Genomic DNA, 56,797 nt, shown 5'->3' on the forward strand with positions numbered 1-56,797 from the left:
GAAATGGCCCAGAACGAACAGAACAAGGATATCGTGCGACGCTTCCTCGGCGCGGTCGAAGCGGGCGAGCTTGAGGTGATCGAGCAATTGCAGGCGCCAGATTGCACATGGTGGATGATCGGATCGGGCGAAATATCCCGGAAAGCCTATACCGACGCAGTAAAGGGCATGCTGCTGACCGCTTCGCACCGCAAGGTTCGCATCGTGGGCATGGTCGCGGAAGGCGACACGGTCGCAGCAGAGGTGCGCTCGGAAATGCATTTCGGCGACCGGGTCTATGCCAATGAATATCACGATCTGTTCGTGATCAGGGACGGGTTGATCGTCCACGGACGCGAATATTTCGATACCGGCAAGGTCGCTGCCTTTTTCGGCGCGCAGGAAGGTTTGGCATGAACGCCGAGACCGTCGTCAGGCAATTCCTCGCCCTGTTCCACACCAGCAAGCTGGACGTGGGGGCAGTGCGCGCGATGCTGGCTGACGATGCCCAGTATAAGCCGGTCGTGCCGATCGCTCCGGTAAGGCAGGGCGCGGACGCCATCTGCGAGGAGCTGGAGCGACAATACGAACTTTATGACGAATGCGCCTGCGATATTCGCAAGGTCGCGGCTTCGGGATCGACCGTTTTCACGGAACGGGTCGATACATGCCGGCAGTTGAAGGACGGGCGGGAAACCACCACCCATGTCGTCGGCGTGTTCGATCTGGATGATGCCGGCAAAATTGTCTGGTGGCGGGAATATTGGGACGGTCTCGATTGTGCGGGTCAGTTGGGGATCGACGACAAGGCCATGCGATCGATCATGTGTGCGTGAAGGGAAATTCGATGCAGTATGACGTCGTGGTGATGGGTTCCGGCGGTGCCGGGCTGACAGCAGCGCTGGTCGCCGCAAAAGCGGGTTGCAAGGTGGTCGTGCTGGAAAAGGCGCCGCATTTCGGCGGGACAACGGCCATTTCCGGTGGCGGGGTCTGGATACCCGAAAGCCCGCAAGCCGTTGCGGCGGGCGTGGACGACAGCAAGAAGAAGGCGCTGGACTACTCGCTTGCCGTCGTCGGCAACCGGGCAGAGCGCGAGCTGATCGAAGCCTATATCGAAACCGGCCCCGAAATGGTGAAATGGCTGGAGGCCAATAGTTCGGTCCATTTCCTTCTCTCGCCCCCGTCCAGCGACTGGTACCCCGAGGTAGAGGGCGCGATGCACGAAGGGCGGTTGCTGGCTCCGGCTGAATATGACGGCAGAAAGCTCGGTTCCGATTTCGACAATCTTTCCAAGCCGCGCGAGGAATTCAACGCGCCTGGCGGTATGATGATCGATCTGTTCGATCTGCCCTATATCGCCAAGCTGCCGCAGCCAGGTGCGTTGTGGTACATGGCCAAGATCGCCATCCGTTTCGCTTTCGACAAGAAGAAGCTGGGCCGCGGCTCACGCCTGACGATGGGCAACGCCCTGATGGGCAGGCTTTACCGTTCGGTGCTGGACGCGGGGGTCGACCTCTACAGCAGTGCGCCGGTCGAAAGACTGCTTGCCGATGGGGGCAGGGTCACGGGTGTCGTCGCGACCATAGACGGCAAGCAGACGGAAATTTCGGCCGCAAAGGGCGTCGTTCTGGCGGCCGGCGGATTTTCCGCCAACGAACAGATGCGCAAGGTCTATCTGGCCTATGCCGAGCAGCATGTTTCCATCCTTCCATATCACAATACCGGAGACGGCATAAATGCCGCCACGGCATCGGGCGCCGTGCTGGGAACGGACAACCACGCCAATGCGGTCTGGGCCGTGGTGTCAAAGCGGACGCGCGATGATGGCTATGTCGAACGCTATGCGCATCTGATCGACATGTCGAAGCCCGGCTGCATCGCCGTCGGCAAGGACGGCAAACGCTTTGGCAATGAGGCCGGGGTCCATTTCGTCGAGGACATGCACGCCACCGGCAATGTGCCTGCATGGATCATTTCGAACGCGAAGAACGTCAAGAAATACGGCATGGGGCTGTCGCTTCCGGGGGGCAGCAAGATCAAGGAGCTGGTCGCTTCCGGCTATATGAAAAAGGCCAATACGCTGACCGAACTGGCGGCGCAAATCGGGGTCGATCCCAAGGCGCTGGAAGCAACCGCTGCGCGGGTCGATGCCGATGCGAAAACCGGGCGCGACAGTGAATTCGGCAAGGGCGATACGCTGATCGATCAAGAAATTGGCGATCCCGCGCACAAGCCCAATCCCTGCTTCGGGCCGGTTGGCGCGGGGCCCTATTACGCGGTCCAGATATTCCCCGGCGACGGATCGACGACCGTGGGCGTAAAAATCGACGCGCAATGCCGCGTCAAGGATGAGAGCGGTCAGCCGATTCCGGGCCTTTGGGCTGCCGGGCTGGATGCCAATTCGATCTGGCAGGGCAAGTCTCCGGCGCATGGATGCAATGTCGGTCCGGCACTGGTGACCGGCTTTATCGCGGGCAGGAGTATCACGGCATCAAAACAGCAGTCGTAACCGGAGCAAGCTCGGGCATCGGCCTTGTCGTCGCGCGGGAACTGGCGCGCGATGGCTGGCGGGTGATCGCGCAGGGCCGGGATCACGCGCGCAGCGAAGCCGCGCTTGCGGAAATCCGGTCCGCCGCGCCCGAGGCGCAGGTCGACATGATAAGGGCCGATTTGTCGGTCATGGACAAGGTGGACGCGTTCGCATCGCAGGTAGCGGCATCGACCGACCGGATCGGATTACTGGTGAACAATGCAGGCGCCACGCCATCGAGGCGGATGGAAACCGCCGACGGGTTTGAACAGACCTTTGCCGCCAATCACCTTGCCGTTTTCCTGCTGACCCACCGCCTGCTGCCCTTGCTGAAGGCGGCGGCGCCCGGATCACAAGTGATCACGACCGCATCGGTCGCGCACAAATTCATCAAGGACATGAAGTGGGATGATCTGAAGCAGGCGCAGTCATTCAGCGCCAGCGATGCGTATGCCCAGTCCAAGCTGGCCAACATCTTGTTTACGCGGGAAATGGCGAAACGGGTCAAGCACGACGGAATCCGCGTGAATTGCGTGCATCCCGGCGTCGTGCAAACCAATTTCGACAGTCACGGCAATCTTGCCGTCAAGCTGATGTATTTCCTTGGCAAACCGCTCTCGCTGACGCCCGAGCAGGGCGCGGATACGATACTCTTGCTGGCGAAGGGCGGGGCGCCAAATGCGACCGGCCAGTATCTCGCCAAGCGCAAGCCCGCAGCATTGTCTGCCGCTGCGCAGAGCGAGCAAGGCGCCGCACGCTTGTGGGACATCAGCAAAGAACTGACCGCCAAAGCCGGCCAGACTGTCGGCTAAAGCCGGGGAAGGCGGGATGGCGCTTTGCCGTCCCGCCTGCCGGTCCTACTTTTCGCGGCGTTTCGCCTCTGCCACCATTGCGAACAGCCCCTCATTATACTTTGTCAGCTGTTCCATGGTGAGATTGCGATAGGGCGTCATCGGACAGAGCGAATCCACCACGCCCCAGAAGGGTTCGAGTTCTTCGAGCACTTCGTCGACCGGCCCGCATTTCACGAAGGCCTGCACCATTTCGTCGCTGACCTTCTCGATCACGCCCGAAACATCGCCATGTTCGCCTGCGGCCAGCTGGCAATCGCGTGCGAGATCGCCAAAACCGATGGAATCGAAAAAGTCTTCGTATTCCTTGTAACCGGCATAGCCCGCCACGGTGGCACGGCTGTCGTCGATCGCCTGCTGCTTGTCGTCATTGATGGCGACCCATGGCCATGCATTGATTTCGACATCCGTGCGTTTGCGGCCAAAGCGGGCCAGCTCCGAATGGATGAAATCGTTCTTCTGAACCGTATAGTCGACCGTCCAAAGCGCATGGACCATCAGCCCGTCGGCAATCTCCAGCGACATGCTGGTCAGCTTGTCCTTGAGCGCGGCGATCCAGATCGGAATATTCTCGCGCACCGGGGGCGCGGTCATCATCTTTTCCGTCCATTCCAGATCGTAATATTCGCCGTGGAGCGGTTCCATGTCCTTGTGGCTGTTGGCGTTCACGTAACGCACGATCTTCACCACTTCACGCAGATGGGTCAGCAGCTTGCGATGCGGCTCGCCATAGATCCCCTCAAGCGCGCTGTGCAGCGAGGTGCCCAGGCCAAGGACGAAACGGCCCTGGCTGATCGTGTCGCATTCGATCGCGCAATAGGCGGTTTCGACCGGACTGCGGGTTCCCGCAACCGCAATGCCGGTCGACACCTTCAGCGTATCGGTCATCGCCGCGACGGCGGCCATCGGCACAAAGGGTGCGCCATAGATCTGAAGCGAAAAGACCCCCTCGAATCCCACCTGCTCCATCTGTTTTGCCATGCCGCCCATCACCGGAGCGGGCAAAACGGGCATCACGCCCCACCACTTGCGCTCACCCCCCGTCGCATTGGTCAGTGTGGTCATGCTTTTTCATATCCTATAATGTCGCTGCAATCAGAGCTGACATTATCGCGATAGGTGAAATCGCCGCGCGCCTGTCTTTCGGCTAGTGCCAGCATCAGCACGCGATATTTCTGGCCGGCTTCGTCCAGCGGCGAATGCAAATCCTTGCGCTTTTCCGGCCGCATGTAGCGCGGGCTCTGCGGCGAGGTCATGGAACTGTCCTGCCGCGAAACCTTGTAGCTCGCCTTGGGCATTATATAGCGGAAAAGATTGGTCTTTTTCACGTTCGATGTGTTCATGGCATAATCCAGCCGGGTCCGGTCACGCGTTTCGGGAACGCAGGGGTGGAACAGCTGGACATTGTCGCCCGGGGTAAAGCGGCCATAAGCGATCGCGGCATGGCTGCGCAGATAGATGCGGATCACCTGTCGAACCTGCTGCACATCGTCGCGCACGCCGCCAAAGATCTTCATGATCGGCGCGACGGACTTGTTCACGCAGGTCCGCACCATGGTGATGGTCTCGCTGTCGTGGAACACCTCGACCGTTTCCTTGTCCATCTTCTCGTCGCCCACGACATCGGCGTGGATGAAATCGGCATGGGTAAGGTCGATCAGGTTTTCGAGGCTGAGCGGCGCGCAGCAATCGAACCGCACGGTGCCGAGCATGTGCAGCGGCAGGCCGCCGTCCTCGGGCAGATAGGGAATGCTGGGAATATGTTCGGGCGCGGCATTTTCCGGCTTGCCGAGCCAGCCCCAGACATAGCCGTACTTCTCGATCACCGGATAGTGACCGGCCTCGTCGGTATATTCGCTCTTCGTCGCGGCAAGCTGGTCATTCGGGTGCGTTTCCGCCGCCACAACACTGCCGTCGGGCTTCCGCCAGATGAAATAGGGGTGCGAGTAAACAGCGCGCCGGATGGGTTTCTTGGCAACAGCGAAGCTGTGGGCCAGCGGAAACCATGCATCGGTCAGCATGATATCGTGCGGCAGCCAGGAATTGACCTTGGCCGCGAACTGGCGCGGATCGACCGCGATCGGATCGTCATGAACCTCGGGAGCCGGATTGTCTTGAACGTCGAGCATGATCTGTTCCTTGTTCTCGGTTTGGCTGCGGTCAGGCAGCGGCTTCCTGCGCTGTGGGCGGTCCGGATTTGCGCGTGACGATACTTTCGCGCAGGTCCGAGGCGTGGATAGACGCCGACGGCTTGAGCACCCGCAGCGCCGCTCCGTCGACATGGTCGAAAACCCTGAACGGCGTGCCGATGCCCATGGCCTTTGCCATCAGATGGTGGCGTCCGGGCGACAGAGCGGCGCGCCAACGCACCTGCGTAACGCCGCGCGCGGCCGGAACGGGCGCCAGAACCGCGCGGAACAGGGCCCTGAACTCGTCGTCCAGCAGGGTCAGGTCCGTCTCGCCAGTTACCGGATCGGTGGCGATGCGCAGGCTGATCGGGAAATCGGAAGTGAAGGGTGCGGGCCAGTGCGGCGATGCCCATTGGCATGATCGTTCCAGCACCAGCTTGCCTTGCTGCTCGGACAATTCGGTCAGCAGATAGGGTGAAAAGCGCACCCCCTTGATCGACAGCACCAGCGAAGGATCGTCGAACAACGCGGCGATCCAGTGTTCGTGATCCAGCGCCACAATCGATGTGCCCGAAAGCGGCAAGACGCGATCGTCAGGTGCGGGGGCAGCGGCCTTGGCGTCCAGGCAGACCCGTACAAAGCCCGCATCCTCGTGAACGGCGAATGGCCTTGCCTTGTAGACAGGAGGGAATTTGCGATCGCTTTTCAGATTGGGAATGTCGATCAGCTGCCCGCTTGCGCCGTCATAAGTCCAGCCGTGGTATCCGCACTGGATCGCGCCATTGCCAAGTATGCAACCCAGCGACAGGGGCGCCCGGCGATGCGGGCAGCGATCTTCAAGCGCGCGCACGACCTTCTTGTCGTCGCGCCAAAGGACGACCGGTTGGTCGCCGATATCGACGTTGTGCGGCTTGTCCGCGCTGATCTCTTCGGAGCGGGCAACGGCCCACCAGGCTGCTTCGGTCATATTCGACTCGCATCTCCCAATACGCGTTATGCAATTAAATTGACACATGACAATTTAGTTGTCAATCTATGTCGATGGATGCAGCAAATGTAAATTCGCCCGCCTCCACCCGAGAGGGCAGGGCGGCGGACAGGGCAACTGGCCAGATGACAGGCCATCTTACCCGCAGGCGTGAGAGGACCCGGGGGCGCCCACGCGCGGATGCCGGTGAATCGGTTGACGAGGCATCGCTGCTACGGACCGCCTTCGCCATGTTCGCCACGCATGGCTATGGAGCCGCGACAATGCGCGCGATGGCCCGCGAACTGGGCGTCAGCCACAATTTGCTCAATGTGCGATTTGGCAAGAAGTCGCAGTTATGGAAGGCGTCGGTCGACTGGCGGCTCAAGGAAGCCGCCCGCGAGGTTGAACTGGCCTTCGACCCGTCGCACCCTCCGGAAGAACAGTTGCGGGACTTGATTCATCGGTTTTGCCGCTGGGCGATCATCAATTCGGACATTGTGGCCATGAGCCACCTTGAAGGGCGCGAGCCGAGCTGGCGGCTCGACTATATGACGGAAAGCTTCACCCTGCCGTTCCAGCGCCGCCTTCAGGACCTTCTGGAACAGGTAGGATCGGGCACGGCGCTGCGTCCGATCGATTCCGGTGCATTATTGGCGCTGCTCGTTCACGGGGTCGGATCCTATTTCGCGCTTGCCCCGATGCATGACCGGCTTCTGCCTGATCTGCCTGGTGACGGCGCCGCCAATCCGTCGCCCGAGGACCGGGCCGATGCGATGGCGCGGTTTCTTCTGGCAGGTCTGTTCAGCGCCTAAGTCTTGATAGCTCTCGCGTGATCAGATTGGCGCCGGGAAGAAGAGATCGGCGATGCGGTCCCGATAAATGGCGGCCTTGGCTTCATCCATCCCGAATTGCGGCACGACGGGCGTGATCGAATCGGCAAAGCGTGCGCGTTCGATTATCTGGGCTTTCACCTCCTCAGCCGAACCGAGCACCGTGATCGCACTGACCATCTCGTCAGGGCAGGCCGCCTCCATCGCGGCAAAGTCCTGCCGGGCAAACGCATCCTGAATCGCCGCTGCTTCCTTTTCGAAGCCTATCGCCTTGAAATAGCGCAGATACTGGGGCGATTGCGTATAAAACGCGATATTCGCGCGGGCATCCGCAATGGCCGCATCGCGATCCTCGTTGATGACGGTAAATATCATCAGATTCAGATCGAAAGCCGACCGCTCCCGTCCGGCTCTGTCGAGACCTGCCTGCAAGTGCGGGGCGACCTTTTCCTCGATCCAGCGGGTCGTCCATAACGGATGGCCCAGCAGCCCTTCGGCGATCTCTCCGCCCTGCTCGCATGCCTTTTCGAAAATGGCAGGCAGATAAACCGGAATGGCAGGGCGGCGCGCTGGCCCCGTCAGCCGGAAATGCGACAGGTCGAGCGTAGTATATTCGCCTGCCAGCACCTGTAGTTCGCCGGTGTGGCCCTTGGCGATGACCGCCCGCACCTGCTCCACAATTTCGCGCATATGCGCCAGTGGCTTGCCGTATGGCATGCCAAAGCTGCCTTCGATCTGGCTTTGCGCGCTGGACCCCAGGCCAAGCACGGCGCGGCCATCGCTGATGTGGTCCAGATCGATGACGCTGCATGCCGTCTCCAGCGGACTACGCGTGAAGGCCAGCGCGATGCCGCTGCCCAGCTTTATCCTGCTGGTGACGGCTGCGGCTGCCGCAAGGGTGACGAAGGGGAGGCCGAAGATTTGCGGGACCCAGACCCCCTCGATTCCGGCCGCTTCCCATTGGCGGACCAGCGGTACGAGTTCGTTTGCCGGAAGGACCGGCAATTGCGTCCAGATCTTCTTATCCGCGAACATCACCCAAAGCCCTTGGCGGTATCGAAATAGTCCCGCCACGACACGATCTTGTCGCCGTCCATTTCGAAAATCCCCATGAGCTTGATGGAGACGAGCAGTTGGCCGTTTTTGTCATGGAAATTGTCAGTTCGTTCGGTCAAGACCACGTTCCCGTCCGAAGCGACGTGGTGAACGATCACCTCGCCGCTTTCGATCGGGTACATCTGCGCAAAGCCGTCCATGAAAGCTTTCGCCTCCGCGAATCCGGTGGTCTTCGAGATGCCGACATTTTCCCAAACCGTCCTGTCGGTAAAGCGCCGTTCCATCGACGCGAGCATATCGCCCAGCGTAGGCTTCCACTCCTCGAAGAAGGCCAGCACTTCGGATTGCGCATCGGCCATGGTCAATCCTCCGGCGCGATGGTGACAGTCACCCCGTCAAGCGCATCACTCATTTCGACCTGGCACGCCAGACGCGAGGTTTCGTTGCGATGGTCGGAACTGTCGAGAAGGTCGCTTTCATCCTCGGTCATTTCCGGCAGCTTGGCGAAATAGGACGCCTCCACGTGAACATGGCAGGTCGCGCAGGAACAGCAGCCGCCGCACAGTGCCAGCAGTTCGTCGAATCCATCGTCGCGGATGATCTCCATCAGGCTCAGCCCATTGTCGGCTTCAACTTCCGTGCTGGCGCCAGATCGGTCGATCACATTGATTTTCGGCATTTCTTACTCCGTGACGTAGATGAATTATCTGACTTCGACTTCGACCGGGAAGCGATCGAAATAAAACTGGAAATGCTGGCGGATATCCTCGGCCGTCAGACCGAAATCGCCTTCAAGATCGAACTTCACCTTGCCGTTGACGGCCGGATCGTGATCCCGGTGATACTGGTGCAGGGCCTGCAACGTGTCCTCGTCCAGCGGCAGGTCCGCCTTGGCATAGATCTGCCGGAGGATCGGGTCGGGGTTCTTGATCCATTCGTGGAAATAGACGTCGATCGCCTGGTCTTCCGGCAGGCAATCGCGATCGCGCACGCAGCGCGACAACAGCGTCTTGTACCGGTCGATCCAGTAGCCCTTGGGTTCCTCCGGGTCGCTTTTCGTGCGCAGCACGCGCGAAGCATAAAGCGCCATCGACAGCGTCGAGCGGATCGAACCCACCGGATCGCGGTGCGTGATCACGAAGGTCGCATCCGGGAAGGTTTTGTACAGAACGGGCAGCTGTTCCATATGCTGCGGGCATTTGATCACCCAGCGATTCGGCCCCTTCAGGAAAGTAAGAACCTGCAGCCCCTTCTTCAGATAGGCATAGGTGCCGCTCTGGTCATGGCTGAGGTAATAGTCGCGCCACCTTGGAACATAGGCCAGCCATTCGATCAGATAGGATGAGAAGTCGAGGGCCTGCAGTTCGATATCCTCGCTGATATGATCGGGCGAGAATTCATGCATGTATCGCATCATCGGCAAGACTGCGTCCTGCTGTTCCCACCCGGCCTGCGCCTTGGTCCAGCGGGGGTTGGAATCGCTTGCCGTCGGCGCGTCTTCGGCGGCCGGGACGGGCGCGATGGCTTCCCACCAGGGGAGCGAGCGAAGCCGCGTATCGGCAGAGAGCAGCCCGAGCAGATGGGTGGTGCCCGAACGCGGCGGGCCGCCGACGATGATCGGGCTGTCGATGTCGATATCGAGGATTTCCGGGTGGCGCTTGCACAGGTCCTCTACCCGCAGGCGGGTCGCGGCATAGCGCACGAACATCGGCCACAGACCGGCGCGGCCCACGGGCGAGAGGAATTCGTCTTCCTCCACGCACTCGCACCACAAATCCAGCCTTTCGACGAAGTCCATTTTGCCAAAGTCGCTCAGGCCGGTCTGGGCCTTGGCGGCGTCGAGGATCGCTTTCGACGAAAAGTCGAAGTGCATTTGCGATGCACCTGCCAGCGCGGCCTTTTGCGCGTCGTCGAGCACGGGGGCGAGCATGTCCCCGATCCTGAACACCTGACCCTTGGTGTCTTGCTTCATCCCCCGATCTCCCTTGCGGCATTTTTCTGTCGCGCATTCGTAAAAGCGATGGCTGCCGAACTTTGTCCTACCGAAAGATATGCGGCGCATCCGGCAACAGCGGGTAGGCCGGCTACGGAGAGGGTAGCGGCGACATGACAGAAAAAATGTTCGATCTGACCGGGAAAGTTGCGTTGGTGACGGGTGCCAATTCGGGCCTTGGCTTTGCCTTTGCCGAAGGGATGGCGCGTGCGGGCAGCGATCTCGTCATCTGGGGCAGGCGCAAGGATGCCAACGACAAGGCGGCAGAAAAGCTGCGGGCCTTTGGCGTCAAGGTGCATTCCGCCGAAGTGGACGTCACCGACGAAGCGCAGATCGTGGCCGGCGTGGCCGATGCGCTTGCGGCGATGGGCCGGATCGACACGGTGGTCGCCAATGCGGGCATTGCCAATCCGGTGCCGTTTATCGACATGGATGCCGATAGCTATAACGCGTTGATGAACGTCAACCAGCACGGCGTGGTGTTCACCCTGCGCGAAGTGGCCAGGCACATGGTGGCCCGAGCCGAGGCGGGCGATCCCGGCGGCTCCATGATCCTGTGCGGCAGCGGATCGATTTTCCAGGGCGTGCCGACGCTGGTGCATTACGGTGCGGCAAAGGGCGCTCTTGCGGGGCTGGCGAAGGGGCTGGCCGCGGAACTGGGCCCCCATGGCATTCGCTGCAATGTCATCGCGCCCGGTTTCATCATCACCGAAATGACCATGAAGGACCCCGAGATCGGCCAGATGATCGCCGATGGCGTGGCAGCCCGTGCCCCGCTCGGCCGCGCGGGAATGCCCGACGATCTGTGGGGCGCGGCGGTTTATCTCGCCAGCGATCTGTCCCGCTATCACACCGGCGATACGCTGGTGGTCGACGGCGGGAAAATGATCAACAACTAGGAGCGCAGATCATGTTTTCACGGCCCGGGGCAAGGCATAGCCAGAACGCCTATGTGACCAGCGATCTCGATCGCGCGATGGCCATCTGGCGCGACGAATTTGGCGTTTCCCGCTTTCACGTGTTCGAAAACGATGCGCCCGGACTGGTCTCCTCGCCAGAGTACCGGATGAAAATCGCGCTGGCCAATGTGGGCGGGGTCGAGATCGAACTTATCGAGCCTTTGCCCGGACAGGCGCCGCTTCATGCAGAGGTGCTACCCACGGACGGCAGCTTTGCCATGCGTTTTCATCACGCGGCCTTGCGGGTCGATGGCGATCGGAGCGATTTCGAAGCCTACATGGCTTCGCTCGATTTGGCGACGCATCCCGTGGTGTGGCGCGGAGAGCTGGGCGATGTGATGCGCTATGCCTATACCGACGAACGGGCGACACTGGGCCATTATCTGGAACATGTCTGGTTCGATCCGGCCATGTATGAACAGATGGCCGCAGCCATTCCGGTCTATCCGGCGCCGTGACGATGGATCTGGCTAATCTCAATTTCCGCGACCTGGGCGGTATACGAACGAATGGCGGTGCCGTTCGCGGCGGGGCACTCTTTCGCGCCGAAGGTCCGGCCAATTTGTTGCCGCAACATCATGCACAGCTCAAATCGCTGGCGATCGGATATATCTTCGACCTGCGCTCTAGGCGGGAGCGAGAGACGCATCCGCATGATTGGCAGGACGCGAACTGCCGCTGGCTGGGACTGGACGTGAATGCCGACCTGCGCGTTTTCGGAAACGATGGACGCGAAAGGCTGAGCCTTGGCGGTGATGAGCGGCTGGCCATCGACATCATGAGCGAGACATACCGGGAAATTCCCGATGCGCTTGCGCCGCACTGGAAAACCGTGGGCGAATGCCTGCTGGAAGGCAGGCCGGCAATCGTGAATTGCACTGCGGGCAAGGACCGCACGGGGGTCGCGGTTGCCATACTGCTGGAAATGCTGGGGGCCTCGCGGGACGAAATCATGCGGGACTATCATCGGTCCGTGGTGTTCGGCGAGAATCTTCGGCGCGGCGGAACGCTGGAAGGCGATATCCGGGCCAGCTTCGGCTTTATGCCAAGCGCCGAACAGGTGGATGCGCTGATAGGCGTGCGAACAGAATATCTTCAGGCTGCGTGGGACCGGATCGAGAACAGTCACAAGACTGTATCGCGCTATCTGGCGGACGCAGGGCTGGATGAAGCAACACAATCTGAGCTGCGGCACCTTTTCGTGACCCGCGACCACGCCGACTCAATCCAAGGAGAACAATGATGAAAAGCGGTGGTGTAATCGGCCTTGGCGGCATTGGCGGCGGGGTGGCACAATGCCTCCAGCGATCCGGCCAGCTTTCCGCCATCTATGACGTGCGGGCCGAGGCGGCCGAAAAAATCCCCGGAGCGCCCCCGATGTCGGCAACGCCGAGGGATCTGGCGGCAGCGTCCGATTGCGTGCTGATCGCCGTTCTGAATGGCGCACAGACGATCGCCGTGCTGTCGGGCCCCGACGGCGTGCTCGCAGCCAACAAGGCCGGGCAGACGGTGATCCTGTTGTCCACCATATCGATGACGGAACTGGAAACCGCGCAAAAGCTGTGCGCCGAAGCGGGAGTGATCCTGATCGACTGCGGGGTGACCAACGGCCCGAAATCGGGTGAAAACGGTCTTATCTGTCTTGCGGGTGGTTCTGACGAGGACATGGCGAAGGCAAAGCCCATTTTCGACGGATTTGCCGGACAGGTCATTCACATGGGCGGCCCGGGCGCCGGCATGGCCGCAAAGATCGCCCGCAACGCCACCTATTTCGGCTGCATGCGTGCCGGTTACGAAGGTGCGGTGATCGCGCGGAACTACGGGGTCGATCTGGGCCAGTTGCGCATGGCTCTGTCGGGCGATCCCAATGCGGGCGGCGGGCTGGAAGGGGCGCTGGCCATGGTGGTGCGCCCCGATCCTGCGGGAAATGAGCAGGAAACCGGAATGCGTAATTACTTCAAGGGATTGATGATCAAGGACCTTGAAGTCGCCATTGATGAGGCGGCCCGATTTGGCGTGCGGCTGCCGATGATCGAACTGATCCGCGACAACGCCGATTCCACTTCTGGCCTGGAATATCCCAAAGGCCAGCCGATCGCCTGAGCGACGCCACCAGACAAGCGAGGAATGACGATGAGCGACAATGCCTGGGAAAATGGACTGAAGGTCTTCGATGCCGTGTACGGCAAAGGTACCTCTGCGATGATGAAGGGGCGGGAGAATGACCGTTTCAACCGCGAGATCATCGAAAACCAGTTCGGCAATCTGTGGGCCGATGATGCCCTGTCTATCAGGGAAAAGCGCCTCATGGTGCTTGGCGCCACGACCATGCTGGGCAGGCAGGACCTGATCGAGATCCAGATGATGGGCGCCTTGGCGAACGATGAATTCACTGAAGAGGAATTGGCACTGATTCCTCATTTCCTGTTGTTCTATGCGGGTGCTGGCAACTGTACAGCTCTGATCCGCGGGATCGAAGCCGCCAAGGCCCGCTTTGCCGAAATGAAGGGGGGCTGAGATACCATGCGCCAACTTCCGCGACGCCCGATCGACAAGGCCGCCTTTCGCGAACGGTACGGCCCCTGGGCCGTTATCGCGGGAGCATCCGAAGGAACCGGTGAATGCTACGCTCGGCAATTGGCCGCCATGGGCATCAACCTTGTGCTGGTATCCCGCAGGCAGGGTCTGCTCGAAACGCTCGGTAAGGATCTGGCAGGCGAATATGGTATCGAATACCGCGCATTCTTTCAGGACCTGACCGACGTCGATGCGGGCGTCAGGATCGTCGAGGCGTCGGCCGATCTTGATGTCGGCCTCTATATCTCGAACGCCGGGGCCGGAGGCTTCTCGGCTTTCCTGGAAGAAAGCACCGATGCCGCGCATCATCTGGTCCGGATGAACATCACAACGCTGATCGATGCCGCCAACGGTTTCGGCAAGCGCTTCCTGAAGCGGGGCAAGGGCGGCATAATCGTAATGGCGTCGGGCGCAGGGCTGGGCGGTCAGCCCAATCTGGTGATGTATGCCGCCACCAAGGCGTTTGAGATCAATTTCGCAGAGTCGCTTTGGGCAGAATATCACGAACGGGGCATCGACGTGATCGGCATTGCCGCCCCGATCATGCGCACTCCGACATTGCTGCGAATTGTTCCTGCAGATTTCGACACATCACGTGCATTCGATCCTGCCGACGTGACCAATAACGCGCTGGCCGGATTGCTGGCCGGGGAACCGGTGCAGATCATCCCCGACGGTCCCGGCGCCGAAAAGCTTCCGCAAGTAGAGGCCGACCGCAGGGAGCGCCTGAAGGGGTTCGTCGAGTTCAATAAAAGCTTTACGGGAGGATAACGGGATGCGCAGGCTTGAGGGCAAGGTGGCCGTCGTAACGGGCGGAGGCGGCGGTATCGGATCGGCCGTTGCCAACCGCATTGTGCGGGAAGGGGGAAAGGTCGTCATTGCCGACCTGTTCGAGGATAGCGCCAGGGCCGCGGCCGGACCGCTGGGCGAGGCCGCGCTTGCCGTCCAGTTTGACGCATCCGATCCGGTATCAATCGAAGCGATGGTGACCGCAGCAGTCGATCACTTCGGCGGGATCGACATACTTCACAACAATGCCGCGATGACCGATCCGGCGAAGCATCCGCTGGACACCACGCCGGTCGATATTCCCATCGAGATCTGGGACGAGATCATCGACATCAACCTGCGCGGCTATTTGCTGGGCTGCAAATATGCGATCCCGCACATGATCGCGCGCGGCGGCGGATCGATCATCAATACCGCGTCCAACAGCGGTATCGCGGGCGACCTCGCCCGGGTCGCCTATGGCGCCTCGAAAGGCGGCATCATCACGCTGTCGAAATATGTCGCCACCCAATACGGCAAGCAGAACATCCGCTGCAATTCGATCTCGCCCGGCGTTGTCCTGACGCCAGCGCTTGAGGCCACGGTCCCGGGCCTTAAGGAAGTGATCCAGCGCCACATACTGACGCCGGAATTCGGCACGCCGGACGATATCGCCGCGCTTATCGCCTTTCTCGCGTCGGACGAGAGTCGCTATATCACTGGCGAGAACATCTCGATTTCGGGAGGGGGCCTCTCGCATCAGCCGCATTACGCCGACCTGCTGGCCATGATGGAACAGCAATTGTCATGACCGAACCGCTGAGCGTAGCCGGACTGGAAACCGCCGCTCGCGATGCCACGGGCCTGACCGACTTCGGACCGGACACGGGGTGGCGCGAAGGGTTTGAAAGACTGGCCGCGGCGGTGGAGGCGATGGGCCCGAACGACCAGCTTCGCCAACTGGCGACCCATAATATCGTGGGCCAGCTTTCCACGCGGCTTCGGTTTGTCGAGGATGATCGCAACCATCCGGAAATCGCGCAGCAGGATGTCGGCGATCCGCTGATCGTGATCGGCCTTCCGCGCACCGGCACCACTATCACCTACGATCTGCTGTGCCTTGACCCAGAGGCGCGGGCGCCGCGCGAATGGGAATGGTATATCCCATGGCCCCCGACCGAGGCAGCAACATTCGACAGCGATCCGCGCATCGCGCAGGTCACCGCCATGTACGACAACTGGCTGAAGCATGCGCCGCAACTGCTCGACATTCAGCGGTTCGACTGCACCCAGCCGGGCGAATGCAATCACGGGATGCAATATCACTTCGCCAGCACCAATTTCCCCGCGGAACTGGGCGTGCCCGACTATGCCGACTGGTTGCGCACGAATGAGGTGCCCGGCCAGTATATATCGCACAAGCGGCTGCTGCAGAACTTCCAGTGGAAGGGGCCGCAAGGGCGCTGGACGCTGAAATCGCCGCAGCATCTGTTCGACCTGCCTGCGCTGCTGGAGGCCTATCCGGGCGCGATGCTGGTATGGACGCACCGGGATCCTGCGCTGACATTCTCATCGCTCTCAAGCTTCATTGCCGGGTTCCTCGCGGCGTTCGGCGGCGACAAGGACAAGGCCGCCATCGGGCGCGACGTGGTGGAAACGTGGATCACGGGCATGAACCGCGCCCTGTCCGCGCGTGCCGATCCGCGGATCGACGAGCGGATCATCGATCTGGCGCACAAGGATGTGGTGGCCGACCCGAAAGGGACGATCCGGCGAATCTACGACCGTTTCGGCCTGCGTTTTTCAGACGAACACGCCGCCCGGATCGACCGGTTCCTGACCGACAATCCTGCCGCCAAGCGCATGGGCAAGCACAAGCATACGCCCGAACAATACGGGATAGACGTGGCGGAAGTGCGCGCCCGCATGACGGAATATTACGACCGCTTCGGCCATCTTCTGGAGAGACCATCATGAGCGTACTCGATCGCTTTCGCCTCGACGGAAAAACCGCCATCCTAACCGGCGTCGGCCCCGGCGTGGGCGAGCATGTTGCGAAGGCCTACGCCGAACTTGGCGCCAGTGTCGTCATCTCCGCACGTTCGCAGGACAGGCTGGACCGGATCGCGGCAGAGATCAACGCGGCGGACGGCGGACGGGCACTGGCCGTGGCCACCGATGCGGGCAAGCGCGAAGACCTCGTCAATCTGGTCGCAAAGGCGCGCGAAGCGTTCGGACCGATCCATATCATTTTCAATAATGCTGCTGCAGGCGTAGTCTATGCCCAAGACGGCGGCCTCTGGGCGAATACCGACGAGGTGTGGAAAACCGCGATAGACGTGAACGTGATGGCCACCTGGCGCCTCGCGGAGATGACCGCCTCCGAGATGGAGGCCCACGGCAAGGGCACAATCATCTCAGTCCAGAGTTGCGGGGGCTTCACGCCCATTCCGCCGGCAGTGGCCTATGGCGTCAGCAAGGCGGCGCTGTCCTTCCTTACCAGATCACTGGCCAAGGCGCTGGCCCCGCACACGCGCGTCAACGCGCTGTGCGTCGGTTCGATGAGCCCGGACGGACAGGAGGCCGAGATCCATAAGGGGCTGGGCCTTGCAGAGCGCAATGCCATCAAGCGTTTCGGCGCGGCGGACGAGGCGGTTGGCGCGGCTATCCTGCTGGCCAGCGATGCATCGAGCTATACCACCGGCAGCACCGTGTTCGTCGAAGGCGGCCGCGTGGGCACCATCTCATGACCAATCCGCTCTACACCCAAGAGCAGGAGCGCGCTGAAATTCTGGCGCTCCGCCTGATCGAACGCCCTGACGTCAGGGCGGCGCGCGAAGCGGCGCGGCGCGACATGCTGAGCGATCCCGCCGCCCGCACGACTGACGGCAATCTGGGTCTGGACCGTGCGCTGGATCAATGGGTTCTGGCGCTGGCCATGCGCGAAGCGAATGGCGACACGGCGTCGCCGGTCGTTACCTGGAACGTGTCCAATCCCCCGCGGCGATGGTTCGGCCATGTCTATCACGGCGCGGCGGTCGCGGTGGACAATCCCGATAATTTCAATCGCGAAATCCCGATCGACGGGGAAAGGAGCTATCGCATCGACCTGCGCTTTTCCGCCGACCCACCGCAATTCAGCGTAGTGATCGAGATGGAGCCGGAACATCACGCCGGGCTGGGCGATAATATCGGTGCGCTGACGTTGCAGGACCTGCTGCCGCATTGCGATGGCGACCGCCGCGTGTCGGTGACCGTGGGGCCGCAAGCGGGCGGGTCGCTTCATCTGCAATCCCGTCCCGGCCGCATCCAGATCTACACGCGCGACAGCCAATGCGACTGGAACCAGATGCCTGCAGAAGTCTCTGTCACCCGTCTCGACCCGCCGCCCGACTGGTCGCCGCGCAGCGAGGACGAGATCGCCGCCGCAATCGTCGCTGACATGCCTGCATGGGTGCGTTTCTGGCGCGGTTTCAAGGACAGCTTCCTCGGCTTTCCCGCGCCCAACGGGCTGGTCGGCCCTAACGGGCGCGACGGCAATTGGGGTTATCTGGCAGGCGGACGGTTCGCGCTGAAGGATGACGAGGCGCTGCTGGTCACGCTCGATCCTGCGGGCAGCTATTACACCGGCTTCCAGATCACCGATCCGTGGACCATCGCGCCCGATCCGCTGCTGCGGCTTGCCAGCCTCAACAAGGGGCAGGTGGTGCCCAATGCCGATGGGACGGTGACCTATGCGATTGCGCTGGCCGATCCCGGCGTCGCGAACTGGATCGACACTTGCGGGCTGCATGAAGGTTGGATGCTGACAAGATGGCAGGGCGTACCGGCAGGTCTCGACCTGAGCCGGATGATCCGCGAGGTGCGGCTGACGACGATCGGGGATATTCCGGCCAGCGTGCCCATGATCGACCTTGCCGGTCGCAGGGCGCAGATCGCTACGCGCGCGTATGATTTTGCACGGCGCACCAGCATGGAGGGATGGAGCGATGCAGCCTGAAGGATCGATCGTCGAATTGTGTCATATCGTCAGGGACATCGATGCCGCGCTGGAGCACTGGACACGCGATCTGTGTGCGGGGCCATTCTTCGTATTCGACGTGCCGGTCATGCCCGGCCAGCAATATTACGGAGAACCGACCGAGGTTTCGATGCGGGTGGGGTTCGGATTTTCCGGCGGCGTCCTGATCGAACTGCTCCAGCAGACCAACGATGGCGCCTCACCCTTCCGCGATTTCCTGCAGGCACGGGGCGAAGGATTGCATCACATCATGCCGCGCGCCGACTATGACACTGCCTATGCGCGCCTGTCGGCAGCAGGCTTCAAAGTCGCCTATAGCGGCACGATGCTATCGGGAGAGCGTTTCTGCCTGTACGATACCTTTGCATCTTACGGTTATTATACCGAGCTGATGGAAATGTCCGAAGCCATGCTGGGCAGTTTGGCGCTGATGGAAAAGGCCCATGCCGGATGGGATGGGCAGACGGACCCCGTGCGCGGCATGGACCGGCTGGCCGAACTGGCCGGTTAAAGCTTGCCGCCACCCATTTCCGCGAACATCTTCTGAAAATCGGCGTAGCTTGGCTGATGCGCGGTGACGCCGCCATCGACCGGAATTGCGGCACCGGTAATGAATTCGCTCTCGTCGCTGGCTAAAAATGCCACGAGATTGGCCACATCCTCGGGCTGGCCAAGCCGCGGGGTAAGATGGTGCGAAAGCAGGATGTCCTTCACCATCGGCGGCGTCGATTCCTGCGCAAGCGGTGTCAGGACAAAGCCGATCACCATGCAGTTCGAACGCACGCCCAGCTTGCCATACTGGGTCGCGATCATGCGATTGAGCTGGATCAGCGCGGCCTTGGACGAGCCGTAGGCAGTCAGCGTCGCCTCGCCCTGCACGCCAAAGCCCGATGCGCTGTGAATGATCGATCCACGTCCATGCTCGATCATGCCGGGCAGGACATGTTTGCTCATCAGCATCGCGCCCCGCACATTGACCGCCATCGCGCGGTCCCAAGCGGCCACGTCGAGGTTCAGGACATCGAGATCGGCCTGCCGCTGTGCATCGTTCTGAATGGCGGCATTGTTGTGCAAAATGTCGATACGGCCCAGATCCGCGGCAACTTGTTCGGCGAATTCGCGGACCGAATTCTCGTCGGTCAGGTCCAGCGGTAGGGATGTTGCGCCCGGAATATCCTGCGCTGCGGCCGCCGCCGCTTCGACATCGATATCGCCAAGCACGACTTTTGCGCCTTCTTGCGCGAGCCGCCTTGCGGACGCCGCACCGATACCGCCTGCGGCACCCGTCACGATTGCAATCCTGTTTTCCAGCCGTCCAGCCATGGGTTCTCCTTTTCAGCCGGCATAAGCAATGGAAGCGCGGGTTTCACAACCTGTCGCAGGACAGGTTGCGAGAGTTTTTCGCGCCGACATCCTGTTTGCACAAGGCGGGAGAGGCTTTTCTTGGAATCGACGATTACACCCATGCCGGTGATGCCGGCCCCTGAACCGGCGGGTACCATATTTCTGATCGGCACCTGTGTCATCCTTGCCGCGATCATGGCGTGGTGGGCGCTCGGCTCCGAACGACCCAAACGGGGCTGGGTCCTGCCCCTTGTTTTCGCCGGAACCGCGCTTTCAGCCGTGATGATCGAGCCGATCTACGATAACACGCTGCTCTATTGGTATCCTGCGGAAAACCCGCTGGCATTCTTCCGCGGCTATGAACGGACCATCCCCTGGTATGTACCGCTAGGCTATGCATGGTTCTTCGGAGGATCGGCCTATCTGGTATGGCGAGTAGTCGAACGCGGGGCGCCCGTCGCCAGTGTCTGGAAGCTTTTCTTCACGACCGCGGCGGTCGACTGGCTCGCCGTATCGATATGCGAGTGGATGGAATTGAGTGCATTCTACGGAAACCAGCCGTTCCATCTCTTCGGCTCGCCCATCTGGTTCTCGTTCTGCGATGCCACGGGCGGGTTCGTTCTGGGTGCCGCACTGGCAAAGCTTGTGCCGTACCTTGGCGGCATCAAGCGGCTGTGGCTGCTGATCCTGCCCAGTTTTACCTATGCCGCGACGCTCGGCTCCACTACCGCTCCTGTATCGCTGGCGCTCAATTCCGCCTGGTCGCCGGTCATGATTTGGATCGCTGGTGCCGCCACGATGGCAATGTGCATGGTGGCCATCCATGTCATCGCCCAGATGGCCCGGTTGCGACAGGAAGCGGTGCTGTGAGACGTTTCTCAGGTCGGGACTGGTGGTTTATCGGCCTTCTGGCCACGATCTACGCCTTCAACTTCATCGACCGTATGATCATTGCCGTGGTCGGAGAGCCGATCCGGCAGGAATTCGGGCTCAGCGATTTCCAGCTCGGCATCATGGGCGGCGCGGCCTTCGCGCTGTTCTATGGCGGCATCGGCATTCCGATCGCGCGCCTTGCCGAGCGGGTCAATCGCATCGGCGTCGTCGCGGCCGCGACCGCACTCTGGTCGTTGATGACGATGCTATCCGGCGCGGCCACAGGCTATGTCCAATTGCTGCTGGCGCGCATGGGCGTGGGTATCGGTGAGGCAGGGTTCACTCCGCCGGTCGTCTCCTTGATTGCAGACCGCTTTCCCCCAGAACGCCGCGCGACGGTTTTCTCGACGATTGCGGTGGGTGTGTCCGTCGGTGGCGCGATCGGCGTCCTTGGCGGGGGCTGGATTGCGCAAACCTATGGCTGGCGGTGGGCATTCGTCGCAGCGGGCGCCCCGGGCCTGTTGCTGGCACTGCTTCTCTGGCTGACGATCCGGGAGCCTGTCAGGCTCAACGCCGGGCAGGGCGCGCCGCCATTTGGGGCGGTCATTCGCCGAGTGGGTCGATCACGCGCATTCGTGGCATTCACCCTGGGTAGCGGCATGGTCGCCCTGGTAGGTTTCGGCCTGAATCTTTTCCTCATCCCGCTCCTCGTGCGCCGCTTCGGTTTCAACCTTGCAGAGGCGGCCTTGACGTTCGCATTCACGTTCAGCGCGGCGACTGCGCTGGGCGGAGTGACGGGCGGGCTGATTGCCGACCGGTTCGCGGCAGGGGCCCATCGGCGGTATGGATATCTGCCGATGCTGGCGACGATGCTGGCCATGCCGCTTTTCCTTGCTGCGATCTATCAGGACGAGTGGCGCATCATGGCGGTGCTGCTGTTCGGCTCGACCTTCTGCCTCTATGCCTTTCTGCCCACGATCATGACCGTGACGCAAAGACTGGTAGAGCCGCGGATGCGGGCCACTGCCGCTGCCATCCATGCATTCGGGCAGACCGTCTTCGGGTTAGGCCTCGGCTCGGCGTTTCTGGGCTATATGAGCGATTTGTTGGCAACCGCCCGATATGGCACTCGATATGCGCAAGAGTGTCTTGGCGGCGGCGCACACGCGTCGACAATCTGCGAAGAGGCGGCGGGTACGGGCTTGCAACAGGCACTTCTTTTGCTGGGCCTTTTCCTTTTGCTGGCGATCCTCTGCTATTGGCTGGCAGCGCGATCGATTGCCGGGGAAATCGCGATGATCGAGCGTGATGGAAGGTGAGTGCCATCCCTGTAACGTCGGTGCGGGTGGGGTTCGACAGCTCACGGCAGGCTGGGGCCCGCACCACGATGTTCTCGTACGCCCGCGCTGATGCGGGCTGTGACGGAAAACATTGATCGCCCGCTGGAAGGCGGAGCCCTGCTCGCGAAGTTTTAGAACAAGGAAACCAAACCATGAAAGCGCTAGTGCCCGTAAAGCGGGTGATTGATTACAACGTGAAGCCGCGTGTGAAGGCGGATGGAACGGGTGTTGATCTTGCGAATGTGAAGATGAGCATGAACCCGTTCGACGAGATTGCGGTGGAAGAGGCGATCCGTCTGAAGGAAGCGGGCAAGGTCAGCGAGATCGTCGCCGTCAGCATCGGCCCTGCCAAGGCGCAGGAAACGCTGCGCACGGCGCTGGCGATGGGCGCGGACAGCGCGGTGCTGGTGGAAACCGATGCGGAAGTCGAACCGCTGGCGGTGGCCAAGATCCTCAAGGCCGTGGCGGCGGAAGTCGAACCCGGCCTGATCATCCTGGGCAAGCAGGCGATCGACGACGACAGCAACCAGACCGGCCAGATGCTGGCCGCGCTGATGGATCTGCCGCAGGGCACGTTTGCGAGCAAGGTCGAGGTGGACGGCGATCACGTGAATGTCACGCGCGAAGTCGATGGCGGACTTGAGACGGTGCAGCTGAGCCTTTCCGCGATCATCACCACCGACCTGCGCCTGAACGAGCCGCGCTACGCGTCGCTGCCCAACATCATGAAGGCGAAGAAGAAGCCTTTGGAGACGAAGACGCCCGCCGATTACGGCGTCGATATCGCGCCTCGCCTCAAGACGCTGAACGTGTCCGAACCGCCGGTCCGTCAGGCGGGCGTGAAGGTCGCCGATGTCGACGAGCTGGTTGCAAAACTCAAGAGCATGGGAGTCGCCTGATGAAGACGCTTGTTTATGTCGATCACGACAATAGCCATCTGGGCGATGCGACGCTGGCCACGGTGACCGCGGCCTCGAAGCTGGGCGAAGTGCACCTGCTGGTCGCGGGCGCGGGCTGCGGCGCTGTTGCCGAAGCCGCGGCCAAGATCGCAGGCGTGGGCAAGGTCCATGTCGCCGACGACGGTGCCTATGAGCACCAGCTGGCAGAGAATGTCGCGCCGCTGATCAAGGGGCTGATGGAATCGCATGACGCGGTGCTGTTCCCCGGCACCACCACCGGCAAGAACATCGCGCCGCGCGTCGCGGCCCTGCTCGATGTGATGCAGATCAGCGACATCCTGTCCGTGGAAGGCGAGAAGAGCTTCACCCGCCCGATCTATGCGGGCAATGCCATTGCCACGGTCGAGAGCACTGACGCAAAGCTGGTCATCACCGTGCGCGGCACCGCCTTCGACAAGGCGGAAGCCACGGGCGGATCGGCTGCGATCGAAGCCGTCGCCAGCACCGGCGATGCGGGCAAGTCCAGCTTCGTTTCTGCCGAACTGGCGAAGTCGGAACGCCCCGAACTGACCAGCGCGAAGATCATCGTATCGGGCGGCCGCGCGCTGAAGGACAGCGAGACCTTCGAGAGCGTCATCATGCCGCTCGCCGACAAGCTCGGCGCGGGCGTGGGCGCGAGCCGGGCCGCCGTGGACGCGGGCTATCTGCCCAACGACTACCAGGTCGGGCAGACCGGCAAGATCGTGGCGCCCGAAGTCTATATCGCCATCGGAATATCGGGCGCGATCCAGCACCTTGCCGGCATGAAGGATTCCAAGACCATCATCGCCATCAACAAGGACGAGGACGCACCCATCTTCCAGGTCGCCGACATCGGGCTGGTTGCTGATTTGTATAAAGCGGTGCCGGAGCTGATCGAGAAAGTTTGAATCGCGTTCAGAGACTTGTTGGAGTTAAGTGTGAAGCAAGCAGACGTCATCATCGTGGGCGCAGGTCATGGCGGAGCCGCCGCCGCTCTCGCTCTTAGGCAGGCCGGTTTTGAGGGTTCGATCGCCATGATCGGCCGCGAGAAGGAGCCCCCTTACGAACGTCCGCCCTTGTCCAAGGAATATCTGGCGCGCGAGAAGGAGTTCGAGCGGCTCTATATCCGTCCGCCGCAGTTCTGGGGCGAGAAGGACATCGATCTGATCCTGGGCACCAGCGTGAGCGAGATCGACGCCCACGCCAAGACCGTGAAGCTGAGCAATGGCGAGGACATGGGCTATTCCCATCTGATCTGGGCGGCGGGCGGAGACGCGCGTCGGCTGTCCTGTTCGGGCGCGGATCTGCGCGGCGTGCATGCCGTGCGCACGCGCGCCGATGTCGACCGCATGATGGGCGAGATCGACGCGGGCGCGAAACGCTGCGTCGTGATCGGCGGCGGCTATATAGGGCTGGAAGCGGCGGCGGTGCTGCGCAAGCTGGAAATCGAGGTCGTGCTGGTCGAAATGCTCGACCGCGTGCTGGCGCGCGTTGCGGGTGAGTCCTTGTCGCGCTTCTACGAAAAGGAGCACCGCGACCACGGCGTGAACATCATGCTGGAAACCGGCGTCGACTGCATTCTGGGCGACGGCGAGAAAGTCACCGGTGTCCGCCTGTCCGATGGCAGCGAGATCGAGGCCGACATGGTGATCGTGGGCATCGGCATCGTGCCCTGCATCGGCCCGCTGATCGTGGCGGGCGCGACCGGCGCGAATGGCGTGGACGTCGACGAATATTGCCGCACCTCGCTGGACGATGTCTATGCCATTGGCGACTGCGCGGCCCATGCCAATGATTATGCCGATGGCGCGGTGATCCGGCTGGAATCGGTGCAGAACGCGAACGACATGGCCAAGACAGCGGCCATGGCAATCTGCGGCGACAAGCAGCCCTACAAGGCAACGCCCTGGTTCTGGTCGAACCAGTATGATCTGAAGCTGCAGACGGTGGGGCTTTCGATGGGCTTCGACCAGATCGTCGTGCGCGGCGAGCCCGAGAGCCGCAGCTTTTCCATCGTCTATCTGCGCGACGGCAAGGTCGTGGCGCTCGACTGCGTGAACAAGGTCAAGGATTACGTGCAGGGCAAGAAGCTGGTCGAACGCCATGCGGTGATCGATCCCACGCTACTGGGCGACAATGATGTGGCGCTCAAGGAAATGGGCGAGGGCGCCGCACAGGGCGGCGTTAGAGCAGTGTAGTGAGCCAGCCTCCAATCAGTTGAGGTCGAACCAGTCGTTCAGATCGGCCCAGTGGCTGCGTCGCGAACCGGCGAAATTCTGGCAGTGCGCCGCATTGTCCACGATTTGCAGGTCGGTTGAAGCCGCTGTCTTGAAATAGGCGGTCTCTCGCGAGGGATCGGGGCTGGTGTCGATCGCGCTTTGTACCACGAGCACAGGTACGGTAATCGCCGCAGCCTCTTCGTGTACGACGCCAGGCGTAAGCGCGGCGCGGCCCAGCGTTGCGGGTGTGGAAGAAGCGTGCGCTTCATCCGCCTCCACCAGCGCATGCGGTACATCCGGCCAGTAAAACAGCTTGCGCATGGGTTCACGCGGCGTGGCGAGGTAGCCGCTGGGAATAAGGCCAGCACGAAGCTTTCCCGTGTCGGTATCGCCCAGCACCATCGGTTCATTGGCCCAGCCCAGAACGGCAACCCGGTCGAAAACGGGATGCATGGCGGCCTGCGATATGATCATCATGCCGCCCATCGAATGGCCCATGCCAGTTACGCTGATGTCTGGCCCCAGTTCATCCACGACCAAGGCCAGCGCAGCGGCATGGGCATTCGCGATAATCGCGCGGCTCAGCTTGCTTTCGGGTTCCGGTTTCGTGCTGTCACCCATGCCCAGCATATCGATGGCCAGCACAGCCTTGCCGCGATCGGTGAACCAGCGCGCGAAGCTATAGCTTTCGTCGGCGAACGGCGGGTTCCAGTAGATCCGCGAATAGCCTCCGCCATGAATGGCGAAAATCAGGTGCTTGCCGCTTTTGGCCCAGTTGTCGGGCAGATGCAGGCTGGCCGCGATCTCTGTCTTCTCGCCAATCGCCGCCGCGCTGGAAACGTCCAGCATCATGTCCTTCGATTTCATCGCAGACCCTCCTTGTCGGTGATCTTCGCCGCACGGTTCATAGAAGCACCTGCCGTGAGAGAGGTTCAATCTCATATCGAACCGAGAGACTTGACGAGAAAACGGAAGAGAGGTGTTGGGCATGAATGCAGGCGGTCTTTCGTGGGAAAAGCTGGTCGATGAATTGCGACCGCTGGGCGATGCGATGCGGGCGCGTGTCCCGGAACGGCTACGCAGCGATCCCCGGATCATGGCGGAATCGATGCGCCTGCTGCTGGCGGGCCTTGCGCGGGCGAGTTCCGATGCGCTTGTCGGCGATCGCCGCCATCCGATGTTCGTGCCCGAACTGAACATTGCGCAGAACATCTTCCAGCCCAATGCCGACACAATCTACAAATCGGCGCTTATCGAGAAGGGCGGCAGCTATCTGCTGCGCGGCGATCGCGGTACGGTGCGCATGATCATCCTTGCCCAGATGGGACCGGACACGCTGCGGACCGGTAAGCACAGCCCGCTGTTGGGGCAGACCGATTTCGACGATCTGACCGTAGGCGAAGACGGATCGTTCGAAGTGGTCGTCTCGCCCGAGCGTCCTGCCGGTTACACCGGGAACTGGGCAGCGCTGGACCCGCAATGCGAAAAGTTCATGGTGCGTATCGTGTCATGCGACTGGGGCGCGGAGCGAGAGCCCCGGTTCGGAATTGCGCGGCTTGACGTCGATGATGCAAAGGGTCGCCTCAGCGCTGACGACTTGCACGCCGCTTTCGATGAAATGCCCTTTATCACCCGCGTGTGTGCATTGGCTTTCCCCACCCATGTCGAGGAATTGCGGGACGAGGGATATCTGAACAAGCTCAAGATTTTCGATGTCTCGCAAATGTCCGGCCTCAAGGGCCAATTCTATTACGAGGGCGCCTATGAGCTGGCCGACGACGAGGCCCTTATTAGCGAAGTTCGCGTCCCGCAAAGCTACCGCTATTGGTCGATCATCCTGACCAACGAACTGTACGAGACGACCGACTGGTACAACAATCAGGCAAGCCTGAACGACGTGCAAGGAGTGGTCGATCCCGATGGTGTGTTCCGCGCGGTGATTTCTTCGCGGGATCCCGGCGTGCACAACTGGCTCGATACGTCGGGTTATCCCGCAGGCGCCATTCAGGGACGGTGGTTCGAGGCCAGCGAAAAGCCGATGCCTACCATAAGAAAGGTCAAGATAGACGATGTCCTGTCGCATCTGCCCGAAGCAACAAGGCGCGTGAGTCCGCAGGAACGCAGCGAAGCATTGCGCGACCGCCGACTCGCAGCGCAGATGCGCATCATCTGGTGATTCCAGAGAATTGACGGAGAATGACAATGGCTACCGCCCCGGCTCGTGAAATCCCGGCCCATGTACCTGCCGACAAGGTGGTCACGCTCGACTTCTTCAAGCGTGAGAATGTCGATGTTTGCCCGCAGGAAGTCATGCTGCCCGAGATCCAGCGGACGCTTCCGCCTGTCACCTGGTGTACGAATATCTTTCCCGGCGATCAGGGCGGATGGCTGCTGACTAAGGTGGAGGACATGCACGAGGTCCTTCGCGACGCGGAGAATTATACCAAGAACGGCATGGGCAAGTTCGCCCAGTCGATCGGCGAGGACTGGCTGGTCATCCCGACTGAGACCGACCCGCCCGAGCATGGTGAGTATCGCAAGGCATTGAATCCGTTCTTCGCGCCCCAGAAGATCGCACGGATGCGCGACGAACTTCACGAGCGTGCGGTCGCCTTGATCGACAATTTCAAAGACCAGGGACATTGCGAATTCGTCGAGGAGTTCTCATCGAAATTCCCCATCTTCATCGTCCTCGACCTACTGGGCTTGCCGCAGGACAGAATGCCCGAATTTCTGGAGTGGGAAAAAGACATCTTCCACACCAACGACTTCGAACTGCGGACACGCGCGGTTCAGAAGGTCGTCGATTATCTGAACGAGGTGATTGCCGAGCGTCGGGCCAATCCGGGTGACGACTACATCAGCGGCATTTTCGATTATGAAATCAATGGCCGCAAATGGAACGACAAGGAAGTTTTCGGCCACTGCTTCAACCTCTTCATCGGCGGGCTCGACACGGTGACTTCGCTGATGGGCAACATCTTCACCTTTCTGGCAAGATATCCCGATAAACAGCAGGAATTACGCGATAATCCCAAACAGATCGTTCTGGCGGTGGAGGAATTCCTGCGGGCGTTCGCCCCGGTCAGCGTGTTTCGTATCGCAGCCAAGGAGATCGAAATCCGGGGCCAGAAAATCATGCCCGGCGATTACGTGGGGATCTCGACCGCGGTCGCCGGTTATGATCCGGATTATTACGAGAATCCGCAGGAAGTGCGGTTCGACCGCAAGGCGCCGCATATCTCGCTGGGTTTCGGCATCCACAAATGCCTCGGCATGCATCTCGCCCGCATGGAGTTGCAGACCGCGCTTGAACGCTGGTTGAAACTGGTGCCGCCTTTCCGCGTCGCCGATGGGTTCGACATCAAATATCATGCCGGCAACATCACCCATGTGCCGAAACTGGAACTGGTCTGGGAGGTCTAGTCAGACTTTGGACGCGGGTTGAATTCTCATTCCCCATGCATGTCTAAATGGAACCGCGACAGGCGAAGCGAAGCGATCTTCCATTCGCCGTCCACCCGCCGGTAGACTTCGTGGTACTGGCCATAACCGGTAATCGATTGCACGCCTTCGATAGGCGACTGGCCCGGCTGCCAGACGACCCGGTCCTGCATCGCCCATTTCACATGGGCGGTGTCCCCGCCGGCTAGGTCGATCTCCGGCGAATGAACCTGGTGGCTGGTGGCGGCGTGATCGACGGCAAAGCGGACTTGCGCAACGATGGCATCCACGCCGAACACGGGCTCCCGCCCGGTGTCCTCGTGAACGTCCATCATCGCGTCGGCTGTGAACAGCGCCGCAAATGCCGGCCAGTCCTTGGTATCGAGAAAGCGGCAATAGCGCGCTTTCACATTCTTGATCGCTTCAAAAGCGACAAGCCGAGCCAAGGGTTCTGATATGGTGTCCATGAAAATCTCCCAACGCTGCACCCTGTCACCGGATTGAATACGGTCTGCCTGCCTTTGGAGAGGTTTTCCCCCAACATTGTCAGTGAAAGCTTGGCGCAAATTTTTGATTGGAGAGTGAAATGACGGAATCCGGTGCGCAGGCCCTTTTCGACAAGTTCGGAACCTATATCCTCCCCGGACGGGTCGACGATCCGCGTCGCGGAATAGAGGAAGCGCAAGAGGCTGAGCGGATTGGCCTTGGCGCGATCTGGATTTCCGAACGCTTCGCTCTGAAGGAACCGGCCGTCCTAGCGGGCGCTGTGGCGGAAGCGACCAACAAGATCCGGATCAACGGCACATTCTATGCCACGATGCGGCATCCGCTGGTCACAGCCAGCATCGCCAACATGATGCAGGCGATGAGCGACGACCGCTTTGGCATCATGTTCGCCCGGGCCGTGCCGGCCTATATGAAGATGATGGGCACGCCCGCGATTACGATGGAGCGGCTTGCCGATTATATCTCCATCTATCGCCGCTTGTGGGATGGCGAGACGGTTTCCTACGAAGGGATCCTCGGCAAATTCCCCACGCTCAAGCTTACGGATCTGCATGAAGGGCGAAAGCCGCCGATCATCTTTACCGCGATGGGCCCGAAAAGCCTTGCCTTTGCGGGTGAGCATTGCGACGGCGTGCTGCTGCATCCGTTCGTTTCGCCGACCGGTGTGGCGAACAGCACAAAGATCGTGCGCGATGCCGCCGAAAAGGCAGGCCGCGATCCCATGTCCGTGCGCATCTACCACAATATCATCGTGGCCCCCGACCTGCCGAAGGACGAGGAGGACGCCGTGGTCCGCGGTCGCGCCATCACCTATTTCGAATTGCCCGGATTCGGCGATCTGATCGTCGAGATCAACGAATGGGACAAGGCGGTGCTCGACAAGGTGCGTGCCCATCCCAAGATCGCATCCCTGAACGGAAAGCCGGCCGATCAGGCCTATACACGGGAGGAACTGGTCGATGTGGGCCAATTGTTGCCTCAGCAATGGATCGACGAGGGCGCCGCCGTCGGCACCGCGTCGCGCTGTGCCGACCAGTTGATGCAATATCTGGCTGCCGGGGCCGACGAGATCCTTTTGCATGGCGCTGCGCCGAAAGACATGGGGCCCCTGACCAGTGAGCTGAAGCGCGCTCTTGGCGGGAAAGGCCTGTGATGACGCCGTCGCAAGTTCGGGAACGGTTGCGTGACTGGCTTGAGGCCAATGTCGATGGCTGGCGCAACGTGCGGATCGAACCGCTGGAAGTAACCACCGGATCGGGTTTTTCCGCCCAGATCTTCTTTGTCGATGTCGAATACACCAGCCCGAATGGGCCGCAATCGAAGACTCTGGTGGTTCGCCGTCAGCCCCAAGATCACGAAGTCGTGTTCGGCTCCAGTCTGGAGTTGCAGGGGCAGATGATCGCGGCGCTCGACGCGTTGGGGTCGATCCCGGTTCCGGAATGGATCGGGATGGAACTGGACCCCGCGGTGCTGGAAATGCCGTTTATCGTCATGGGAAGGGTAGACGGCCACGCAGCGACTCAGAATCCCAACTATAACAAGGCGGGCTGGCTGTGCGAGATGTCGCCCGACCAGCGCGCCGCAACATGGCGCAATGCGGTCGAGGCCTTTGCCGGGATGGCGCAGATCGACTGGCAGGACGATGGCTTTGGTTTCATGACGCGTGCCGATTGGGGCACCCCGGGGCTGGACCAGTATCTCGGCTATATCGAAGCCTGGTACAATGCGTGCCGCAAGAACCGCGATATGCCCTATGTTGATGCCGCCATCGACTATATCCGCAAGCATCAGCCGACGGATACGCCCGTGAACGTGCTGTGGGGCGACAGCACGCCATCGAACGTGATGTTTGCGCAGGACGGCCGCGTCAACGCCTTGATCGACTGGGAACTGGCCGCGCTTGGACCGGCGGAACTCGATCTTGCGTGGTGGCTGTATTTCGACGATCTGTTTAGCCGCCGCTTTGGTGTCGAACGGCTGGAAGGGCTTCCCACGCGGGATGAAACCGTGGCGATCTGGGAAGCGGCCACCGGACGCAAGGCGCTCCATTTAAAATATTACGATGTCGTGGTGGCCCTGCGCATGGCGCTGGTCGTGGTGGGGGCGTTCGACAGGCAGGTCGCGATGGACAATATCCCGTCAACGAACAAATCGTTGAATGCGAACTTCATGACACTGTATCTCGCAGAGCGCCTGGGGATGGACCTGCCGGAACTTGGACCGGATTTCTATGCCTTCATGAGCAATATGACCCCCGTCGACCAGAAACAGGAAACCTAGCGGCGCGGCGAAGGTCGTGTACGATCCGGGATAGGTCAAGATCCGCGCAAGCTGAAAACCCGAACGGGATCGATGAAGTATTGCCGGTGTCTTCTGGGGAGAGAATGATGGCGAAAACGCCGCGCGAGATCGTAGACGAGGGCAGGCTGAGCGGCTGGCAGATCGCCGCGCTGGGCATGACGATATTGCTGAACGCGCTCGACGGCTTCGATGTCATGTCGATCAGCTTTGCGGCGCCGGGTATTGCTGAGGAGTGGCAGGTTCCGCAGGATGTGCTGGGTTGGGTTCTGTCGATGGAACTTATCGGCATGGCGGTGGGATCGATCCTGCTTGGCGGCATGGCCGACAGATTCGGACGGCGTCCCACGATCTTAGGCTGTCTGACGGTGATGGGGGCGGGCATGCTTCTGGTCCCCACCGCAACGGGCGTCGCGCAATTGTCGCTGTGGCGCCTGCTGACCGGTCTGGGCATCGGCGGCATGCTGGCTGCCCTGAATGCCACGGTCGCCGAATTTTCCAACGCTCGCTATCGCAGCCTTGTCCTGCCGCTGATGGTAACAGGCTATCCGCTGGGTGCATTCCTTGGCGGGATGATGGCGGCAAATGTTCTTGATGCCCGTGACTGGCGCGGCGTTTTCTATCTGGGGGCAGGGCTGACCATCGCGGCCATACCGCTGACTTTCTTCCTGATCCCGGAAACACCCGACTGGCTGGTCGATTGCCGCCCCGTCAATGCCCTGCAACGGATCAACGCGACCCTTCGGCGCTTTCGCCTGCCCGAAGCGATCGAACTGCCCGAACCGTCCGCTGACCCAAGAAGGTCGTCGATAGCCGATATTCTAAGGCCGCCGTTACTGTCGCGCACCTTGCTGCTGACACTCGCCTATCTGACCCATGTCACGGCCTATTATTATTTCGTGAAATGGATACCCAAGCTGGTGGTGGACATGGGTTTCGATGCCAGTGCGGGTGGCGGCGTGCTGACCAAGGCCATGCTGGGCGGCGCGATCGGCGGCGGTCTGCTGGGCTTGGTTGCGCTCAGGATCGGGATCAAGAAGGCCACGGTGATCGCCCTTACCGGCGCCTTTGTCATGCTCAACATATTCGGACAAGCGCCCGAGGATATCGCCATGCTGGGCTGGATCGCGGGCGTTACCGCGTTTTTTTCGAACGCCGCGGCGGTCGGGTTCTATGCCTTGCTGGCGATGGCCTTTCCGCCGCATGTGCGGGCAACCGGCACCGGGTTCGGAATCGGCTTTGGCAGGGCAGGGGCGGCCATGGGGCCAGCCCTTGCCGGGATATTGTTCGCCCGCGGTCTCGATGTCGGGGCGGTATCGCTGATCATCTCGATCGGTTCGGCGGTATCGATCGGTGCGATTCTGCTGGTGCGTCTTACCGCCGAACCGCGTGTGACGACAGATCGCCACGGCGCGTAGTCATCCCATGCCGTAAATGACGGATCGCGTCACGCAGCGGCGTGGACGACCCGCGCGAACCCGTTGTCGATCACGCGTTCCTGCGTTCCGTTGCGGAACGCGCGGAAATGCAGTGTGTCGCCATCCTGCCAGATATGGGTGTGGATGTCGTCGCCCGGATATACCGGCGCGGTGAAGCGAACGTTCATTTCGCGCAGGCTTGCCGCCACGCCGCCGCAGGCGCCATGGATTAGCGCGCGCGCGACGATTCCCATCGTGCCCAGCCCGTGCAGGATGGGCCGGTCGAAACCGACCGACGCCGCTGTTTCCGGATCGATATGCAGCGGATTTCTGTCTCCCGAAAGGCGATAGATCGCCGCTTGGGCAAGGCAGGTGGGCAGCACGACCTCAAGGTCGGGATCACGGTCGGGTATCGGGAATTGCGGCTCCGCAGGCAGACTGCGCTCTCCGCCAAAGCCCCCGGCACCCTGAATGAACCAAATCTCGGACGTTTCGGCGACAAGAAGCCCGCTCAGCGTGCGAACCTCCTTCTTTGCCCGGATCAGTGCGGGCTTGCCCGGTCCCTTGTCGGCGATATCCGTCACCTTGGTGGTGCCGATCAGTGTGCCAGCGGTTTCGAGGGGTGCATGAATCTTGAGGCGCTGTTCCCCGTGCAGGATCGAGAGCCAGTCCAGCCCGGTGGCCGGGTCCATTGCCCAGAAGCCGGGGGTGCCGAGTACCAGAGCCATTGTCGGTAAAACCTGCAGACCGCGCTCGAATATCAGGCTCGTCTCGTCAATTTCGCTTGTCAGACCAGCTCCCACACCCAGAGCGTAAATGATCGCGTCGCGCGGATCATAGTCGTCATGCGTTTGCGGGATGGAATAGGAGAGCAGCTTTTCGGTATCGAGCGGGGCGGTCATTCGGTTAGGGCCTCTTCAATATAGCAATGCTGTCGCGGCGTAACCGACCTTGCGGATCTAGGCTTGGTCACGAGCCTGGTGTCAGGTGAAATCGGTATTGGCGATACGACGGTCTTCGGGTGAGAAATTGGCCTATCTGCCAAATGCGGACGGCCTCCCCTTTCGGACGATAGGGCTGAGCCCGGTTGCGAGCTTCGGCCGCGGGGGGAAAAAGTTTGGATCATACGTTAGCGCGCCCTATCGAAGGGCAGGGGTCGTGCATGGCCTCGGGATTAGGGCCGGAGGCAACCAAAACCTGACGGTATTGCGCGCTGGCCATGCGCCGATCATCATACCTAGGAATACGAGGGACCCCATGCCGCACGGACCGTTAGCCGGTATTCGGATAGTCGAAATGGACGCGATCGGACCTGTGCCGCTGTGCGGTATGATCCTCTCGGGCCTCGGCGCCGAAGTTGTGCGCGTCACCCGGCCGGGCGGGCATTCGGCGTGGGGCGATATCGGTGATGCGGTGGTCTTGCGCGGCCGGACGCAGGTACAGCTGGACCTGAAGTCCGCTGAGGGAAAGCAGGCGCTTCTTGATCTCGCCGCTCATGCCGATGCCCTTATCGAAGGCGCGCGTCCCGGCGTGATGGAGCGCTTGGGGCTTGGGCCAGACAATTGCCTCGCGCGCAATCCGCGTCTTGTCTTCGGACGCATGACGGGTTGGGGGCAGGAAGGCAGCCTTAGCAAGGCCGCGGGCCATGACATCAACTATATCGCGATGACAGGCGCCTTGCATGCCATCGGGAAAAAGGGTGAACCGCCGACAGTGCCGCTCAACCTTGTGGGCGATTATGCCGGGGGCACGATGTTCCTGGCGCTGGGGATTGTTTCCGCAGTCCTGTCCGCGCGCCAGACCGGTCGGGGCCAGGTCGTCGATGCCGCCATGGTCGATGGAGTCGCGAACCTGCTGGGTCTGTATCACGCCTTCGTTGCCAACGGGCTTTGGCAGGACGAACCCGAATGCAACCTCTTCGACGGGGGTGCGCCGTTCTATAAATGCTACCTGTGCAATTGTGGCGGATCCGTCGCGGTCGGCGCGTTGGAGCCGCAATTCTTCGCTGCGCTGCTGGACGGGCTGAATGTGCCGCAGGACCGGTATGACCAGAACGACCGGTCGCAGTGGCCCGCCATGCACGCAGAGTTCGAGCGTATCTTCGCATCGGCATCGCGCGACGATTGGGAACAGCGATTCGCGGGCACCGACGCCTGCGTTTCAGCGGTCCTTTCCATTGCAGAAGCAACCCGGCACCCGGTCAACGCGGAACGCAGCGTGTTCATCGATCATAATGGCGTGATGCAAGCCGCACCCGCGCCTCGCTTCTCGGCGACGCCCGGGCAGGTGACTCCCAACCGGTCGGCCACCGTCGAAGACATCGTCGGTGCTTGGTCTAAAGCCGGATGACGCGCTTTCCCGCGTTCTCGCCGCGGTAGAGCCCGGCAAGGGCATCGGGGCACATCTCAAGGCCGTCCAGCATCTCTTCACTGTAGCGCAGCTTTCCTTCCCGCACCCATTGCGCCAGCGTCGCGACGGATTCTTCCCAGCGGTCGAAATGGTCGAACACGACAAACCCCTGCATTCGGGCGCGCTTCACAAGGAGGTGCCGCTCCACGCGCGGTCCGGACGGCCACGGGTCCCAGCGATCTATGGCGGCGGTACCGCAATTGACCACACGCGCATGCATGGCCAGTTGCGGCAAGACCGCATCGCTGACCGCACCCGACGTATTGTCGAAATATATATCGACGCCATCCGGACACGCCTTTACCAGCGCCTCGTCCAGTCCTTCGGCCTTATAGTCGATTGCCGCATCGAAGCCGAAATATTCGACGCACCGGTGTACCTTGGTGGGTCCACCTGCAATGCCAACGGTGCGGCACCCCAGCATGCTGCCGATCTGTCCCACGGCTGACCCTACGGACCCGCCCGCTGTCGACACGACCAGCGTATCGCCCGCTTTCGGTTCTCCCACCATCGTCAGGGCAAGCAGGGCCGTGACGCCGTTGATGCCCAGCACGCCAAGCGCCAGCGAAGGGGACAGGTCGGGCTGTGAAACCTCGCACACGATTGCATCGGGCCCGACTGTTGCGATTTCCTGCCAGCCGAACCAGCCGAGGACGATCTGGCCCTCGCGCCAGTCAGGATGGCGACTTTCCGTGATTTCGCCCACCGCCAGCGAACGCATTACACCGCCAATCGGTACGGGATCCGAATAATTGCCAGCGTCTGCTATCCAGCCACGCATCGCAGGGTCAACCGACAAGAAGCGATTGGCGATACGAAGTTCACCTTCGCCCAAAGGCGGAACCGCAATCCGATCGATCGCAAAATTGGCGGCCTGCGCTATGCCAGCCGGTCTCGATACGAGTGTGACCCTGCGGTTCATTTCGACATTTTGCGTCCCCATGCACCAACGAAAGCCCGTGTTTTGAATGGAGATATCCTATCGCAGGGTAGGTGATGAGATAGCCTGCGGTCCGGATGGGGGTCACCAAAAGAACGGACAAAGGTTCGTTCACAGTCGACTTCGGGAGAATCGCTCCAATGCGTGATGTATTTATCTATGACCACGTTCGGACACCGCGCGGGCGCGGTCGGGCGGATGGCTCACTTCATGAAATTCCCGCCATCGAACTGGTTACCCAGTTGCTGCAGGAAATCCGCGATCGCAATGGCCTTAATACCGCCCTGCTGGACGATGTGGTGATCGGCTGCGCGCAGCCCGTGGGCGAGCAGGGCGGCGTGCTCGCCCGCGGCGCGGTGGTGAACGCGGGCTATGCCCACAGCGTTGGCGGCCAGCAATTGCACCGCTTTTGCGCGTCCGGGCTTGAGGCCGTGAACAATGTCGCTGCGCAGGTCGCCAGCGGCATGGCCAGCGCAGGCATCGGTGGCGGCGTCGAAAGCATGAGCCGTGTAATCATGGGTTATGACAGCGGTGCATGGGTCGCGGATCCCGCCGTCGCGCTGCAAAACTACTATGCCCCGCAAGGCCTTGGCGCAGACATGATCGCTACCCTCGAAGGTTACAGCCGCGAAGATGTCGACAGCTATGCGGTGGAAAGCCAGCGCCGCGCCGCTAAGTCATGGGACGAAGGCAACTTCGACCGCTCGATCGTGCCCGTAAAGGACGTGATGGGCGAAGTCGTACTGGATAATGACGAATATCGGCGGCCGGCGACGACCATGGAATCGCTCGCGGGGCTGAAGGCTGCCTTCCCGCCCTTTGCCAAGATGGGCTTCGGCCGCGTCGCCAAGGAACGCTATCCCGAGATCGAGGAAATCAACCACGTCCATACCGGGGGCAATTCCAGCGGTATCGTCGATGGTTCGGGCATCGTGATGCTGGGCAATGCCGAGTTCGGTAAGGCCGCCGGCCTCAAGCCGCGCGCCCGCATCAAGGGCTGGGCCTCGATCGGTTCGGACCCGACAATCATGCTGACCGCGCCTGCCGATGTCGCGCGCAAGGCGTTGAAGAACGTGGGCATGGAAAAGGGCGATATCGACCTCTACGAATTGAACGAGGCGTTCGCGAGCGTTGTCTTGCGCTTCATGGATCATCTGGACGTCGATCACGCGATCACCAATGTGGCAGGCGGCGCGATTGCCCTTGGCCATCCGCTTGGCGCGACGGGAGCCATGATCCTGGGGACCGTGCTCGACGAGCTGGAACGCCGCGACCTCAATACCGCCATGACCCTGCTGTGCGCCGGTAACGGCCTCGGCACCGCCACCATTATCGAACGGGTGTGACCCGATGAGTGAAAGCGCAAAGAGCAAAACCATGCGACACATCAAGCTGGACAAGGGCGCCGACGGCGTCGCCGTTCTCACACTCGACAATGCCGATGAGAGCATGAACGTCGTTTCGGCCGAATGGCTCGAAGACATGAATGCCGCAATTGCAGAGCTGCGCGACGACGAGAGTGTTACCGGCGTCATCATCGCATCGGGCAAGAAGGCCTTCATGGCGGGCGCCGACCTAAAGCTGATGGTCGCGGGTTATGAAACCATGACGCCCAAGGATGCATTTGCGTTCAGCCAGAAGGCAACGGCAATGCACCGCGCGCTGGAAACGATGGGCAAGCCGGTCGCCTGTGCCATGAACGGCCTTGCGCTTGGCGGAGGGTTCGAACTGGCACTGGCATGCCACCACCGTGTGCTGTCGGACGATCCGCGTGCCGTCGTGGGGCTGCCAGAAGTCAATCTGGGTCTTTTGCCGGGATCGGGCGGCACGCAGCGCCTGCCGCGCCTGATTGGTCGCAAGAAGGGGCTCGACCTGCTTCTTTCCGGCCGTTCGGTCGCGCCGAAGGAAGCGCTGGAACTGGGCCTCGTCGACGAAATCGCACCTATCGACCAGCTGGTCGACAAGGCGCGTCAGTGGCTGGCCACCAATCCGCCCGCAGAGCGGATATGGGACGTCAAGGGTTACGCCATTCCCGAAATGCGCGGCATGATCGTGCCCGAAGTCGCGATGGATTATTCGATCGGCGTCGCACAGGTCGCAGGCAAGCATGGCTATAATTACCCGGCGCCCGCCGCGATCCTGTCATGCGTGTTCGAAGGCTTGCAATTGCCGATGGACAAGGCGCTTTCGGTGGAAGGCAAATATTTCGCCAAGCTGCTGACCGATCCGGTCGCGCGCAACATCATCCGCACGACCTTCATTTCCAAGCAGGCTGCCGAAAAGGGCGCGCGCCGCCCCGAAGGCGTGCCGAAGTCGGAAGTGAAGAAACTGGGCGTACTGGGCGCGGGCATGATGGGCGCAGGCATCGCGCTTGTCGCAGCAAAGGCGGGGATCGACGTGGTGTTGATCGACCGTGATACGGCCACCGCCGCAAAAGGCAAAGGCTATAGCGAGAAAGTCTTCGGCAAGGCTGTCGAGCGCGGCAAGATGCCGCAGGACAAGGCCGATTCCGCACTTGCGCATATCACCCCGACCGACGATTTCGCGCTGCTCGACGGATGCGATCTTGTGGTCGAGGCGGTGTTCGAGGATATGGGCATCAAGGCCGAAACCACGCAAAAGGCCGAAGCCGTCCTGCCCGAGAGCGCGGTCTTTGCGACCAATACCTCCACCCTGCCGATTTCGGAGCTTGCCAAGGCTTCCAAGCGGCCGGACCAATATATCGGCCTGCATTTCTTTTCGCCTGTCGATCGCATGGGACTGGTCGAAGTCATCATGGGCGAGCAGACGTCGGACGAGACGCTGGCCAAGTCGCTGGATTTCATCGCCCAGATCCGCAAGACCCCGATCGTCGTCAATGACGCGCAGGGTTTCTACACCAGTCGTGTCTTTCGCATGTTCATCTTCGAAGGCGCTGCGATGCTGGAAGACGGCGTGGAGCCCGCAAGGATCGAGAATGCCGCGAAGGCTGCCGGTTTCCCGATCGGCCCGCTCGCCCTGCTGGACGAGGTGACGATCGACCTGCCGGTCAAGATCCTCAAGGATGCGGAAGGCAAGGACGGGAACCTCTATACGATCGAGCGTGGCGGCAAGGTGCTCGACCGGATGCTCGAACTCGGTCGCGGCAGCCGCAAGGCCGGTGCCGGCTTCTACGAATATGCCGAGGATGGCAGCAAACATCTGTGGGAAGGTCTGGGCACGGAATTCCCGGTGTCCGACGATCAGCCTGATCAGGAGGAACTGAAGAAGCGCTTCCTCTACTCGCAGGCCAATGAAACCGCGCAATGCCTTGAGGAAGGCGTGCTCGAAACCGCGCAGGATGCGGATCTGGGTGCGATATTGGGCTGGGGCTTCCCGCTTTGGACCGGCGGCACGCTCAGCTATATCGACACCATCGGGATCGCAGAATTCGCAAAGGAAGCCAGCAAGCTGGCGGGCAATTACGGCGCCCGATTCGCGCCATCGAAATGGTTGCAGGACCGGGCGGCTGCAGGCACCCCCTTCTACCCACCGATCAAGGCAGGTTGAGCAGCGATGCAGCGTACGATCTTCGAACCCGAGCACGAGCAGTTTCGCGACAGCGTTCGCAAGTTCATGCAAACGGAAGTCGGACCCAATGCAGACCGCTGGCGCGAGGCCGGCATCGTCGACCGCGAAGTCTATCTCAAGGCTGGCGAGCAGGGCTTGCTATGCGTGTTCGCGGACGAGAAATACGGCGGTGCGGGGATCGAGGATCTGCGCTTCGACCAGATCATAATCGAAGAAAACATGCGCTACGGCGACATCGGGTTCTATATCAACCTGCACAACGATCTGGTCGCGCCCTACATCCATAAGCTCTGCAACGACGAACAGCGGGACCGGTTCATGCCCGGAATCGTGTCGGGCGAGACGATCCTGGCGGTAGCCATGACCGAACCTTCGACCGGCAGCGATCTTGCGGGCATGAAGACCCGTGCGGTCGAGAGCGGCGATCACTGGGTATTGAACGGGGCCAAGACCTATATTTCCAACGGCATCCTCGGCGATCTGATCGTCGTGGCGGCGCGCACCGATCCTGACAAGCCGCACGGCATTAGCCTGTTCCTTGTCGAACGGGGGATGGAAGGGTTCGAACGGGGCCGCAAACTCGACAAGATGGGGCTGAAGTCGCAGGATACGGCAGAGCTGTTCTTCAACGATGTGAAGGTGCCCAAGGCAAACCTGATCGGCGAGGCCGGGCAGGGTTTCAAATATCTTGCCCGGATGCTGGCGCAGGAACGACTGATCGCGGCCATCGGCTTCATGGCGACCGCGCAGACGGCGTTTGATCTTACGCTCGAATATGTGAAGGAACGGCGCGCGTTCGGGAAGCCCATCGGGGCGTTCCAGAATACGCGGTTCAAGATGGCCCAGATGCGTGCCGAACTCGACATGGCGCAGACGTATGTCGACCAATGCGTCATGTTGCTCAATGACAAGAAGCTGACCGCAGAAGATGCCTCGGCCGCGAAGCTTCTGACGAGCGAGCTGGAAGGGCGGGTCATGGACAGCTGCTTGCAATTGCATGGCGGCGCCGGGTACATGGAAGAATATCGCATCAGCCGCATGTACACCGATGCCCGCATCAGCCGCATTTTCGCGGGCACGAGCGAGATTATGCTGGAAATCATCGGTCGAGGTATCGGCCTGGACGAACGTAAGATGAACTGACGCGGGCCTCCCGGGGGCAATGGCAGGGGGTGTAAATCTAGTTCCTGTCCAAATGATTACACGCGTCAATGGAGAGGGCAGGTGATTGCAACCATCGCTGAGATCGTCGAGGAAGCGCGCAACGGTCGCATGTTCATCCTTGTCGATGACGAGGATCGGGAAAACGAGGGCGACCTTATCATTCCCGCTCAGATGGCGACGCCTTCCGCCATCAATTTCATGGCCACGCACGGTCGGGGCCTGATCTGCCTCGCACTTACCAGCCAACGGGTCGAACATCTTGGCATCGATCTGATGAGCAGCCAGAACCGTACGCGGCATGAAACCGCTTTCACCGTTTCGATCGAGGCGCGGGAGGGTGTGACAACGGGCATTTCGGCAGCCGACCGCGCTCGCACAATTGCCGTTGCAGTCGATAGCGGGAAGGGTGCTGCGGACATCGTAACTCCGGGTCACGTGTTTCCACTGGTCGCGCGCGAGGGCGGGGTTCTTGTGCGGGCTGGCCATACAGAGGCCTCGGTCGATATCTCCCGGCTCGCGGGGCTCAATGCCTCTGCTGTCATATGCGAAATCATGAACGACGACGGCACGATGAGCCGGATGGACGACCTTGTCGTCTTTGCCAAGAAACACGAACTCAAGATCGGAACGATCCGTGACCTAATCGCCTATCGACGCGAACATGATCACTTGATCGAGCGGCGCACCGAGCGCGTGTTTTCGAGCCAGTGGGGTGGAGACTGGCGGGCTATTTGCTTTTACAACAAGGCGACCAGGGAAGAAACGCTGGCGCTTGTTAAGGGCGAAATCGACCCATCGATACCAACTCTTGTCCGGATGCAGCTGCTGTCCATCTTTCCGGATGTTTTCGCTGAGACCGGGCCGCGTGAATCGCTTGTGCGACGGTCAATGGATGCCATTGCAAGACATGGCAGCGGGGTTTTGGTCCTGATCAATCGGCCCGTCCCCGATTTCGTCAGCCGCGCCATGCGTATTGCCGGCGCGGAGAATATGGAGCGAGCGGCGGGCGTAAACACCGAACAGCGCGATTACGGCAATGGCGCGCAGATCCTTGCCGAGCTAGGCGTCAGGGACATGATCCTCATGACCAACAACAGCCGTTCGCTGGTGGCACTTGAAGGCTATGGCCTGTCGATCGTGGGGGAACAAAAGATCGACTGCGATTGATGGAGCATCTACCGCACTTGCGCATCTCTGCGCGCCTACCCCGAAAATAGATCTCCATCGCGAGAGGATACCGCCCTTTGCCATGTTATGAATTCCAGGGCGTTCGGCCGGTTGTTGACGCCGCGACCTATATCCATCCCCTGGCATCGCTGATCGGCGATGTGATCGTAGGGCCCGGTTGCTATATCGGACCCGGTGCAAGCCTACGGGCCGATTTTGGGCGGATCGTCGTCGAGCGAGATGCCAGCATACAGGATAATGCCACGATCCACGTGTCCACCCAACAGGACACCGTGATAAAACGCGGTGCCACGATCGCCCATGGCGCCGTCGTTCATGGCTGCGAAGTTGGTGAGAACTGTCTCGTCGGGATCAACTCGGTCGTTCTCGATGCAGCAATTCTTGGCCCCGAATGCCTGCTTGCGGCGATGTCGCTCGTTCCTAATGGCATGGAAGCACCCCAGCGCAGCGTCCTTATGGGTGTTCCAGCTCGCATTGTCCGAACCTTGTCCGGCGAGGAAATTTCATGGCGCAACGATGGTGACGGGGACTACCAGCTTCTTACGCGCGAAGCACTGATCAGTCTCCGCGAGACCGAGCTGCTGCGTCAGGTCGAATCTAACCGGAAACGCACCCGGATAAAAGCTAGCGCCGTGACGCTGTCAGGCCGGTCGCTTGACTAGCACTACTTTGGCAAAAGTGTAATTGGATTGGCACGCAGGGAGCATCCGCAATGGGGGCATTGCGTTTGCGGCAGCCGTGACAGGTGGTCAAGGATCGCTCGGCGTACCGCTGGCGGGCTGGGTCGCGGCGGCGGCCCGAGAAGTCTTTTTTCGTCCCGCCTGAGCGACCCGGCGGCTTTGCAGGAAGGCATAGGCCATCATCGTCAACAAGGCGTGACGTTGGAGCCTTGTCCACAATCGGCCCTCAAAGTGGTCAAGGCCGAGTTCCTTGAGTTGCTGATGGGCCTGTTCGCATATCCAGCGCACCTTGATCCCGCCGGCCAGAATCTTGATTGAGGTATCGGCAGGCAGGTTCGATAGATAGAATTGGCGTTCACCATTCGAACGATGCTCGCCTAACAGCCAGGCTTCCTCGCCCGGCATATGCTGGGCTGCGGCGGAACCGATCCGCTGAGGCGCACCATCGGCAGTCCGGACACGCAAGGCGGCGAAGCGCGCAGTCAGGCGCCCCTTCGCGTCTTCGAGCATGGCGTATGCGGCCCAGAATTTGACATCGGGGAAATGCCGGCTAGCCGGGCGGCCACGGCCTGCTACAGTAAAGGCAAGCTGCACATCGAATAGGTAAACCTTTTGGTGCCGGGAAACCCCAACGGCCCAGGGATGCCCGCGTGCGCTCAGCGCCTGGCCGGAACGGAGCAGACAGCCCGTAGCCGGCATCGGCCAGTACACAGCCGAAACGAACTCCGGCAGCGATGTCGCGATCGATCTCCTCAATCGCGATCTCGGGCTTGGTGCGATACTCACACAAAAAGCCTAGGGCACGCCAGCCTTACCCACTGGCGCAATATCGCTCGTCTAGCTTTCCGGCAGGGACAACCGTAAGCTCGGCTTAACCGGAACTTCGCCCGAGGCGAGTGTCACCTAAACCAGCGTCTGGCAGTACGCGTTCTTGCCCAGCGCCGTGTCGTACTGCGGCGCGACGCCGACCGGGGCCTTGCCTTTCTTCGGCAGGGCGGTGTCGTCGATGATCAGCCAGGCTCCGTCACCACCGACAAGTTCTTCCGCCTGGCTCCACAAGATCGCTTCCAGCGGGCGCTGTCCCAAAGACCTGCTCCGATGAAGTGATGCAACCGGTCATAGGCGATGGAATCCAAGCGAGCCGCCATTGGCTGGATGCTCTTGCGATCACCCGGCCAATCAGACCGGCGATATAGGCCGGACACATCCGTCGCCTTGTCTCGTTACCCAGCCCTCCCAGATATGGTGCGAGCCAACGCTCCTGATCCGCCCGCCAGTCCTCGACCATCGCCAGCCTCCACGAAAGCAGGCTCCCTATGAATCACGCACCTTGCCTCGGGGGGGGGGCAAAAGTCATACTTCTGCCAAAGTAGTGCTAGTTGTCTTGGTCAGCCTGCAGCGCATTCATCACTTCAAGATGTTGGACCGAACGGTTATCTCTGTGCTGGTCGAGCGTCTCGAGAAGCTGCGACAGCAGCGATCGCAACCGATCGAGTTGCTCGGCAGAGAACGCTTTCTGAGCGTCTGCCTCCATCGCCTTGGCCTTTGCGAAAAGCCCGATCATTGTCTCGCGACCGGCTTTTGTCAGAGCGATGCGCGCATCCTTTGCCAGCTCAATATGCCCGTCGGTCACCAGCCTTTGAATGTCGTCTTCCGTCCATTGCCAGCCTGACGCCTCCAATATGGAGTTCACCTCCTCGACAGTAGCCGCCCCCCCCTGCATCAGCACCGAGAGCGCGTAGTGATCGACCTGTGACAGGCCAAGTCCACTAGCCTCGAGCCGGACATCGTCGGTGAGCATGAAATAAGCGCGCGCGATGAGATAGTTGAGGTCGCGCCGATTTTGGCCGCCGCCGCCGGGGAACGTCTTGCGCGCATATTTCCCCCGGTGGAACAACAGAGGCTCCTTCTCCGACTGCTCGAGATCCAGGACTTCGCCGACAAATATGATGTGGTCGCCGCCATCGTATCGATAGGCCGTCCGGCATTCGAAGCGCGCAGCACAATCTTGCAGGAGCGGGACTCCGCCTTCGCTCTTTTTAAATTTCATTCCCTCGAACTTGTCGATACCAGGAGTGGCGAACCGGTTCGAAAGCGATTCCTGGTCGGCGCCGAGAATATGGACAGCAAAAGCGTCCACACTCATGAATGCCTCAATATTTGAGGACTTTTTCGCAAGGCTCCACAGTACCAGAGGCGGATCAAGTGACACCGAATTGAAACTGTTCGCAGTGAGCCCGATATTCCGTCCATCGTGGCTCGTTGTCACGATGGTCACCCCAGTGGCGAAACTACCAAGTGCGTCTCTCAACAATTTTGAATCGATCACTGTTTGCCTTTCGCCTCGTGGAAGGTGCCTGCCGCCCCGCATTCAAATAAACTCTACAGACCCCTCCCGCTCTTCCACCTTCCTAGGGATAGGAACCGGTTAGCCCACGGTGTCGAAGGACGGACTATGCGGTTCGAAATTGAACAAAGGTCTCGACAACTTCGTCGGACTGTAATGCTGGTCGAGTCGAGCGTCGTTGACGTGATGAAATCTCATGCAAAAGCTGCCCACATTTCACCCGCTGCAAGGCGCTTCACGGTCCGGCCGCCGGGACCGGACCCTAAGCGCCTTCTAGTTCAGCGGCCACACTGGACAAGGCAACCGGCATAATTGGAAAAGAGGAAAGCTTAGCTGGACACCCGCAACAACTCTGATTTTGGCCGCGTGATTGGGCGGCTTGAAGTCCGTAGCGTGTGGAGTGCCATTTCATGACGGCGCTGGGCCTTCTGAGGTTGTATTTCCGTCGCTGGTCAGCCCGATTCCTGCATTTCAAGCGCACCTATCTTGTGGCTGCCGCCGCTCGTGGACCGATGCCCGCCTCAGATCTCCTTGGCAGCGCTCTCCAACAAACCCCGTTTACATCTTTTCTAATGTGTCGCTCATCGAGGACGCCGATATGGGAGGGCCGCAAGCCGGCTCGTCAACGATCGGGGGAGAGTCCTGCTCGCCAAATATGTGAGCCGGTTGCCAATCCCCGGTATAGCGAAGGATTGCCGATGAACCAGAGCGTGGCATGCATAGGCCGCGCACCGGTCCACGTCCATCAGGCCCAACCTCCCCCACTTTAAATCGCTTACGGCAGCCATGTCGGTGTCGATTCCGCCGGGTGCAAAAGATCCAACGCTCACTCCCGTCCCGGCAAGCTCGACGGAGAGCGCCCGCATGAGGTTGCTGACATAGGCTTTGGAAGCGCCATAGACCGCTTGGAAAGGTACGGAGGTTTCGCCCGCTAGGCTCGAAACCGCAATTATTGACGATTCAAATGGCTGCTGCCTGAAGATTGCAATCAGGCCTGTGAGCAAATCCGTGAAGCTGAGTATATTTGTCTCAATTACCTCGGCATAGGCGTCGGCTCGGCTAGCATCAAATGGTCCGAAGCTGGTCAGGTCAGCAACCAACAAAGCAGCCGTTACCTTCAATTCAGCGACCTTGGCCGCAATTTTCTCTCTGCCCTCGATTTCACGTTGATCAGTCACTATGATCTCGCACGGGATATGGAACCGTTCATCAATTTCGGCCTGTAGCTCGCTCAAGTTGTCAAGTCTCCTGCCAACAATCAATGGCTTGGCCTGGTACCACTCCGCCAATCGAAGGGCGGACGCTCTGCCCAGACCGGCCGAAGCACCTGTAACCAGCACCCACGAGTTCTTGATTGGCAGCGGTTTCACGCGTTCTCCATAGTCTCATATAAGCCGGCTATGCCGAACTTTAGGCGGGCTGCCGCTTCAGGAACAGTGACGCCCGCTGCGATATCGGGCCTGCTTCTCATAGCTTTTTTGGGTGATGGCAGGAAGATTGCCGCTCGTGTTTCCTCGTTCGCGAGCGGTCTTGAGTCCGGCATGGGTGCGTTCCCGAATCAGATTGTGCTTCAATTGGGCAAGCGAGCCGAAGATATTGAACACCGTCATTCTGGCCGAAGAGATTGTGCCGATGGTTTCGCTGATTGAGTAGAACTCGATGCTGGACCTCTCCAGATCACCAACTTTCTTGATCAGGTGGCTCATCGAGCGCCCGAGACAATCCAGTTTCCAGACCACCAGCGTATGACCGCTGCGCAGATCGGCAGGTGACGCGATCAGGCCAAGGCGATCGACCTTTGCCTTGATGATCGTCGAATTTTCGATCGCAACCGGCAGCGGTCAATGAGGAGAGCTGGAGCGACACGTTCGTGTCTACGGTCGAGACACGTGCACATTCATAAGCGCCACATGCTGTCCGATCCTGACCATTTTCCCGTCGTGATGTGATCTTGTCCATATCACCGTTATAGGTCCAGAGTTAATGGACATGTTCGTGTCGACCGCCAGAAGACCGTCCGGGCTCGCAAGCGAAGGAGAGGATGCGTCGCGAAACGACGATTGTGAGCGTGGGTCGCCGAGCAACACGACATAGGCCCCCCCGGGGGGTCCCCTTACATACTCCGTCAAATGCCCGCGGGTCGCGTTGATCAACTGTGTGCGCTGACGGACCAGCAGGTCACGTGTGCGGAATCCCAACACCGATGCCTGCTGCTCTTTGCTCTTCGCCGTGACAAAGCGCGCATTTCTCCGCGGTCGGCAAGAGCCGCCGCAACATCTGGTCCGGTTGGAACGCGCGAGTGCTGCAAGGTTCACAACGGGCTTGCGTCACAGCGACGTGCCCATGCCCCCTACCGCACCTCGCCCGACGCGACGAGTTCATACGTCTGGTGCAATGATCTGATAAACTCCTACGCGGCGGTCTCAGATCCCAACCGGAGCGGCTCGCACGATCGCCAAATGCTGTACAGGATCACCGATAGCACGCGTGCGAGAGCTATGCGCGCCTTGCCTAGCCCCGAGTGTAGATTTCCGCTGAGAAGTGACCCGGGTGCGGTAAGAATTTCCACTGAGAATTGACCCATGTTGAACTCACCCCTGGCTTTGGCGAGCGGGGGATCATGGAGTGTTGGACATGGCGTTATTGAGCGTAATCCGGCGCTGGCATCATCGAGACCAGCTTTCGATCCGGGAGATTGCGAGACGCACGGGACTGTCACGCAATACGATCCGCAAGTACCTGCGTGCTGGCACGGCCGAGCCCCAGTTCAAGGTGCCCGAGCGGCCGAGCAGGCTGGACCCGTTTGCAGAGCGGCTCGCGCTCTGGCTGCGCCGGGAGATGGCCCGGTCGCGCAAGCAGAAGCGAGCCGTCAAGCAGTTGCACGCCGATCTGGTCAGCCTGGGCTATGACGGCTCCTATAATCGCGTCGCCGCCTTTGCCCGGGATTGGCGTGAAGACTACCGGCGCCAGCAGCACATGAGCGACCGGGGAACATTCGTTCCGCTGTCCTTTGCGCCGGGCGAGGCATTCCAGTTCGACTGGAGCGAGGATTGGGCGATCATTGGCGGCGTTCGCACCAAGTTGCAGGTCGCGCATGTCAAGCTGAGCTACAGCCGGGCCTTCATCGTCCGCGCCTATCTGCTGCAGACCCACGAGATGCTGTTCGACGCCCATAATCATGCCTTCCGCGTGCTGGGCGGCGTGCCGCGCCGGGGGATCTACGACAACATGCGCACGGCCGTCGACAAGGTCGGACGCGGCAAGGAACGCAGCGTCAACACGCGCTTCCTGGCGATGGTCAGCCATTATCTGTTCGAGGCACAGTTCTGCAATCCGGCAGCGGGTTGGGAGAAGGGACAGATCGAGAAGTACGTCCAGGATGCACGGCATCGGCTCTGGCAGCCCGTTCCGCAGGCCGAGAGCCTCGATGGCCTGAACCTGTGGCTGGAAGAACGATGCATCGCGCTTTGGAAAGACATCCCGCACGGGATCGAGCCCGGCTCTGTCGCCGATGCCTGGGCTGACGAGACCGCGAGCCTGATGCCCGCCGGCAGGCCCTTCGATGGCTTCGTGGAGCATGGTAAGCGCGTCTCGCCGACCTGTCTCGTTCACTTCGAGCGCAACCGCTACAGCGTGCCGGCCTCATTCGCCAACCGGCCGGTCAGCCTGCGGGTCTATCCCGATCGCTTCCTGGTCGTCGCCGAGGGACAGGTCGTATGCGAGCACAAGCGCATCATCGAGCGGTCCCATGATGGCCCCGGCCGCACAGTCTATGACTGGCGCCATTACCTGGCCGTCGTGCAGCGCAAGCCCGGGGCGCTGCGCAACGGGGCGCCGTTCCTTGACCTGCCCCAGGCGTTCCAGCGCTTGCAGCGGCATTTGCTGCGTCATCCCGGCGGTTACAGGGAAATGGTCGAGATCCTCTCGCTCGTGCTCCATCATGACGAACAGACAGTGCTGAGAGCAGTGACCGCGGCGCTGGAAGCGGGCGTTCCCACCAAGGTCCACATCCTCAACCTGATGCATCGTCTGCTGGACAGCAAACCGGTGGCGACACCGCCCGTCACCGCTCCGAAGGCCTTGAGGCTGGTCAGCGAGCCGCTGGCCAATGTCGAGCGCTACGATGCCCTGCGTGTCGATGGGCACCGGGAGAACCGTCATGCGTCATGATCCCGCCAGCGGCGCCATCATCGTCATGCTGCGCAGCCTCAAGATGCACGGGATGGCGCAAGCCATCATTGACCTCATGGAACAGGGATCGCCTGCATTCGAGGCGGCAATCCCTGTCCTGTCCCAGTTGCTCAAGGCCGAGACCGCCGAGCGAGAGATCCGCTCGGTCGCCTACCAGCTCAAGGCCGCGCGCTTCCCGGCCTATCGCGATCTGGCAGGCTTCGACTTCGCCAGCAGCGAGATCGATGAGGCGCTGGTGCGCCAGTTGCATCGCGGCGACTTCATCGATGCAGCCGACAATATCGTGCTCGTCGGTGGCCCCGGTACCGGCAAGACCCATGTCGCCACCGCCATCGGCATCCATGCCGTCGAGCATCACCGCAAGCGGGTCCGCTTCTTCTCGACCGTCGAACTGGTCAACGCTCTTGAACAGGAGAAAGCCCAGGGCAAGACCGGGCAGATGGCCAATCGCCTGCTGCACTCCGATCTCGTGGTCCTCGACGAACTCGGCTACCTGCCGTTCAGCGCCTCGGGCGGTGCACTGCTCTTCCATCTGCTGAGCAAGCTGTATGAACGCACCAGCGTCATCATCACCACCAATCTGAGCTTCAGCAAATGGGCGAGCGTCTTCGGCGATGCCAAGATGACCACCGCGCTGCTCGACAGGCTCACCCACCATTGCCACATCCTGGAGACCGGAAACGACAGCTTCCGCTTCAGGAACAGCTCCGCCCAGATGACCCCACCGCGAAAGGAGAAGCGCAAGCTTGACCCCACAGTGACAAACGAAACATAAGCTGCAGGCGGGTCAATTCTCGATGAAAACCCCGGGTCACTTCTCAGCGGAAATCAACACCCCGAGCGCTCGCCGATCGCCAGTGTCCCACTCCTTCATCGGCAACGACCGCTTGACCCGGTGCAAAATCACAATCGCTACCTCATACATTCGGGGGCAGCCTGACCGAGACCGGAACACTCAAGCGGGTGATGAACGCCTTTGACTGGCAACTCCAGAAGAAGGGCTGCATTCCGCTGTCGGGGCAGATTGTCGATGCCTCGCTTGTACCAGCCCCCAAGCCGGGAAACACCGAAAGCGAACGCGAGGCGATCAAGTCCGGCAAGAGTGCGAAGGATATCGGCCCCGACGAGCCGAACAAGGCCGCCAGAAGGACATCGTGCGCGCTGGACGCTCAAGATTGGCGGGAAAGTCGGTATCGCGCGGATGGAACGCCGCTGCCCATGATTGTCCTGCCGGTGTTCGGCAACAAATCCCACATCAGCATCGATCGCCGCTTCGGCATCATCCGGGAAATGGCGGTGACCTCGGCTTCAGCAGCGGACGGGCGGCTGCTCCGGCATTTCTTCAGGCCAAGGGGCACTTCGAGCGACGAGGCCACCACGAAACTGCTCTATCCGATCTTGAACCGATCGGAGAAAGAGTGGAAAAATGCCGCCGCGTTAGTGGACCATGGCGAAGGCCCAGTTCGCTGTAAAATTCGGTGAGCGCTTCATCAAAGCCATGGCGGCGTAATGTGCAACCGCCCGCCACACACGGAATTCCTGACAGTCCCACCGACCTTTCGCGGTCCATAAGTCGGCACCTTCGACACCGCGCTCGATATATGGACGCCTCGAAAAACCCTCTCCTTTGAGGTGATGATCTGATTCACTGCCTCCATTGATGAGCGGAGTGATGATGGTGGGTCAGCCGGGATTCTTTGATCTGTAGGATCGGTATGCGGCGCTGAGTGCGGCGGGAGATCCGCTGGAGCGTTTGTCAGCGGTGTTGGATTTCGAGGTGTTTCGCGGGCCGTTGTGGCAGCGCTCCGGCGGAGCGCTCGCGGCAAAGGCGGTCGGCCGCCGTTCGATCCGGTGTTGATGTTCAAGATCCTGGTGCTGCAGGCGCTCTACTCGCTCTCTGACGAGGGATGCGAGTTCCAGATCAAGGACCGTTTGTCGTTCCAGCGGTTCCTTGGGCTAGGGCTCGATGGCAGCGTCCCGGACGCGACCACAGTGTAGCTATTCCGCGAGCGGCTCGTGAAGGCCAAGGCGATAGACAGGCTTTTTGCGCACTTCGATGCGGCGCTGACCGATCGCGGTTATCTGGCGATGGGCGGGCAGATCATCGATGCGACCGTGGCGCCGGCGCCCAAGCAGCGCAATAGCGACGACGAGAAAGCGGCAATCAAGGAGGGCAAGATCCCGGAGTGCTGGAAGACCAGGCCTGCCAAAGTCCGACAGAAGGATCGCGATGCGCGCTGGACGGTCAAATACTCCAAGGCCAAGGTGAAGGAGGGCGGCTACCCTAAGGGCTTCAAGCCGGTCGATCTTGCCATCCCGATGTTCGGCTACAAGAACCACATCGGCATCGACCGAGCCCATGGGTTGATCCGCACCTGGGATGCCAGCGCTGCCAATGCCCATGATGGTGCGCGACTGCCCGAGCTTATCAGCAAGCAGAACACTGACTCAGGCGTATGGGCGGACACGGCCTATCGGTCGAAGAAGAACGAGGCATTCCTTGAGCGTGGCATGTTCAAGAGCAACATTCACCAGCGGCGAATGCCGCGTCGGCCGCTGCCCGAGCGCATCGCGCCGCCCAATGCCAGGCGCTCCGCTGTCCGCTCCGCGGTCGAGCACGTGTTCGCGGGCCAGAAGCACCGCATGGCCCTTTTCATCCGCACGATCGGCATCGCCCGTGCGCGGATCAAAATCGGAATGGCGAACCTAGCCTAAACTTCCAGCGGCTCGCATGGCTTGAGGGGCGAGGTGCGCCCGCTTAGCGCGAAACGGGGAGCCAAGTGACGCTCTAGCCCAAAAAAACTCAGGAAATGAGGTCAAAAAGGCCGACCCTCACGGCCCAAAGACTGTCATCAGCCCCCTCCTGCCGCCATCTTGACCAAAACAGCCGGTTATTCGAGGTGTCCATATTTCCGGATGGTGTTGGGATCATGCCCTGTTCGACGCGCGATCGCGGTCATCGACAGCCCCTGCCGGTGCAACTCCAGTATCATCATGCTTCTCCAAGTCGGATCATCGCCAGCGCCTCCTGCGGAGGTCATCGCGCCGATTTTGACGCCATCCAATGAGCCGGGGTTAACCCCGGCTCATTGGACAACCGCAATCGCCAATCAGGAAATTTCTATTGCCCACTTTTGCGGAAAATTAAATGCTCGGTGACACCGCGGCTATTCTGAATCGATGGCGCCGTGCGCGCACTATCGCAATGACAATGACGCCAGGGGACGTCTTCCAAAAAAAGAAAAGGGGGGCGCACCGAAGTCCGCCCCCCCCCCCCCGCCGGTCCGCTCAATACAGGACCGCTTCAATGCCAGTGATCAGAAGCTGTAACTGGCTTCCACACCCCATGTGCGCGGCGGCCCCAGATAAAGACTGTTGTAGGGTGCAGCCGGCAGGATAACCGAAACACCAGCCTGATATTCCACATCGAAGATGTTTTTAAGATAGAAGCCGAGGTCGAAGCTCGAGCCGCCTATGCCCTTCAGATCGATGCGGCCATTAGCCAACGAATAGCCTTCCAGCTGGAAACCCTGCTGACCGCCGTAGTCCGCCGTCATGTACAGATCCCCACTGAAAATCAGGTCAGCATCTGCCGGCTTGACCGGTGCAATCCAGCTTGCGCTGAACGTACCTGCGAATGTGGGGGTCAGCTTGTTGATTTGTCCCTCGCCGAATGTGCCAACATTGGGCCCCAGCTCCCCATTGGTGTTCACGGGCAAAAGCTCGTCGATGTCCGTTTGCGTAATAGCGCCGTTGAACCCAATGGTCAGGTTATTATCGGGCGACACGCTTGCATCGATTTCGACGCCATAGATACTGAGATCGGCGGCATTGATAATGAACGATGACGGAGGAACATCAAGCGTACCGCGAGGAAACAGGAAATTGCCCGAATTGGACAAAAATTGGGTCGCATTCTCGTACTTTGAATAGAAGGCGGCAAGGTTCAGGCGACCTCGCGCACCTCCCAGAAAAAAGCTAAGCTTTTCGCCAATTTCTACGTCGGTCACGCGTTCCTGCTTAATGGTCTGGTATCCCGTAAGGTCGACACAGGATAAGGAATAATTCCCTGAAGGGCAGGTAACCGGATCGGACTCGAAGAGTGGAAAGTTTAAGTTTCTTGGGCGGACGCCCCGGCGACTAGTGATATAGACCATCAGGTCCGGATTTACTTTGTAGTCGAAGCCGATTGTCCAGGTGGGATAATCATCTTTCGTAGAGGCACGACCGAAACCGTCACTGAATTCCGTCGGCGTACCAACGCGGTCCGCAATATTTTGCTTACACTCGTCAAAAGAGACCGATTCAAACGTTGCCGGATTACCAGGGTTATAGCAAAACTGTGTCTTGTCCCAGCTATACCGACCGCCAACGTTGAAATTCAGCCTTTCATTAAGCGGAATTGTGATCTGACTGTAGATAGCAAAGCTCTGATTTTTCACATGCGTTGTTGTGGGTGGAATGCGGCCCAGCGAGGAGAAGGTCGTGAATTGGTCACCAGAGGGACCGGCGGGGCCATCGACGCTGTAGTATGCGCCTAATATCCCGTTTAGACCGCTGCCACTATCGAAGATGAGTTGAAAATCGTTATCGATATAGTCGCGCACGTAGCGCTGCTCGGCGTAATAAACGATAAACGGTTGGGTCACGAGCCCACCTAGAAACGGATTAGAGAATCCGCCTTGATCTAGGATCGGCACGGCACCGGTGTTGATTCCTTGATCGTTAGTATTCTTACGATACCCGAAGATGTTCCGGATCGACAGGCTATCGCTTAAATCCACATCGGTCGTGTTCACGACAGCGATCGATTTTCGATAGGCGCGGCCGCCGTTGATACCGCCATCGAATGCACCGCGCGGATTTTCTCGTGCATAATCGGCAGCAAGGTTAGCAAGTGAGACCGCTGCGGCTGCCCGGGCTGGATCGCCCATGAGCGGCAAGAATGCAGTGTTTTGGAAGGGCGCAAAATCGGCTTTATAGAGAAATAGGCCAGCTGCCCGCTCATCCGCCTCGAAATATTCGAACACGGTGGTGTTCGATATTCTATCGGTCGGCTTTATCGTTAGCGATGCGCGAACGCTGTCATTGTTAATGTCATCGAACCCCGGGTAGCTGCCTGCATTGGGATCGTTAACTCCTAACGCCTGAACCTCCGGAAGGGCGAAGAAGTCAGAGTCGAGTGAACGAATTCGTTCATCCTGCCGGCGGATCTGCCCAGCGACGCGCAGCGCGACAGTGCCAGGAATGATGGGGATATTGATTGCGCCTTCAAGAGCGCGATATTCATACCGTCCATAGGTTCCACGGACATAGCCTCCAAAATCATACAGATCCGGCTGCACTGTGTTGACTAGAATCGCTCCACCAAGCGTCGATTTGCCAAAAAGTGTTCCTTGAGGCCCTTTCAGGACCTGAATGTTCGCGATGTCATATGTAGGGATACTCGAACCGAGGCTGGGGATCGCAATATTGTTGAAATAGGTTACGACACCCGGAGTCGTGAGCCCGACAGGAAGCTGCCCGATGCCGCGTAGGCTGACATTCGTCGTGCTTTTGCCGCCTTCCGAGTTGAAATTCAGACCAGAAGCAATCGACCGTACGTCGGACAATTCCTGCACAGTACTGCGCTCAAGCGCTTGGCTGTCAAAAGCAGTCACCGCAACGGGGACATCCTGCAGTCGCTCATCGGTGCGACGCGCGGTAACGATGATCTCGCCTTGCCCTGCGGGTGAAGCTTCGGCGAGCTCCACTTCGGCACTGTCCTGATTTTCAGTATCCTGTGCGTGCGCGGGAAGCGCGACTGCAAGCGCGGCGCTAGACGCCAACAGGGCAGGATGAAGTAATTTTCGCATTGACCATCTCCCATAGAATTAAAATCTTTATGTCTGCTGCGAGGGTAGATAGCTCGAATGCCGGTGCCATGACCTATCTTAAGGTGGGGACCGTTTTTTTCCATTGGGGGCGTTTGCGTACGCCCACCAGGGGCATTTCGGCAGACGATGGGCCCGAGGTATTTTGCCTTTCGCAGACTATGCACTCGTGATCCGTTTTCTGATCTGGATGTCGGTGGCTGCGCTGAACGAGTGCGCGACAAGGTCGAAGCGTTGGGGGCATCCCGACCGCAGCAAATGGTCGTCGGGTGCGGCATGCGAGAATTCGACATTGCCGGCATGGCTTCGGCCTAGGGCTTTTCAATCGCGCCCATCTGATGAATGGTGCATCGATGATCGCTCTCTCCTAACGATCCCATGATTTCACATTCGATGGCTTTTCGCTGGTACATACAAGTCGATAATGCTGGGCAATGTTCTCGATACAAATGCCCGGCTGATCGAAGCGGGCATGGATGCTGATTTCTATGTCCGCCATGGCTTTTGGCCATAGTTATTTTACTCAGGTAGCGGAAGTGTCCGAGGCATTCGCTGCCTGGCGTGTAACTGTCGCGTTCTTCGACCGGAACCTCAAACTGAAAGGCCAACGCTATCAGGACCGCCGATAATCAAGCATATAGATCCCGCGAAAAACGAGGATAGCCGCGCCCTCTCGAAGAAGTATTATAACAGGTTTCGCAAGGTGCCGCGCCGCGCGGGGAAGGTGCTGGCCGCGGGAAATCAGGCGTTGGCCGTCGGTCTAGAACGTATCTGTTATTACAGCGATTTCCGCATCGATGTGCTGGCCGAGGCTATCGGCCAACGCGAAATTGCGGGCGCGCAGCGCATTCAACTGATCCAAAGTGCGATCGGCGATGAGTTGAAGATTGCCGAAGCCGGTGCTTACCGTTTCGCCGGCAAGCGAAGCGCGATAGGTAGCCAGAGACTGCTCGAGCAGGCTTAGAACCGGATTGTCGATGATTTCCCAATCCAGCTTGATCCGCTTGATCTGGGTGACAGGTTCATCGAACTTCTGCTCGGCCGTAAGTCGGGTCATGTCGTTAAAGTCGCGCTCGCTCGCTCGCATTCCGCACAGGATGCGGTTCGCGCGGCCTATGATTGAGAGAAGCGGGAAGAACTCGGCGCGTGTCAGCCCCGCCTTGCGGTATGATGCACTAAGCAGGCGGATCACATGAGCCGGGTGTTCGGGGAGGATGTCGACGCCACCGCTGCGACCCAGACGGCATTGGACTATACCCTCGTCCTGAAGAATTCGCATTGCCTGGCGGGTTACTTGACGACTGACCCCAAGATTGGCGGTTATGGAGGCTTCCGACCGGGTGCGGTGTCGGTCCTCACGGTCAAGGCTCGCGATCTCCCCGGCAAGAAGGTGGACTGCATATCCCGCAAGGCTATGACTGCCTCCGGAT

General features: G+C 60.4%; 51 protein-coding genes and 5 pseudogenes (1 of these 56 running past the window's edge). 36 read left to right on the forward strand and 20 right to left on the reverse strand.

Features of this window, described 5'->3' with window-relative positions:
• Positions 1-3: 3 nt before the first annotated feature.
• Genes A9D14_RS14790 through A9D14_RS14805 form a run of 4 tightly spaced genes read left to right on the forward strand, consistent with a single transcriptional unit; the run spans position 4 to position 3,321 of the window.
• Positions 4-396 (forward strand): nuclear transport factor 2 family protein, encoded by a 393-nt coding sequence (locus tag A9D14_RS14790; protein WP_066849571.1) that lies wholly within the window; start codon positions 4-6, stop codon positions 394-396.
• Positions 393-815: a limonene-1,2-epoxide hydrolase family protein gene (locus A9D14_RS14795; protein ID WP_066849574.1), complete on the forward strand. Its 423-nt coding sequence runs from the start codon at positions 393-395 to the stop codon at positions 813-815. Before A9D14_RS14790 ends, A9D14_RS14795 begins: the two co-directional genes overlap by 4 nt.
• An 11-nt stretch (positions 816-826) precedes the next feature.
• Positions 827-2,488 (forward strand): FAD-dependent oxidoreductase, encoded by a 1,662-nt coding sequence (locus A9D14_RS14800; RefSeq protein ID WP_066850656.1) that lies wholly within the window; start codon positions 827-829, stop codon positions 2,486-2,488.
• Positions 2,413-3,321, forward strand: a complete 909-nt coding sequence (locus A9D14_RS14805) for an SDR family NAD(P)-dependent oxidoreductase (RefSeq protein ID WP_066850655.1) — start codon at positions 2,413-2,415, stop codon at positions 3,319-3,321. Before A9D14_RS14800 ends, A9D14_RS14805 begins: the two co-directional genes overlap by 76 nt.
• Before the next feature lie 45 nt (positions 3,322-3,366).
• Here the strand turns inward: A9D14_RS14805 and A9D14_RS14810 are convergent, their stop codons facing one another.
• Genes A9D14_RS14810 through A9D14_RS14820 form a run of 3 tightly spaced genes read right to left on the reverse strand, consistent with a single transcriptional unit; the run spans position 3,367 to position 6,456 of the window.
• Entirely contained in the window at positions 3,367-4,425 is a 1,059-nt protein-coding gene (locus A9D14_RS14810; protein ID WP_066849577.1) for an LLM class flavin-dependent oxidoreductase, read from the reverse strand.
• Positions 4,422-5,489 (reverse strand): oxygenase, encoded by a 1,068-nt coding sequence (locus A9D14_RS14815; RefSeq protein WP_066849581.1) that lies wholly within the window; start codon positions 5,487-5,489, stop codon positions 4,422-4,424. The genes A9D14_RS14810 and A9D14_RS14815 overlap by 4 nt, the downstream gene beginning before the upstream one ends.
• A 31-nt stretch (positions 5,490-5,520) precedes the next feature.
• Complete coding sequence (locus A9D14_RS14820) at positions 5,521-6,456, reverse strand: Rieske (2Fe-2S) protein (protein WP_066849583.1); 936 nt, start codon at positions 6,454-6,456, stop codon at positions 5,521-5,523.
• A gap of 284 nt (positions 6,457-6,740) precedes the next feature.
• On the opposite strand from A9D14_RS14820, the gene A9D14_RS14825 reads away from it, so the two are divergent.
• Positions 6,741-7,271 (forward strand): TetR/AcrR family transcriptional regulator, encoded by a 531-nt coding sequence (locus A9D14_RS14825; protein ID WP_232469069.1) that lies wholly within the window; start codon positions 6,741-6,743, stop codon positions 7,269-7,271.
• A 21-nt stretch (positions 7,272-7,292) separates the two neighbouring features.
• Here the strand turns inward: A9D14_RS14825 and A9D14_RS14830 are convergent, their stop codons facing one another.
• From A9D14_RS14830 to A9D14_RS14845, 4 genes are read right to left on the reverse strand one after another with little or no spacing between them, the layout of a single operon-like run.
• The gene (locus A9D14_RS14830; RefSeq protein ID WP_066849588.1) at positions 7,293-8,324 is read right to left on the reverse strand and encodes an LLM class flavin-dependent oxidoreductase; all 1,032 of its coding nucleotides are present in this window, start codon (positions 8,322-8,324) and stop codon (positions 7,293-7,295) included.
• Complete coding sequence (locus tag A9D14_RS14835; RefSeq protein WP_066849590.1) at positions 8,324-8,704, reverse strand: limonene-1,2-epoxide hydrolase family protein; 381 nt, start codon at positions 8,702-8,704, stop codon at positions 8,324-8,326. Before A9D14_RS14835 ends, A9D14_RS14830 begins: the two co-directional genes overlap by 1 nt.
• 2 nt (positions 8,705-8,706) lie before the next feature.
• Positions 8,707-9,024, reverse strand: coding sequence for a 2Fe-2S iron-sulfur cluster-binding protein (locus A9D14_RS14840; protein WP_066849592.1), 318 nt, complete (start codon positions 9,022-9,024; stop codon positions 8,707-8,709).
• A 24-nt stretch (positions 9,025-9,048) separates the two neighbouring features.
• Positions 9,049-10,407: a sulfotransferase family protein gene (locus tag A9D14_RS14845; RefSeq protein WP_232469071.1), complete on the reverse strand. Its 1,359-nt coding sequence runs from the start codon at positions 10,405-10,407 to the stop codon at positions 9,049-9,051.
• Between the two features lie 56 nt (positions 10,408-10,463).
• Here A9D14_RS14845 and A9D14_RS14850 point away from each other — a divergent pair, with 56 nt between their 5' ends.
• Genes A9D14_RS14850 through A9D14_RS14900 form a run of 11 tightly spaced genes read left to right on the forward strand, consistent with a single transcriptional unit; the run spans position 10,464 to position 19,174 of the window.
• Positions 10,464-11,237: an SDR family NAD(P)-dependent oxidoreductase gene (locus tag A9D14_RS14850; RefSeq protein ID WP_232469074.1), complete on the forward strand. Its 774-nt coding sequence runs from the start codon at positions 10,464-10,466 to the stop codon at positions 11,235-11,237.
• Between the two features lie 11 nt (positions 11,238-11,248).
• The gene (locus A9D14_RS14855) at positions 11,249-11,755 is read left to right on the forward strand and encodes a VOC family protein (protein ID WP_066849604.1); all 507 of its coding nucleotides are present in this window, start codon (positions 11,249-11,251) and stop codon (positions 11,753-11,755) included.
• Between the two features lie 2 nt (positions 11,756-11,757).
• Positions 11,758-12,540, forward strand: coding sequence for a tyrosine-protein phosphatase (locus A9D14_RS14860; protein WP_083988090.1), 783 nt, complete (start codon positions 11,758-11,760; stop codon positions 12,538-12,540).
• Entirely contained in the window at positions 12,540-13,400 is an 861-nt protein-coding gene (locus tag A9D14_RS14865; protein WP_083988151.1) for an NAD(P)-dependent oxidoreductase, read from the forward strand. The genes A9D14_RS14860 and A9D14_RS14865 overlap by 1 nt, the downstream gene beginning before the upstream one ends.
• A gap of 30 nt (positions 13,401-13,430) precedes the next feature.
• Positions 13,431-13,814, forward strand: coding sequence for a carboxymuconolactone decarboxylase family protein (locus tag A9D14_RS14870; protein ID WP_232469076.1), 384 nt, complete (start codon positions 13,431-13,433; stop codon positions 13,812-13,814).
• 6 nt (positions 13,815-13,820) lie between these two features.
• Positions 13,821-14,645 carry an SDR family NAD(P)-dependent oxidoreductase gene (locus tag A9D14_RS14875; RefSeq protein WP_066849615.1) on the forward strand — a complete coding sequence of 275 codons (825 nt, stop codon included), beginning with the start codon at positions 13,821-13,823 and terminating at the stop codon, positions 14,643-14,645.
• Between the two features lie 4 nt (positions 14,646-14,649).
• The gene (locus A9D14_RS14880) at positions 14,650-15,453 is read left to right on the forward strand and encodes an SDR family NAD(P)-dependent oxidoreductase (RefSeq protein ID WP_083988091.1); all 804 of its coding nucleotides are present in this window, start codon (positions 14,650-14,652) and stop codon (positions 15,451-15,453) included.
• The gene (locus A9D14_RS14885; RefSeq protein WP_066849625.1) at positions 15,450-16,619 is read left to right on the forward strand and encodes a sulfotransferase family protein; all 1,170 of its coding nucleotides are present in this window, start codon (positions 15,450-15,452) and stop codon (positions 16,617-16,619) included. Before A9D14_RS14880 ends, A9D14_RS14885 begins: the two co-directional genes overlap by 4 nt.
• Positions 16,616-17,392 carry an SDR family NAD(P)-dependent oxidoreductase gene (locus tag A9D14_RS14890; protein WP_066849628.1) on the forward strand — a complete coding sequence of 259 codons (777 nt, stop codon included), beginning with the start codon at positions 16,616-16,618 and terminating at the stop codon, positions 17,390-17,392. Before A9D14_RS14885 ends, A9D14_RS14890 begins: the two co-directional genes overlap by 4 nt.
• Positions 17,389-18,642, forward strand: coding sequence for a hypothetical protein (locus tag A9D14_RS14895; protein ID WP_066849630.1), 1,254 nt, complete (start codon positions 17,389-17,391; stop codon positions 18,640-18,642). The genes A9D14_RS14890 and A9D14_RS14895 overlap by 4 nt, the downstream gene beginning before the upstream one ends.
• On the forward strand, positions 18,632-19,174 hold the full coding sequence (locus A9D14_RS14900; protein ID WP_066849632.1) for a VOC family protein: 543 nt from the start codon (positions 18,632-18,634) through the stop codon (positions 19,172-19,174). Before A9D14_RS14895 ends, A9D14_RS14900 begins: the two co-directional genes overlap by 11 nt.
• Here the strand turns inward: A9D14_RS14900 and A9D14_RS14905 are convergent.
• Positions 19,171-19,986 (reverse strand): SDR family NAD(P)-dependent oxidoreductase, encoded by an 816-nt coding sequence (locus tag A9D14_RS14905; RefSeq protein ID WP_066849639.1) that lies wholly within the window; start codon positions 19,984-19,986, stop codon positions 19,171-19,173. The genes A9D14_RS14900 and A9D14_RS14905 overlap by 4 nt on opposite strands.
• A gap of 120 nt (positions 19,987-20,106) precedes the next feature.
• Between A9D14_RS14905 and A9D14_RS20140 the strand changes: the two genes are divergently transcribed.
• From A9D14_RS20140 to A9D14_RS14925, 5 genes are all read left to right on the forward strand, one after another.
• Complete coding sequence (locus A9D14_RS20140; protein WP_232469078.1) at positions 20,107-20,877, forward strand: hypothetical protein; 771 nt, start codon at positions 20,107-20,109, stop codon at positions 20,875-20,877.
• Entirely contained in the window at positions 20,874-22,199 is a 1,326-nt protein-coding gene (locus tag A9D14_RS14910) for a spinster family MFS transporter (RefSeq protein ID WP_066849646.1), read from the forward strand. The genes A9D14_RS20140 and A9D14_RS14910 overlap by 4 nt, the downstream gene beginning before the upstream one ends.
• Before the next feature lie 173 nt (positions 22,200-22,372).
• A complete protein-coding gene (locus A9D14_RS14915; RefSeq protein ID WP_066849649.1) occupies positions 22,373-23,119 on the forward strand; it encodes an electron transfer flavoprotein subunit beta/FixA family protein in 747 nt (248 codons plus the stop codon).
• The gene (locus tag A9D14_RS14920) at positions 23,119-24,048 is read left to right on the forward strand and encodes an electron transfer flavoprotein subunit alpha/FixB family protein (protein ID WP_066849652.1); all 930 of its coding nucleotides are present in this window, start codon (positions 23,119-23,121) and stop codon (positions 24,046-24,048) included. Before A9D14_RS14915 ends, A9D14_RS14920 begins: the two co-directional genes overlap by 1 nt.
• Positions 24,049-24,078: 30 nt before the next feature.
• Entirely contained in the window at positions 24,079-25,338 is a 1,260-nt protein-coding gene (locus A9D14_RS14925; RefSeq protein ID WP_066849658.1) for an NAD(P)/FAD-dependent oxidoreductase, read from the forward strand.
• A 15-nt stretch (positions 25,339-25,353) separates the two neighbouring features.
• On the opposite strand, the gene A9D14_RS14930 is transcribed toward A9D14_RS14925, so the two are convergent.
• Entirely contained in the window at positions 25,354-26,349 is a 996-nt protein-coding gene (locus tag A9D14_RS14930; RefSeq protein ID WP_157668257.1) for an alpha/beta fold hydrolase, read from the reverse strand.
• Here A9D14_RS14930 and A9D14_RS14935 point away from each other — a divergent pair.
• Together A9D14_RS14935 and A9D14_RS14940 are read left to right on the forward strand one after the other, a co-directional pair.
• Complete coding sequence (locus tag A9D14_RS14935; protein ID WP_066849664.1) at positions 26,348-27,535, forward strand: DUF1214 domain-containing protein; 1,188 nt, start codon at positions 26,348-26,350, stop codon at positions 27,533-27,535. The two genes, A9D14_RS14930 and A9D14_RS14935, sit on opposite strands and share 2 nt — an antisense overlap.
• A gap of 26 nt (positions 27,536-27,561) precedes the next feature.
• Entirely contained in the window at positions 27,562-28,785 is a 1,224-nt protein-coding gene (locus A9D14_RS14940; RefSeq protein ID WP_066849666.1) for a cytochrome P450, read from the forward strand.
• Positions 28,786-28,811: 26 nt separating this feature from the next.
• On the opposite strand, the gene A9D14_RS14945 is transcribed toward A9D14_RS14940, so the two are convergent.
• The gene (locus A9D14_RS14945; RefSeq protein ID WP_066849674.1) at positions 28,812-29,270 is read right to left on the reverse strand and encodes a nuclear transport factor 2 family protein; all 459 of its coding nucleotides are present in this window, start codon (positions 29,268-29,270) and stop codon (positions 28,812-28,814) included.
• Positions 29,271-29,389: 119 nt separating this feature from the next.
• Here A9D14_RS14945 and A9D14_RS14950 point away from each other — a divergent pair, with 119 nt between their 5' ends.
• The 3 genes from A9D14_RS14950 to A9D14_RS14960 all read left to right on the forward strand — a co-directional run bounded on the left by A9D14_RS14950 (position 29,390) and on the right by A9D14_RS14960 (position 33,026).
• On the forward strand, positions 29,390-30,463 hold the full coding sequence (locus A9D14_RS14950) for a TIGR03857 family LLM class F420-dependent oxidoreductase (RefSeq protein ID WP_066849678.1): 1,074 nt from the start codon (positions 29,390-29,392) through the stop codon (positions 30,461-30,463).
• Positions 30,463-31,590, forward strand: a complete 1,128-nt coding sequence (locus A9D14_RS14955; RefSeq protein ID WP_066849681.1) for a phosphotransferase family protein — start codon at positions 30,463-30,465, stop codon at positions 31,588-31,590. Before A9D14_RS14950 ends, A9D14_RS14955 begins: the two co-directional genes overlap by 1 nt.
• Before the next feature lie 107 nt (positions 31,591-31,697).
• The gene (locus tag A9D14_RS14960) at positions 31,698-33,026 is read left to right on the forward strand and encodes an MFS transporter (protein WP_066850658.1); all 1,329 of its coding nucleotides are present in this window, start codon (positions 31,698-31,700) and stop codon (positions 33,024-33,026) included.
• 29 nt (positions 33,027-33,055) lie between these two features.
• Here A9D14_RS14960 and A9D14_RS14965 read toward each other — a convergent pair whose 3' ends face one another.
• On the reverse strand, positions 33,056-33,928 hold the full coding sequence (locus tag A9D14_RS14965) for a MaoC/PaaZ C-terminal domain-containing protein (protein ID WP_066849684.1): 873 nt from the start codon (positions 33,926-33,928) through the stop codon (positions 33,056-33,058).
• A gap of 256 nt (positions 33,929-34,184) precedes the next feature.
• Between A9D14_RS14965 and A9D14_RS14970 the strand changes: the two genes are divergently transcribed.
• A complete protein-coding gene (locus A9D14_RS14970) occupies positions 34,185-35,375 on the forward strand; it encodes a CaiB/BaiF CoA transferase family protein (protein ID WP_232469080.1) in 1,191 nt (396 codons plus the stop codon).
• Here A9D14_RS14970 and A9D14_RS14975 read toward each other — a convergent pair.
• Positions 35,362-36,378, reverse strand: a complete 1,017-nt coding sequence (locus A9D14_RS14975) for an NADP-dependent oxidoreductase (RefSeq protein ID WP_066849690.1) — start codon at positions 36,376-36,378, stop codon at positions 35,362-35,364. The two genes, A9D14_RS14970 and A9D14_RS14975, sit on opposite strands and share 14 nt — an antisense overlap.
• Before the next feature lie 137 nt (positions 36,379-36,515).
• Between A9D14_RS14975 and A9D14_RS14980 the strand changes: the two genes are divergently transcribed.
• From A9D14_RS14980 to A9D14_RS15000, 5 genes are all read left to right on the forward strand, one after another.
• Positions 36,516-37,721, forward strand: coding sequence for an acetyl-CoA C-acetyltransferase (locus A9D14_RS14980; protein WP_066849692.1), 1,206 nt, complete (start codon positions 36,516-36,518; stop codon positions 37,719-37,721).
• A gap of 31 nt (positions 37,722-37,752) precedes the next feature.
• Complete coding sequence (locus A9D14_RS14985) at positions 37,753-39,903, forward strand: 3-hydroxyacyl-CoA dehydrogenase NAD-binding domain-containing protein (protein WP_185885846.1); 2,151 nt, start codon at positions 37,753-37,755, stop codon at positions 39,901-39,903.
• A 6-nt stretch (positions 39,904-39,909) separates the two neighbouring features.
• Positions 39,910-41,067 (forward strand): acyl-CoA dehydrogenase family protein, encoded by a 1,158-nt coding sequence (locus A9D14_RS14990; RefSeq protein WP_066849695.1) that lies wholly within the window; start codon positions 39,910-39,912, stop codon positions 41,065-41,067.
• 81 nt (positions 41,068-41,148) lie between these two features.
• Positions 41,149-42,255, forward strand: a complete 1,107-nt coding sequence (gene ribB, locus A9D14_RS14995) for a 3,4-dihydroxy-2-butanone-4-phosphate synthase (RefSeq protein WP_066849698.1) — start codon at positions 41,149-41,151, stop codon at positions 42,253-42,255.
• A gap of 77 nt (positions 42,256-42,332) precedes the next feature.
• Positions 42,333-42,938, forward strand: a complete 606-nt coding sequence (locus A9D14_RS15000; protein WP_066849701.1) for a gamma carbonic anhydrase family protein — start codon at positions 42,333-42,335, stop codon at positions 42,936-42,938.
• Between the two features lie 87 nt (positions 42,939-43,025).
• Here the strand turns inward: A9D14_RS15000 and A9D14_RS15005 are convergent.
• The 5 genes and pseudogenes from A9D14_RS15005 to A9D14_RS20145 all read right to left on the reverse strand — a co-directional run.
• A pseudogene (locus tag A9D14_RS15005) lies at positions 43,026-44,244 on the reverse strand (IS701 family transposase).
• A gap of 87 nt (positions 44,245-44,331) precedes the next feature.
• Complete coding sequence (locus A9D14_RS15010) at positions 44,332-45,285, reverse strand: flavin reductase family protein (RefSeq protein WP_232469083.1); 954 nt, start codon at positions 45,283-45,285, stop codon at positions 44,332-44,334.
• A 599-nt stretch (positions 45,286-45,884) separates the two neighbouring features.
• Positions 45,885-46,673 carry an SDR family NAD(P)-dependent oxidoreductase gene (locus A9D14_RS15015; protein ID WP_066849710.1) on the reverse strand — a complete coding sequence of 263 codons (789 nt, stop codon included), beginning with the start codon at positions 46,671-46,673 and terminating at the stop codon, positions 45,885-45,887.
• A 57-nt stretch (positions 46,674-46,730) separates the two neighbouring features.
• Positions 46,731-47,042: a recombinase family protein gene (locus A9D14_RS20390; protein ID WP_239807474.1), complete on the reverse strand. Its 312-nt coding sequence runs from the start codon at positions 47,040-47,042 to the stop codon at positions 46,731-46,733.
• Positions 47,043-47,420: 378 nt separating this feature from the next.
• A pseudogene (locus tag A9D14_RS20145) lies at positions 47,421-47,555 on the reverse strand (IS110 family transposase); the annotation flags it as partial.
• Positions 47,556-47,937: 382 nt separating this feature from the next.
• Here A9D14_RS20145 and istA point away from each other — a divergent pair.
• From istA to A9D14_RS15045, 4 genes and pseudogenes are all read left to right on the forward strand, one after another.
• Positions 47,938-49,473, forward strand: coding sequence for an IS21 family transposase (gene istA, locus A9D14_RS15030; protein ID WP_066849713.1), 1,536 nt, complete (start codon positions 47,938-47,940; stop codon positions 49,471-49,473).
• On the forward strand, positions 49,463-50,269 hold the full coding sequence (gene istB, locus A9D14_RS15035; protein ID WP_066849716.1) for an IS21-like element helper ATPase IstB: 807 nt from the start codon (positions 49,463-49,465) through the stop codon (positions 50,267-50,269). Before istA ends, istB begins: the two co-directional genes overlap by 11 nt.
• Before the next feature lie 554 nt (positions 50,270-50,823).
• A pseudogene (locus A9D14_RS20495) lies at positions 50,824-51,004 on the forward strand (hypothetical protein); the annotation flags it as partial.
• A 213-nt stretch (positions 51,005-51,217) separates the two neighbouring features.
• Positions 51,218-52,256 (forward strand): annotated as a pseudogene (locus A9D14_RS15045) (IS5 family transposase).
• 144 nt (positions 52,257-52,400) lie between these two features.
• Here A9D14_RS15045 and A9D14_RS20570 read toward each other — a convergent pair.
• The 3 genes and pseudogenes from A9D14_RS20570 to A9D14_RS15055 all read right to left on the reverse strand — a co-directional run.
• A pseudogene (locus A9D14_RS20570) lies at positions 52,401-52,510 on the reverse strand (IS21 family transposase); the annotation flags it as partial.
• A gap of 301 nt (positions 52,511-52,811) precedes the next feature.
• Positions 52,812-55,349 carry a TonB-dependent receptor gene (locus tag A9D14_RS15050; protein ID WP_066849719.1) on the reverse strand — a complete coding sequence of 846 codons (2,538 nt, stop codon included), beginning with the start codon at positions 55,347-55,349 and terminating at the stop codon, positions 52,812-52,814.
• A 778-nt stretch (positions 55,350-56,127) separates the two neighbouring features.
• Positions 56,128-56,797 carry the 3' portion of a GntR family transcriptional regulator gene (locus A9D14_RS15055; RefSeq protein ID WP_066849722.1) on the reverse strand. Its footprint extends 587 nt past the window's final position, so the window shows 670 of its 1,257 coding nt (coding positions 588-1,257); the start codon falls outside the window, past its right edge — the gene reads right to left on this strand; its stop codon occupies positions 56,128-56,130.

The sequence above is a fragment of the Croceicoccus marinus genome (genome assembly GCF_001661675.2).
Classification (GTDB): Bacteria; Pseudomonadota; Alphaproteobacteria; order Sphingomonadales; family Sphingomonadaceae; genus Croceicoccus; species Croceicoccus marinus.

What these genes read in the sequence shown, in the direction of transcription:
- A9D14_RS14790 (WP_066849571.1), top strand. Translation starts at nt 4, where the DNA reads ATGGCCCAGAACGAACAGAACAAGGATATCGTGCGACGCTTCCTCGGC.
- A9D14_RS14795 (WP_066849574.1), top strand. Translation starts at nt 393, where the DNA reads ATGAACGCCGAGACCGTCGTCAGGCAATTCCTCGCCCTGTTCCACACC.
- A9D14_RS14800 (WP_066850656.1), top strand. Translation starts at nt 827, where the DNA reads ATGCAGTATGACGTCGTGGTGATGGGTTCCGGCGGTGCCGGGCTGACA.
- A9D14_RS14805 (WP_066850655.1), top strand. Translation starts at nt 2,413, where the DNA reads ATGCAATGTCGGTCCGGCACTGGTGACCGGCTTTATCGCGGGCAGGAG.
- A9D14_RS14810 (WP_066849577.1), bottom strand. Translation starts at nt 4,425, where the DNA reads ATGACCACACTGACCAATGCGACGGGGGGTGAGCGCAAGTGGTGGGGC.
- A9D14_RS14815 (WP_066849581.1), bottom strand. Translation starts at nt 5,489, where the DNA reads ATGCTCGACGTTCAAGACAATCCGGCTCCCGAGGTTCATGACGATCCG.
- A9D14_RS14820 (WP_066849583.1), bottom strand. Translation starts at nt 6,456, where the DNA reads ATGACCGAAGCAGCCTGGTGGGCCGTTGCCCGCTCCGAAGAGATCAGC.
- A9D14_RS14825 (WP_232469069.1), top strand. Translation starts at nt 6,741, where the DNA reads ATGCGCGCGATGGCCCGCGAACTGGGCGTCAGCCACAATTTGCTCAAT.
- A9D14_RS14830 (WP_066849588.1), bottom strand. Translation starts at nt 8,324, where the DNA reads ATGTTCGCGGATAAGAAGATCTGGACGCAATTGCCGGTCCTTCCGGCA.
- A9D14_RS14835 (WP_066849590.1), bottom strand. Translation starts at nt 8,704, where the DNA reads ATGGCCGATGCGCAATCCGAAGTGCTGGCCTTCTTCGAGGAGTGGAAG.
- A9D14_RS14840 (WP_066849592.1), bottom strand. Translation starts at nt 9,024, where the DNA reads ATGCCGAAAATCAATGTGATCGACCGATCTGGCGCCAGCACGGAAGTT.
- A9D14_RS14845 (WP_232469071.1), bottom strand. Translation starts at nt 10,407, where the DNA reads ATGCGCCGCATATCTTTCGGTAGGACAAAGTTCGGCAGCCATCGCTTT.
- A9D14_RS14850 (WP_232469074.1), top strand. Translation starts at nt 10,464, where the DNA reads ATGTTCGATCTGACCGGGAAAGTTGCGTTGGTGACGGGTGCCAATTCG.
- A9D14_RS14855 (WP_066849604.1), top strand. Translation starts at nt 11,249, where the DNA reads ATGTTTTCACGGCCCGGGGCAAGGCATAGCCAGAACGCCTATGTGACC.
- A9D14_RS14860 (WP_083988090.1), top strand. Translation starts at nt 11,758, where the DNA reads ATGGATCTGGCTAATCTCAATTTCCGCGACCTGGGCGGTATACGAACG.
- A9D14_RS14865 (WP_083988151.1), top strand. Translation starts at nt 12,540, where the DNA reads ATGAAAAGCGGTGGTGTAATCGGCCTTGGCGGCATTGGCGGCGGGGTG.
- A9D14_RS14870 (WP_232469076.1), top strand. Translation starts at nt 13,431, where the DNA reads ATGAGCGACAATGCCTGGGAAAATGGACTGAAGGTCTTCGATGCCGTG.
- A9D14_RS14875 (WP_066849615.1), top strand. Translation starts at nt 13,821, where the DNA reads ATGCGCCAACTTCCGCGACGCCCGATCGACAAGGCCGCCTTTCGCGAA.
- A9D14_RS14880 (WP_083988091.1), top strand. Translation starts at nt 14,650, where the DNA reads ATGCGCAGGCTTGAGGGCAAGGTGGCCGTCGTAACGGGCGGAGGCGGC.
- A9D14_RS14885 (WP_066849625.1), top strand. Translation starts at nt 15,450, where the DNA reads ATGACCGAACCGCTGAGCGTAGCCGGACTGGAAACCGCCGCTCGCGAT.
- A9D14_RS14890 (WP_066849628.1), top strand. Translation starts at nt 16,616, where the DNA reads ATGAGCGTACTCGATCGCTTTCGCCTCGACGGAAAAACCGCCATCCTA.
- A9D14_RS14895 (WP_066849630.1), top strand. Translation starts at nt 17,389, where the DNA reads ATGACCAATCCGCTCTACACCCAAGAGCAGGAGCGCGCTGAAATTCTG.
- A9D14_RS14900 (WP_066849632.1), top strand. Translation starts at nt 18,632, where the DNA reads ATGCAGCCTGAAGGATCGATCGTCGAATTGTGTCATATCGTCAGGGAC.
- A9D14_RS14905 (WP_066849639.1), bottom strand. Translation starts at nt 19,986, where the DNA reads ATGGCTGGACGGCTGGAAAACAGGATTGCAATCGTGACGGGTGCCGCA.
- A9D14_RS14915 (WP_066849649.1), top strand. Translation starts at nt 22,373, where the DNA reads ATGAAAGCGCTAGTGCCCGTAAAGCGGGTGATTGATTACAACGTGAAG.
- A9D14_RS14920 (WP_066849652.1), top strand. Translation starts at nt 23,119, where the DNA reads ATGAAGACGCTTGTTTATGTCGATCACGACAATAGCCATCTGGGCGAT.
- A9D14_RS14935 (WP_066849664.1), top strand. Translation starts at nt 26,348, where the DNA reads ATGAATGCAGGCGGTCTTTCGTGGGAAAAGCTGGTCGATGAATTGCGA.
- A9D14_RS14930 (WP_157668257.1), bottom strand. Translation starts at nt 26,349, where the DNA reads ATGCCCAACACCTCTCTTCCGTTTTCTCGTCAAGTCTCTCGGTTCGAT.
- A9D14_RS14940 (WP_066849666.1), top strand. Translation starts at nt 27,562, where the DNA reads ATGGCTACCGCCCCGGCTCGTGAAATCCCGGCCCATGTACCTGCCGAC.
- A9D14_RS14945 (WP_066849674.1), bottom strand. Translation starts at nt 29,270, where the DNA reads ATGGACACCATATCAGAACCCTTGGCTCGGCTTGTCGCTTTTGAAGCG.
- A9D14_RS14950 (WP_066849678.1), top strand. Translation starts at nt 29,390, where the DNA reads ATGACGGAATCCGGTGCGCAGGCCCTTTTCGACAAGTTCGGAACCTAT.
- A9D14_RS14955 (WP_066849681.1), top strand. Translation starts at nt 30,463, where the DNA reads ATGACGCCGTCGCAAGTTCGGGAACGGTTGCGTGACTGGCTTGAGGCC.
- A9D14_RS14960 (WP_066850658.1), top strand. Translation starts at nt 31,698, where the DNA reads ATGGCGAAAACGCCGCGCGAGATCGTAGACGAGGGCAGGCTGAGCGGC.
- A9D14_RS14965 (WP_066849684.1), bottom strand. Translation starts at nt 33,928, where the DNA reads ATGACCGCCCCGCTCGATACCGAAAAGCTGCTCTCCTATTCCATCCCG.
- A9D14_RS14975 (WP_066849690.1), bottom strand. Translation starts at nt 36,378, where the DNA reads ATGGGGACGCAAAATGTCGAAATGAACCGCAGGGTCACACTCGTATCG.
- A9D14_RS14980 (WP_066849692.1), top strand. Translation starts at nt 36,516, where the DNA reads ATGCGTGATGTATTTATCTATGACCACGTTCGGACACCGCGCGGGCGC.
- A9D14_RS14985 (WP_185885846.1), top strand. Translation starts at nt 37,753, where the DNA reads ATGCGACACATCAAGCTGGACAAGGGCGCCGACGGCGTCGCCGTTCTC.
- A9D14_RS14990 (WP_066849695.1), top strand. Translation starts at nt 39,910, where the DNA reads ATGCAGCGTACGATCTTCGAACCCGAGCACGAGCAGTTTCGCGACAGC.
- istA (WP_066849713.1), top strand. Translation starts at nt 47,938, where the DNA reads ATGGCGTTATTGAGCGTAATCCGGCGCTGGCATCATCGAGACCAGCTT.
- istB (WP_066849716.1), top strand. Translation starts at nt 49,463, where the DNA reads ATGCGTCATGATCCCGCCAGCGGCGCCATCATCGTCATGCTGCGCAGC.
- A9D14_RS15050 (WP_066849719.1), bottom strand. Translation starts at nt 55,349, where the DNA reads ATGCGAAAATTACTTCATCCTGCCCTGTTGGCGTCTAGCGCCGCGCTT.